Here is a 57,671-nt window from a genome sequence, read left to right as displayed (position 1 = left end):
AGCAGCGCGACGAGGTCGACTACGTGGCCGAGCTGCGACTGTTCACCGCCGACGACGGCCACTGGCGCCTGGCCGCCGACCGCAGCGCCGTCGACGGCCAGGGCCCGGCCGCCAGCCCCGGCCGGCCCGATGGCGTGCTGGTGCCGGCGGCCCAGCATGAGCTGCTGGTCATCGGCCAGGCCGACTACCGCGCCGAGGGCCTGGACGGCATCGGCCACATGAAGCTCGAGCTCGACTTCATCGTCGCCTGACACCCGGCCACCCAGGCGCCACGCCCCCCGCATCCCGCTGCCACCGAAGGAGACCCGCATGAAGATCGACAAGCCCGGCCGCGACACGCTCGAGTCGTATTTCGTCAAGAACGCCGTGCCCACGCAGTCCAACTTCGAGGACCTGATCGGCGCCGGGCTGAACCAGCGCGACGACGGCATCGCCAAGCTGGCCGGCGAGCCGCTGAGCCTGCAGGCCGATGGCGATGACGGCAGCCAGAAGAAGCTGCTCAACCTCTACCGCAGCTTTGCCGATCCGCAGCCGGCCTGGACCCTGGCGCTGAGCCCGCGCAGCGATCCGCGCAATGCCCAGAGCGCACGCGCCGGCCTGGGCTTCACCACGGCCGAAGGGCTGCCGCGGCTGTTCATCGACCAGGCCACCGGCAACCTGGGCGTGGGCACGCTGGGCTCCGAGGCGCGGCTCGAGGTGGCCGGCACGCTGAAGGTGGCCACCAGCTTCAACAGCGCGCGCGATCCCGCGTCAGGGCTCACCCACGGTGGCGCGCTGGTGATCAAGGGCAATGCGCCGCAGCTCGACTTCATCGACACCGAGCACCGCGACTGGGCCATCCATGTCAACGACAACCGGCTGTACTTCATCCGCGAGCCCTGGGAGTTTCAGGACCTGGTGCTCGACGGCGCCGGCAACGTGGGCATCGGCACCTACCAGCCGCGGGCCAAGCTCGAGGTGCGCGGCGGCGCCATCATGCCCAGCTTCGGCGGCGCGGCCGACAGCGGCATCCAGTTCCCAACCGACCCCGCCGGCGGCAGCGGCGACAACGCCTGGATCCGCTACTTCGCGCGCTCGGGCGAGGCCTGCACGCTGGAGATCGGCATCAACAACGACGGCGACGACCACATCGCGCTGATGGCCTCGGGCAGCGTCGGCGTGGGCACGCGCAGCCCGGTCGGCAAGCTGCATGTGCAAGGTTCGATCGTGGCCGGCGGCTCCGACATCTACTTCACCGAAACCGACCACATCCACACCGGCTTCGGCAACACGGCGGGCTACGCAGCCATCGAGAACGCCAAAAACTTCAACGCGTTGATGATCCTGGGCCGCAGCACAGGCATCGCCAACGAAGGCCGGCGCGTTGAGATATACGACTACCTGCGTGTCAACGGCCGCTTCATCCAGAACTCCGACCTGCGTGCCAAGCAGGAGGTGCGCACGCTCGAGCTGGGCCTGGCCGAGGTGCTGCGCCTGAAGCCGGTGGCCTACCGCTGGAAGGCACTGCGCACCGACCAGGACCAGCTCGGCCTGATTGCCCAGGACGTGCGCGACGTCATTCCGCAGGCCGTGCATGTGGACGATCCGCAGCAGCCCGACAGCCGGCTGGGCCTGTCCTATGACAGCCTGGTGGCGGTGCTGATCAACGCCGTGCAGGAGCTGGCAAGCCGGCTGCAGGCGCTGGAGCAGGGCGCCGGCGCGGGCCCAGCGATGGCGGTGGCGGCCGGTCAGCCCGGTCAGGCCGTCGCCACCGCCCGCGGCGCCTGAGCCGCGGCCGCCCGCCCCCCGCCACACCACCCTCATCCTGCAGGGCCTTGCGATGACCCCGAGCGATCCGCTGCTGGCCGATCCCGACGCCCTGCGCGAGCAGGCCCTGGTGCTGCTGCGCGACCTGGCCGGCGAGACCTGGAGCGACCACAACGCCCACGATCCCGGCATCACCGTGCTCGAGGCGCTGTGCTACGCGCTGACCGATCTGGGCTACCGCATCGAGCACCCGGTGGCCGACCTGATGGCCGAGCAGGCGGCGCCCGGCGCGCCGGTCGACCCCGCCGCGCGCGGCCTGTGGACGGCGGCGCAGGTGCTGGCCGGTGGAGCGGTCACGCCCGACGACCTGCGCCGCCTGGCCATCGACGTGCCGGGCGTCAAGAACGCCTGGATCGAGCGCATCGACGAGCCGCTGGCCCGCCACGATGCCGCCCAGGCCCTGGTGCTGCCGCTGGACGGGGGCGCGGCCGGTGGTGCCGCGCCCAGCCCCAACATCAGCGCGCTGCGGCCGCAGGGCCTGCTGGCCGTGCGCATCGAGAAATCGGGCCTGGGCGAAGACATCGACGGCGGCAGCATCGCCCGCGCTGTGGCGCGCCAGTTGCACCGCTGGCGCGGCCTGGGGCAAGACCTGCTGCAGGTGGAGGTGCTCGAAACCCAGCGTGTGCCGCTGGCCATCACGCTGGACATCGCACCCGAGGTCGACCCGGCCACGCTGCTGGCCGGCGTGATCACGGCGCTGGCCGATCACCTGTCGCCGCCGGTGCCGTTTCGCACGCTCGACGAGATGCAGGCCCGCGGCCGCCGCATCGACCAGATCTTCGACGGCCCGCTGCTGCAGCACGGCTTTCTTGACCGGGTCGAGTTCGATGCGCTGGCCCGGCGAAACAGCGTGCGCCTGTCCGATCTGGTGCGGGTGCTGGTGGCCGTGCCGGGCGTGCGTGCGGTGGCGCAGATCGCCTTTCTGGTCGATGGCCGGCCCAACACCGACTGGCTGCTGGCCATCGACCCGCGGCGCACCGCGGCGCTGGATCTGGATGCCTCGGTGATCCGGCTCGAGCGCCGTCAGGTGCGGGTGGACGACGCCCATGTGCGCGCGCTGGCCCGCCGCCAGGTCGAGACCGCGCTGCGCGCCCGCGCCGCCGCCATGGCCGCGGCCGCGCAGGCCAGCGCGCGCGATCTGCCGCTGCCGGCCGGCCGCTCGCGCCAGGTGGCGCGCTACCGCTCGGTCATGCACCACCTGCCACGCACCTACGGCGTGGGCCCCGATGGCCTGCCGGCCAGCGCCTCGCCGCAGCGGCGGGCCCAGGCCGCGCAGTTCAAGGCCTATCTGCTGTTCTTCGATCAGTTGCTGGCCAACCAGCATGCCCAGCTGGCCGGCGTGAGCCAGCTGCTGGCCTTCGACCCCGCTGCCGCCGGCCTGCAGCAGGCGGCCTTTGCCCGGCCGGTGGCCGACGACGGCGCGGCGCTCGGCCTGGACAGCGTGCGCCGCGGCAGCCCGGCCGCGCATGCGCAGCGCCTGGCGCTGCTGGCCGCCGATCCGCTGGGCCTGGGCGATGCGCGGCCGGCCCTGCTGCAGCGCCACCGCCAGCTCGATCACCTGCTGGCCCGCGCTGGCGAGCGGCTGGGGCCCCACGCCCAGCCCGCAGCGGCCGAGGCGCTGCCCGAGGCCGTGCTGCTGCAGCAAAAGCTGGCCCTGCTGCGGGCCTTGCCGCGCCTGGGCCGCCGCCGCCATGCCGGCGCCGATGCGCTGGCCGAACCCGCGCCCGGGGCCCCGGCCGAGGCGGCCGTGGGCGAAGCCGACAACGCGTCCGACAACCCGCCCGACAACGCGCCCGACAACGCGCCCGACAACGCGCCCAGCAACGCGCCACCGTGGCCGGCCCATGAAGCGCTGCACGACGGGCTCAGCCAGCGCCTGGCCGCCACGCTGGGCCTGGGCACACCGGCCGAGCCGCTGTGCCTGATCGAGCACATCCTGCTGCGTCCGCTGCCCGAAGACGCGGCGCAGCAAGGCCCGCTGATGGTGGCCGCGGCCTCGGCCGATCCGTACTCGCTGCAGCTCAGCGCGGTGTTCGACGGCACAGCCGGTCGCGCGGCCGATGACGACTTCAGGCGCCTGGTCGAGCAGACGCTGCGCGAGCACCTGCCGGTGCACCTGAGCCTGCGCGTGCTGTGGCTGGCGGCGGCCGAGATGGCCGCCGTGCAGGCCGACCACGCACGCTGGTGGCCGCTGTGGTGCGCCAGCCGGCAGCGGGCCTTGGGCCTGGCGGTGGCCGATCCCGGCGACGAGGTGGCGCGCCGCCTGCTGCCGCTGCGCAGCGCGCGCAACCGCCTGATCGACCGCCTGGCGCTGGGCGACACCACGCCGCTCACCGATGTGCCGCTGGGCAGCGCGGCCGACGGGCCGATCAAGGTGCCGCACGGCGGCTCGGCGCGCATCGCCATCGGCTTTGCGCAGGCCGGCCTGCACTACGAGCTGCGCGGCCCCGACGGCCAGGCGCTGCGCGACCCGCAGGGCCAGCCGCTGCCGCCGGTGTGGCTGCTGGGCGAGGACGCGCCGGCCGCGCTCGATTCGCCGCCGGTCACGCAGGACATCCGCTTTCGCGTGCTGGTCAGCAAGCCCGGCTCGGCGCAGCCGCCGCGCCTGCTCAGCCAGTCGGTGCCGGTGAAGGTGGGGCTCGACACCGCGCTGCCGGTCGATGCCCCCGGCGTGCCCTGGCTCGATGCCCTGCTGCCCAGCCCGCAGCCGGCCGATGCCCGGCTGGTGCCCTGGGGCAGCGTGGTCACGGTCACGGTGCAGCGCAGCCAGGAAGGCGTGAGCTACGCGCTGCTGATCAACGGCCATCTGCAGCCCGACGCCCGGGTGGGCGACCTGGCCACGCTGGCGCTGCGCACGCCCGCGCTCACCGAAGACACACTGATCGCGGTGCAGGCCAGCAAGCGTTTTGCGGGCGGTGAGGGCCAGACCGAGGTGCAGCAGCTCGAGGCCCGGCTGAGCGTGTGCGTGCGCGCCAATCCGGCGCTGGTGCTGGGCCTGTCGAATGGCGGCGTGGCCGACTACCGGGCCGACGGCGTGCGGCTGCTGATCAACGGCGCCCAGGTGTCGGCGCGCTATGCGGCCTGGTCACGCCGCGTGCTCGACAGCGAATTCGTGCACGACGGCCCTGCCGACCATGCCACGCTGCTGCGCACCGATCAGCCCGGCCTGCCAGCCGTGCGCCTGCCGGCGCCGCCCGCCTCTGAAACCGAGGCGCCGGCCGGCCTGGCCGCCATCGCAGCCGACACCGGCGTGGCCAGCGAAGGCCAGACCGCCCAGCTGCCGCTGCCCCCCCTGGCCGACGACCTGCTGCTGTGGGTGGCCGCCACCAAGCTGCACCAACCGGCCGGCGTGGCCGGGCCGATTGCCTCGGTGGTGTGGCTGGCCCGGCCGCTGCTGCTGCTGGTGCGGCCCGACCCGGCGCGGGTGCTGGCGCTGCAGTGGCGCCACACACCGGCGGGCCAGACGCTCACGCTGCAGGGCGGCCAGCCGGGGGTCTTCTACAGCCCGGCGCGGCAAGGCGGCGCCGAAGCACCCGCACCGGGCGCCGCGCCGCTGCGGCCGGCCTACTTCCACCAGCGCGACGCCGGTCAGCCGCGCTTCAACAAGGGCATCGGCCAGCTCGGCCTGTCGATCGATTTCGCCATCGCGGCCGATCCGCTGCAGCGCACCCAGGCCGGCCTCGAAGCGCTCGACGCGCTGCCGCCGCGCGATCCCGGCCTGCAACTGCCCGCGGGCCTGCCGGTGGGCCAGGTGCTGGCCTGGCAGGCCGTCAAGGCCCAAACCGGGCTGGCCGCTGCGCTGCATGCCGTGACACCGGTGCTGGCCCTGCCGCAGCTGCGCCTGGTGCCGGCCCATCCGCCACCCGGCGCTGCCGCCGAGTTGCAGGTGCTCCAGACCGACGCCGCCCAGCGCTACCGGCTGCAGCTGCCCTGCGGGCCCGAGGGCGATGCCTTGGCCGACGCCGTGTCCGACGCCGTGCCCGACGAGGGTGTGCCCGGCACCGGTGCCATGCTCGCGCTGCCGGTGCCACCGCAGCAAGCCGATGCGCTGCTGGCACTGTGGGTGGTGCCGCCGCCGGGTGAGCAGGACACCCTGCCGCTGCAGCGCGTGCTGGTGCAGCCGCTGCGCCTGCTGCCGCGCGACGACCTGCTGCTGGAGGCCGAAACCACCACCGTGGCAGGCGGCAGTGCGCTGTGGCTGCGGCTGTCGAACGCCCAGCCCGGCGTGCTGTACCAGCTGCTGGCCAATGCCCAGCCGGTGGGCCAGCCGGTGGCCGGGCAGGGCGGCGAGCTGCTGCTCGACACCGGGCCGATCTCGGCCGACACCCGGTTCTCGGTGCTGGCCACCCGTGCCGATGCGCCCGAGGCGCAGGTCAGCCTGAGCACCCGGCTGCTGATCACGCTGGCGCCGCCGTGAGCCGGCACCGCATCCTGCGCCAGGTGATCGAGCTCCAAGGTTGCCCGCCCGGCACCGACGCGCCACTGCGTGCCCACCTGGGTGACATGGCCCGGCGCCACCTGCTGCCGGTGATCGAGCGGGCCTGCGCCGCGCTCGACGGGCCGGGTGCGCTGTGGCGCACCGAGCAGCTGGTACTCGATCTCGGCGCCGTGCCGCTGTCGGGCGCCCAGGCCCGGGGGGTGGATGACGACTGGGCCCAGGCCCTGGCGCTGCGCCTCGAAGACCGCCTGCGCCCGGCCCTGGCCGCCACGCTGCAGGCCACCGATCCGCACCAGGCCGATCGCGAGCTGCTGGCGCAGTTCATCGACAGCGGCAGCGTGCCCTGGTGGGCCGATCTGGCGGCCAGCGGCCTGGTGGCCGAGGCGCTGCAACGCGTGCTCGAGCACGCCCGCGCCGCCCAGGCCCTGCGCGATCTGGGCCTGGCCGGCGGTGGCGCCGCGGCCGGCGCTGCGGCCGCCGCCTGGCAGCGCCTGCTGGCCAGCGCCACCCCGGCCCAGCGCGCCGCCTGGCTGGATGCGCTGTTGCCGCCGGGTGCCGGCGCCTTGTGGCGGGCCTGGCATCGGGCCCTGGCCGATGCCGGCCGGCACTGCGGCGCGGCGGCCGGCCCGCTGGGCAGCGCCTGGTGGGCCCTGATGTTGCCGCTGGCGGCGCGCGGCCGGGCGCCGGATGGGCGCGTTGACCACGCGGCAGGCGCAGGCCGCGGCCGCCGCGGCGGCTGGCCCGATGCGGCCGCCCTGGCGGCCTTGGTGGACGCGCTGGCCGCCGCGGCGGCGCTGCCGGCCCAGACCCTGCGCGCGGCCTGGCGCCGCAGCTTTGATCTGCAGCTGGCCCAGCCGTTGGCAGCGCAGGGCGGCGGCGGCGCGGCGGCGGGGCCAGGTGCGGACGCCTCTGCCTGGTGGCAGGCCTTGGTGGATGCCGGCCTGCACGGCCGCCCGGCCGCCGCTGGTGCCGCTGGTGCCGCTGCGCCAGCCGGCGACCCAACGACCCGTCACGCGGCCGATGGCGCGCCGGCCGAGCTGCTGCGCTGGGCCGGGGCCTTGCCCGCCGGCGCCGCCGCGGCGCAGTTGCTGCAGGTGCTGCACCAGCACTGGGCCGACTGGCCGCTGCCGATGCGCCAGGCGGCCGCAACGGGCCTGCGCCGCCAACCCGCCGGGGCGGCTGCGGCTGCCGCGCTGGCCGGCCTGGACGATGCCGGCTGGCGGGCCCTGGCCGAGCTGGCGCTGCAGGCCCTGGGCCAGGGCCGCCTGCCGGCCAGCTGGCGCGATCGCCTGGCCTGGGCCGCGCGCCGGGCCGCAGCCACCGCCGCCCAGCCATCGCCGGCCTCGGCGGTGGCCACGGTGTCGGCATCCGAGGCAGCCTCCGGGGCGGCGCTTGACGCTGCCACGCTGGGCCGGCTGGGAGCGGCGCTGCGCAGCGCCGAGGCGCGTGCAAGCCCCGCGCCGGCCGCGGGCGCCATCGACCGGCGCTTTGCCAGCAGCGAGCAACTGGCAGTGCTGGATGCCGGCCTGGTGCTGCTGTGGCCGTTTCTGCCGGCCTTCATGGCGCGGCTGGATCTGTTGCAAACCGAGGGGCCACAGGCCGGGCGGCAGTTTCGCTCGCCCGCGCATGCGGCCGGCGCGGCCCTGCTGCTGCACGGCCTGGCGCGTGCCGGCGCGGCCCGGCGCGCCGCCGCACCGGCGCCGGCAGGCGCGCAGGGCCTGGTGGTGGTCGCCAGGCCCGGCCGGGCCGACAAGGCCGATGGTGATGACGGCGATGGCGATGGCGATGGCGATCACGACGGCGTTGACGGCGTTGATGGCGCTGACGGCGAAGCCCAGTCCGCGTTACCCAACACCCCCGAGGTTGGCGACGACGCCGAAGCCGTGGCCCCCGAGCACCTGCTGCCGCTGGCCAAGCTCTTGTGCGGCCTGTCGCCCGAGGCGCCCCTGCCGGCCACGGCGGGGCTTGGCGCGGCCGCGCTGGCCGAGGGCGATCTGCTGCTGCAGGCGGCCATCGCGCAGGCGCCCATCCTGCGGGCTATCACGGTGCCAGCCTTCTGCGCCAGCTTTCTGTGGCGGCCGGGCCACCTGGGTGTGCGCGACGACCACTGGCTGCTGCGCGTCGAGCGTGCCCCCTACGACATGGTGCGCGACCGCTTCCCCTGGTGCGTGGCGCAGGTGCGCCTGCCCTGGATGCCAGCCCTGCTGGCCGTCGAGTGGTGAGCGTGGGGCCGCGCCCGCGCCCTGCGGTGGCCGCTGCCGCGCTGTCGCCAGAGGTGGCGCAAGAGGTGGCGCCAGAGTTGGCTCCAGGGCCCGCTGCAGCGCCGGGGCCAGCCGCGGCGCCGTTGCACGTCGCCGCATCCGCGGCGGCCGACCCATCCGAGCGGGCCACGGCATCCGCCATCGCCCACGGGCTGGAGCAGGAGCTGCAATGGCTGGCCCGGCTGATCGAGGCACGCTTTCAACAGCACTTCGCCGGTTCGGTCGAGGCGGCCGATCAGGCTGGCGCGGCCGATGCGCCTGACGCCACCCGCGCGCCATCCACGGCCGAGCCACTGGCCGCCCAGCGCGCCGATCTGCAGCCACCGCCACTGGCCTGGCCCGCGCCCGAGGCAGCGGGTACGGCGGGTGCGGCGCGTGCGACGGACGCCGCGGCGGGCAAGCCAGGCGTGGGGCGCACCATGGACGGCATCGGTGCCCACACCTTCGGCAACCCCCGCGACAGCGCGAGCGCCTATGCCGGCTCCGACGCCAACGCCAACGCCAACGCCAACGCCAACGCCAACGCCAACGCCAACGCCAACGCCAACGCCAACGCCAACGCCAACGCCAACGCCAACGCCACCAGCATCGCCGCGGCCCCCGCCGACCCCCGCAACAGCCCCATCGTCACCCCCCTGGCCAGCCTGCTGGCGCGGCACGTGGGCGGCCTGGCCGAGCGGGTGGCGCTGGCGCTGGCGCTGGCGCCGCACCTGCGGCCGCAGCTGCTGGATGTGTTTCACACCCGCAACGACACCTTCGGGCGCCAGTTCACCGAGTTTGGCGGCCAGCGCGATGCCAACGGCGACTTCCTGCCCACGGCTGAGACGCTGCAGTTTTTGTGGGCCGGCACCGACCTGGCCCAGCGCCTGGCGCTGCAGGCGCTGTTCGACCGCGGGCACTGGTTTGCCCAGCACCAGGTGCTGCGGCTCGAGCCGCCCGAGCGTGCGCTGTCGGCGCTGAAGGGCGTCTTGCGCTTGTCGCCCGATGCCCTGGCCTGGCTCAGCACCGGCCAGGCGCACCGGCCGGCGCTGGGCCCCGACTTTCCGGCGCAGCCGCTGCACACCGCGCTGGGCTGGCACGACCTGGTGCTGCACCCGGCCACGCGGGCGCAGATCGACGAGCTGGGCCTGTGGCTGCGCCATGGCCAGCGCCTGCGCGCCGAGCCCGGCCTGGGCGCACGGCTGCGGCCCGGCTTGCGCGTGCTGTTCCATGGCCCGCCGGGCACCGGCAAGACGCTCACCGCCGCGCTGCTGGGGGCCTCGCACGGCCGCGAGGTCTACCGGGTCGACCTCTCGTTGGTGGTGTCGAAGTACATCGGCGAGACCGAGAAGAACCTCGCGCGCGTGTTCGATCAGGCCGAGCACAAGGGCTGGATCCTGTTCTTTGACGAGGCCGACGCGCTGTTCGGCAAGCGCAGCGAAGGCCGCGACGCGCACGACCGCTACGCCAACCAGGAGGTGGCCTACCTGCTGCAGCGCATCGAGACCTTCGACGGCATCGCCGTGCTGGCCACCAACCTGCGCGACCACCTCGACCCGGCCTTTGCGCGGCGCTTCGAGGCCATCGTCTACTTTCCGCTGCCCCGGCCCGAGGAGCGCCTGCTGCTGTGGCAGCGCAGCCTGCCTGCACGCCTGGCGCTGGCGCCCGAGGTCGACCTGGCGCGCCTGGCGCAGCAGCATGCGCTGGGCGGCGGCGCCATCGTCAATGTGGCGCGGCACGCCGCGCTGTGGGCGCTGGAGCGTGGTGACGAAACGATCCGCGCCGACGACCTGCAGCGCGGCATCGCGCGCGAGCTGGCCAAGGAGGGCCGCAGCGCCTGAGCCCTTGGCGCGCCGCCATCGGCTATGCTGGCCACCGGTTCGCGCGCAAGGCGCGGCCAACGTCGCTCGGACGGTTCCGGGCGCTCACGTTGAAAGTTACTGCCATGTCCACCCTCCCGGGTCAGCGGCGCTTTGCCCGCATCGACCGCCTGCCACCCTATGTCTTCAACATCACGGCCGAGCTCAAGCTGGCCGCGCGCCGCCGTGGCGAAGACATCATCGACCTCAGCATGGGCAACCCCGATGGCGCCACACCGGCGCACATCGTGGCCAAGCTCACCGAGGTGGCCCAGCGCCCCGACACCCACGGCTACAGCGCCAGCAAGGGCATTCCGCGCCTGCGCCGCGCCATCAGCCACTGGTACCAGCGCCGCTTTGACGTGGCCATCGACGCCGACAAGGAAGCCATCGTCACCATCGGCAGCAAGGAAGGCCTGGCGCACCTGATGCTGGCCACGCTCGACCGCGGCGACACCGTGCTGGTGCCCGATCCCAGCTACCCGATCCACATCTACGGCGCGGTGATCGCCGGCGCCGACATCCGCAGCATCCCGATGGTGCCCGGCGTGGACTTCTTCGCCGAGCTGGAAAAAACCATCCGCGGCAGCTACCCCAAGCCCAAGATGATGGTGCTGGGATTTCCCAGCAACCCCACCGCGCAATGCGTGGAGCTCGACTTCTTTGCGCGGGTGATCGCGCTGGCGAAGAAGCACGAGATCCTGGTGGTGCACGACCTGGCCTATGCCGACATCACCTTCGACGGCTGGCGCGCGCCCAGCATCATGCAGGTGCCGGGCGCCAAGGACGTGGCGGTCGAGTTCTTCACCCTCAGCAAGAGCTACAACATGGCCGGCTGGCGCATCGGCTTCATGGTGGGCAATGCCGATCTGGTGCATGCGCTGGCGCGCATCAAGAGCTACCACGACTACGGCAGCTTCACGCCGGTGCAGGTGGCCGCCATTGCCGCGCTGGAAGGCGATCAGCAGTGCGTGCAGGACATCGCCGCGCAGTACCAGAAACGCCGCGACGTGCTGGTCAAGGGCCTGTGCGAGGCCGGCTGGGAGGTGGCGTGCCCCAAGGCCAGCATGTACATCTGGGCCCGGATTCCGCCCGCCTATGCGGCGCTGGGCTCGCTCGAGTTCTCGCGCCAGCTGCTGGCCAAGGCCAAGGTCTGCGTGTCGCCCGGCATCGGCTTTGGCGACCATGGCGACGACCATGTGCGCTTCGCGCTGATCGAGAACGAAAGCCGCATCCGCCAGGCGGTGCGCGGCATCAAGGCCATGTTCAAGGCCGACGGCGCGAGCGCCTGATCGGCCGCCCGGCGCAGGCTGCGCGTGGGGCCGGCCTGGCGCCGGCGCCGCGCGTGCTCAGTAGCCCTTGATCTTGGTGTAGGGCTTCAGCGCGTCGATGCCGTCGCGCACGCTGAAGCCGTTCATCGCCAGCTTGCGCGCAAAGCCATCGGCCAGCACCTTGAGTTCTTCCACCCGGCGCTCGGCAATCGCGGCGTCGGTTTGCGCCAGCAGGCGCTGCAGTTCGGCCAGGGGCAGGCCGTCGAGCTCGATCTTGTGGGTATCTTGGGCAGGCATCGGTGTGACTTCACGGGGCCGTGGACAGGCCCGCATCGGGGCCACAAACGACAAAGGGGCCTAGCACTGCTACGCCTGTGACTTGAAGCAATCTCTTGCACCGCGACGGAAGTAACGGCTTGCACTTCGATCCTCCTCGCGCGGCGATCTTGATGTTACCGGAGCAATGCTTCGAACCAGGGTGGAACGATCAGATTGCACATTGTCGATTTGCGCAGTTGTCACTTGCACTTTGTCGTAGCGAGGCATCTGCTCACCTGAGGTCGTGGCTCTGATGCGGCCTTCGCGCGTTGTAGAACTCGAAGTACCGACCAAGCTCTACCGCGCGGCACCCACGCTGTCACCCCCGAGAACAGAGGATTTGATGCCGCTGTCGGCGCTGACGCTTCATCCGCCGCATGCCCGCCGTGGCCGCCGGCTTCCGCTTGCCCTCGCCGCTCGCAAGACAGCACCATCTGGAACATTTGACCTCAACGACGCGCTGGTCCAGCTCCCGCAGGCCAACTTCGTGATGCACGCCGAAGGTGCCGGCATACACGATGCCGCGTCGCGCCCAATACCTACGGCGCTATTCGAGCGTAGATAGCATGTCGAGCGCTTGGTTGTACGGCCCACCGGTGTGGGCGCGCCAATTCTCCACACTGCTCTTGACGAGGCTCAGCAGGTGGTCTCGATCCTGGGTCCACTCGTCGATGACGTAGCGCGCTGCGGGTGAATAGGACTTCATGAACCCTATGAAATGGCGGTACTGGCGCAGGTCGTTGATCAGAATGTCCACGAGCGGCTTGAACGGCGCGCCATCGCTTTCATCGATCAGACGCTTCACTCGGACCTTCTTGATTTCGAAATGCTCCGCCAAGCGCCTAAGCATATCTATCAGGCAGAAAATGCGCTCCCGGCACAGCATCACGCGTATGGCGGGCTGCCCGCTGAAGGACAACATTTCCTGCTCCGCTTGGCGCAGCCACTGGAGGCACCGGCTGAGCGACGTCAGGCGCTCGTCACCCGTGGGGGAGTCCGCGCGGACCGTCAAGGCCAGAACCTTCGTGGGTGGCAGGATCGCCCTGACATAGGTGCATTCGAGCACCACCGCCGCAATGTGGTCTGCCTTGTTGACCCCTTGCTCTCTCGCGTAGGTGTCCAGCATGCTGCGCGCCGACTTGTACAGCCGATCCCTGAACTGGTTGTTTTCTGTGCCGTCTTGCGTCTCCAAATACTCTGTAAGCTTTATGACCGTGCGTACATAGCCTTCCGTCGCGCTGAAGCCCACCCGGGGATTTGCGGCAGCACTGTCAGTACGAAGTCGAACCGCAAGAGCCTTGCCAAGCCAAAAGTACGCCATCGAAGTGATGTTGTGCTGGAACGCGGCCAGCGAATCGCCTTGGCGATCCAACCGGTCGCCGCTTGCACTTTCCAGCCATGCTGCCCGAGTCAGCACCGTCAGGGCCTCTTTTGGCAGCTTCCTGAGTGGCAGGATCTCGAGGATGTTCTCGCAGGCGAGGTTGACCATTTGATCGATCGCCTGCGTCGACACCCGGGATGCCAACTGCTGACCCACCACGAGTCCACGAACATCAGTCTTGAGTTTGCCCAAGGCCTTCAAAAGCGCGGATGCATCCCTGCGAGATCGCTGCTTTGCAGCAGGCCCATGCACGCAGCCAACGATAGCGTGAAGCGCCTCAGCCCACGACTTCTTGTGCTCGGTCCGACCGTCGAACGTCAGCAACGTCAGGTCTAGACGAAGTTTTCGAAACGCCAGCAGTTGCAGCCCCGTCAACGGCTGCTTCGCGTGGAGCTGCCTGATCTTTGCCAGCGCAGGACTCAATACTTCTACGCGGCTCGCGCGCTTGGCGCTACTGGCAACAGCAAGGAGATGGCGCAGCGCCTCGGGCCGGGCATCGGTCCACCACAGCGGTGTACGGATGCTCGTCTCCGGGTGCGTGATCGCACGATCCGCGGCGCCCACAGGCGTCGTCCCACCCATCAGCATCAGTAGCTCCAGCTGCAGTTCGCCATTGCCGTGGGTGCGAGAGATGTTGGTCGGATCTCCGTCACAGAGCATCTCGGTGAACACGGCCGAGTACAGGAACGAGAAGGCCGCCTCTGGATCCGCTGGGATCTCCCCCTGTGTGAACTTGGGCAGGGCCGGAAGGGGCGAGGCGCTCTTTGAACCCTTGCCGCCCTTCGCCCGCGTCTGAGCGCGTCGGGGCGGTTCGATCGACATCATGCCGTGCAGCAGGGCTTCTGCTAGGTTCCGGGAGGCGCGGCGGTCGATGCGGCGCGCGGTGCGGGTATGCCGCAGCCGGACGCGGTAGTTCTGCAAGCACAGCTCGGCCAGGATGCGCCGAATGATGATGGCCTCGTTTGGCGTAACGGTGCCAAGCACCAGGCGCTTGAAGGATGAATCGTGGAAGTCCACCGTCTGAAGCCAGCGGTCCTTCTTTTGCGAACGCGCCGTGATCCACGGGTGACAGTCCGTCATCCGGCTGATCGCCTGCGACGGAAAATCGAAGATGTCGTAGCTGTCGGCTTCCAGCCCGTCGCCGTATTCGTACAGCATGGGCGCGGACACGGTCTTGTTGCACGCATCGTCGATGAACTTGCGGAACTCCTCGGCGCCGACCGTCGTAGGGATCTCGCAGTCCTCATTGGTGGCACCGGGCTCGCGCGCCAACCGCGAATACGCTTCGAAGAGCTGAAGGGACGTCGACCGCCGAAGGCCTGTCTCGGACATTGCGAGAGCGCGCAAGAAGAGCTTCTGCCACGACTTGAGTTTGCGGTCGTTCCAGTAGCGATCGAACAGAAGCTGCTCGATCTCCCGCGGATCGTCTGCGACGGGTAAGTCGCCGCTGCGCAGGAGGAAGCTCATGGCATTGAGCCGCGACTCGCTGCCGGCCCATCCGCCGCCGCGTTGCTGACGCCTAATCGACCGCACCGCCTCTCTGAGCCGTGCCATATTCGCACGGCCAAGCACCTCGTTCTCATCCCGTGCCGTGAACTGAAGGTCGACGGTTTCTTGTCGGTGCATCTCCATCCACTGCCGTGCGGGTGTGCCGACGATGACAAAGTAGGTCTCGCGGAAGGCTGACAGATTGCCGCCGGCGTTGCCGAGCCAGTCGCCGGCGTCTGGGTGTTGAAGCAGTCTCAACACGCGGTCGATCGGCTCATCTCGAATGAAGCTGATGAGCGCAGGGAAGGCTGACACCCCCGGCGAGAAGCCGTCCAGCACAAACACCGTGGGGACGGTGACGATGTGACGTCGAATATGGCGCACCATGAGCGCAAGCTCCGCCTCGTCATGCTCCGTGTCGGAACAGACCAAGGACGACTCGCCGCAGACAAACCGGTAAATCGCCTCGACGACCGACCGGTACCCGTGGTCGTTGAGCCGCCCTTTCTGCCCGTGGCCCACCAGCGGCACGTAGCAGGCCGACCGCATCCGCTCGCCAAGCGCGCACACCAGGGTTGTTGCCAGCCGTGACCCGGCGGTCGGATTGTCCTCGCACGACACCGTGACGATGGGCTGCCCGCCGTTGTCCTCTTTGCTCACCGTCTCAAGTAACCTGTTCAGCTTGGCGCCTCGGTCCGGGTCCCTCTCGAGGTCGGCCTCGTTGAATGGCGCGAACGAAGACAGCGTGTGGTTGGCACTTGGCACGTAGATGCCGTGCAACAGGAACTTGATGTAGTTGTCGATCGCGTTGGCCCCCGAGAAGCGCGTCTCGAAAAGCAGATGTGCCGTCATCTCGCCGCCTGGAAGATGCTTCCGATACCGGCTGCCGAACCAGTTGTTCAGGCCGCCGACGCGCGCCGGCCCATTGAAACCGTCGCACAGCTTGTTGCGCCAGTTCAAGCCGTACAGGGTGGCGGTGTTGTCTCCGTCAACGTGCAGCCAACCGCTGGGGTCGGTGCCGAGCGCCTTCTCCGAGAACAGGTCGAATGCATGCGTGCGGTTGGCGATCGCGATCTGCCACGGAGCATCCGGCGAGGGCTCTCGGTGGTCACGCCGAATCTCCGTCTTCAAGACGTTTCTCAGCAAGACAGCGCGCGCGAGGGCATTCAACCCAAGGTTCGCGTCGTAGCACGGATGCAACCGCTTCCCATCGCCTCTAGCCAGTACTGAAGCAGGCTCCAGCGCCTGAGCCTTGAGGGTCCTTGCCCACGTCTCACGCAGCATTTTCGTGGACGGCATCGACATCAGATCGTCCGCTGACAAGGATCGCTCGGTACCGTGCTTGCTTGTCGCCATGAGCGCTCCCGAAGTGTGACCTTGATGGTATGTGCTCGGCCCCAAATATTTGGGGTGATTTGCTGGGGGTGAATCAACACCCACATGCTGTAGGTGGGGCAGTCCTAGTGGTACTTTTTGATTGGCAAATTATCGCGGACAGTGACCTCACCCGGCGAGCGTGGTGCCCGACGGTTTAACCCTTGGAGGCCGACATGACTGCGACGAAACAACAGCTCGAGCTGCCGGATCAGCTGCCGGCAGCCGAGAGCGAGACCAACACGATGGACGCTGCACGCCCGATGCCCGCCGATGCGGGTGACCCGGACGACAAGCCGCCGTCGCCGGCGGCGCCGGCGGTGCGCGTGGCGAAGGATGTTCCGCCGATGACCATGGCCATCGGGCGCCGAGTCATCCACGAGGCGTGGACGGCCCAGGGCCCCGCGATGGCGGCAAACGATGCGTGGCTGGGCGAGGTCCTGCACTTCAAGGGCCGCGGCCGGGCCAAGCTGACCCTGACCATCATCGGCGGAGGCCCCGCATGCATCTCCGGAGTTGAAGAACTGCTGCAAGCGCCGCCGGCAGTCCTGAACCGCCTGGCGATCTTCATCGTCGACGACAACTCCCGCGACCAGTTGGGCCGGGGCGCGCCGTTCCGCCGTGTTCCTGGCGTGGGGAGCGACTACCTGTACATGAACATGTACACCGAATCGGTCCAACTCAACAAGCTTACCCGCCTCATCCACGGACTGCTTCAGGAGCTTGGGGTCGCGCCGATGTCCGACTTCATGAAGCGTTGCCACGTCGGCGACGCGCTCGCACTGCGTGCCAGCAGGGTGCTGCATGCGGTTGCGGCGGCGGGGCTGACGGTGACCTTCATCCAGGGGCGTGCCGTGGAAATCCAGACGTCGCAGGACGCCTCGGTGAAGGTCGTCGTCCGTGAGGCTGACGGCACCGAGCGCGGCATCGAGTCCGACGCGGTGATGCTGACGATCGGCAACGAGGGCAGTTCGCGCTACCACAAGCTTCGCGGTGACCACTTCATCGACGCGCCGTGGTCGCAGGAGGCGGGTATCCACCTCATCCCGGCCACCGCGAAGGTGGCCATCGCGGGCACCAGCCTCTCGGGCATGGACGTCGCCAGCGTACTGCTCGCGCAGGGGCACACCGGCGACATCGTCATGTTTAGCCGCAGCGCGAAGTTGGCGGGCATTCGCCCGCTCCACGCGCCGACGCCCCTCAAGGTGCTGTCCCCCGAGCGTCTGCCACAGGTCCTGGCTTCGCAGAAGCTGCCGCTGAGCTTCCGCGCGGTGGTGCGGTTGCTCAAGATGGAATTCGAGGCACAGGGCTTCGATTGGGCCGAGTTGAGGGCGCGACGGATTGACTACGAATCCATGGCACCCCGCGACTTCCTCATCCGCGAATCGCAGTTCACCAGCCAGGTGAACGTCGGCTGGGGTATCTTGAAGGCGCTCGACGATGTCATCGCGCCCATCTGGCAGGTCATGTCGCCAGAAGCCCGAGAATTCGTGTTGAACAAGCTGACCAAGTTCAGCGCGCTGCAATGGTCGGCAGTGCCTCCCACGGCGCACCGCGTGATGCGGCTGTTGCACGAGAACAAGCTGACGATCTTGAAGGCCGGTCGCGCACGGCGACATGATGAGGGTGGTTTTGCCATCATCGGCTCCGATGGGCTGGAAACCAATGTCGACTATTTCGTCGATGCGACCGGGTTCGCCGGCGGCCTGCACGAGTTCAAGGACCGCTTGATCGTGTCGATGTGCGATAGCGGCTTCTTGACGCCCGACGATACCGGGCGCGGCGCGAAGGTCTCCTATGCCGATGGGCGCCTGCTCGACCAGGCGGGCAATCCGACCGGCCCCATCTGGGCTGCCGCTGGCGCGCTGACCCGAGGCGCTTTCCTCCTGTCGAACGAGTTGGGCGAAGCCACCCACAGTGCGACCCGGTGCGCCAGGGGCATCATCAGCCACTTCGTGGCGTTGATCGAGGAGGACGCTTCGGCAGGCGATGCCGAGACAGTCTAATGTCCGGCGCGGCGCGGCGCATCGCAGCACGCGATGCGCCGCTTTCCGGAGCCATTGTTCTCGAGACCTCCAACGGCATGCCCGCCATGTCGCCCAGCAGTTCACGCCGCAACGAGCCGCACAGAAGGGCCACCGTTGGGCGGATCGGGCAGTGATGCCGGAGACGGAAGTCAGCGTTCAAGACTTTGCTCCGCCGCGAGCGTCGCGATGGTGCCGATCGGGGTCACCATGAATCGCTGGTCTGCTTCGGCGTGTGAGCGCGCATCGCGAACATCGCCCGTACGCGCTGTTCCTGATGCGTGAATGGCAACATCAAGATTTCGACGCGGAACCGCGAAAGCAACTCGGCCAGGCCGTTGAGGTGATCGCTGTCGAAGTGGGAGATGACCACCAAACCTAGGCGGGGCATGGCCGACGTTGGATCAAAGATCTTCACCAGGTGTTCCAAGGCGTTCAGTGAGTTCGTCAGTAGTGCACGCTCGTACAGCGTCCCACAGTCATAGACCCAACGCACAAGCGGTCGCTCGTCGAGATTCCCAATCGCGCCCGTGCTAAACAGTCCCTGTCCGATCGGCATGAAACCGTGCGTCGCAAAAAAATGGCACGCTGTGCTCCTCCCTGAGTTGGTGTTTTGGCAGGCGGCAACGTAGGCAGCCCGCGCTCATTTTGACGCCTGTGTAGGACACAGCTGTCATGACTTCGCTGCCCGCGTGGCAGTCGGGCTATCCAGCGCATCCTTGTCACGCTACGCCGATCCCGTTGTGATGCGAATCCACTTGCCCACCAGCGCCTGCAGGCAAACCGGGCACAGGTCGACCTGGACGCGGTTGCCATCCCCAAAGACGGACCCATAGCCAGCTACCTGATCGTGAGCGACCCGCCGTCCCCCGTGACGACAAGCCGCTGAGCTGACAGCGTTCTCGCCGACCAGCGATCATGTGTTTGGTTTTCGCCACCGGTGCGGCAGCAACTCTTCGATGCGGCTGTTCTGATGCCTGGGAAGCCGCTCCAGCACGTCGCGCAGGTAGGCCCATGGGTCATGCCCATTGAGCTTGGCGGACTGCACCAGGCTCATGACGATCGCTGCGCGTTGGCCGGCCAATTCGCTGCCGCAGAACAGCCATGCCTTGCGGCCCATGGCCCAGGGTTTGATCTGCCGTTCGATGAAGTTGTTGTCTATCGGCACCGCACCGTCTTCGAGGTGCCGCGTCAGCGCATCCCAGGCGTTCAGGCTGTAGTCGATCGCCGCGGCGATGGAGCCGCCGTCGGGCACGCGGCCGCGCTCCAGCCTGAGCCAGACGTGCAGTTCCTTCCACAGCGGCCGGGTCAGTTGTTCCCGCGCTGCCTGGCGCTGCTGCGCGTCCATCCCCTCGAACTGGCCTTCGACGTGGTAGATCCAGCCGATGCGCTTGATCGCCTCCTTGGCCACCTCGCTGGTGCCGATCAGCTCGTCGAACTTGCGCCTGGCATGCGCCGCGCAATGAGCAGCCATGCGCTGCGGGTACACGCGCCTGTCGAGCACGGCGTCGTACCCGCCGTACTGGTCGCACACCAGCGTGCCTTGCCACGCCGGCTGGTCCTCCTTCATCGAGCCCGGCGGACCTTGCTGTCGTGTCGATGGGCCCAGGAAGGCCACCGGGTACTGCGACCCTCGACCCAGGCAGAACTCGTAGACCACACCTTGCTGGGCGTCGAATTCGCCGCGCGCGTAGGCCCAGATGTAGGCCCGCTTGGTCTTGCCCGCGCCGGGGCCCAGCATCGCCACCGGCGTCTCGTCGGCATGCAGCACGGGGCAGCTCAACACGAAGCGCTTGAGGGCTTCGAACAGCGGGAACAGCGCGGCACCGGCGTTGCCGGCGGTGCGCGCCAGCGTCGAGCGCGGCGTGTGCACGCCGGACCGGGCGTTGATGGTCTCCTGGCGGTAGTACGGCAGGTGGTCGACGAAGCGGCTGATGAGGATGTGAGCCGCGAACCCGCTGGCAGCGATGCCGCCGTCGATGATCTGCGGCTCGGCCGGCTCCTGCACCAGGTGCTCGATGCCTTGACGCTGGCAGCAGCGGCAGGTATCCACTTGCCGTAGATGTGCCGGTGCACGAAGAACTCCGCCGGCACGATGTCCAGGCGTTCACTCACGTCCTCGCCCACGCGCGTCATTGGCCGGCCGCAGTCCGGTGTCGTGCAGGTGGTGTCCTCGGGTTCGTGGTGGTGCTCGACACGCCGCAGATGCTCGGGCAGCGCCTGACGCCGCGGACGACGGGGCGCGTCCTTGGGCTTGGGCTGCGTCTTGGGCAACGCGGCCTGCAGGGCGGCGAGTTGCGCCTCCAGGTCGGCTTCGTCCTCCAGCAGCGTGTCCTGGAACATCTGACGCTGCTCGGCGGTCATCGCCTCGCTCTTGGCGCCGAACTTCCAGCGCTTCAGCCGTGCCAGCTCGAACGTGATCTTCTCGATCTTCGCGTCGCGCCAGGCGATGTCGCGGTCCTTGCGCTGGATCAGCGTTTGCTGGGCCTGGAGGTCTTGTGCCTGCTGCTGGATGTGCCCCAGCATCTGCGCGGCCAGTGTCGTGAGGGCCTCTGGCGACAGGTCCCGCAGGTCCTGAGGCTTGAGGTTGTCGGCGCCGATCCAAATCTGAGCCAGTGGCTCAGTTTTCGGTCGGCGCCAACAGCTTGAGGTCACGCATGCCGAGCATGCGAAGCATCTTGCCAAGACGCGCGAGCCCGCGCCACTGGCGGATGTCCTGTCAACGCCGGGCCCCGAGCCTCACATCCGCGTGATCACGCTCATCTCTGGCAGACGCTGCCAGGGCAGGCCCACGATCAAGGCGTCGAACTGGCTCTGCGTCAACGACAGCGGCGCCGCCGTCGCCTCGCGCGGCCAGGCGAAGTGACCTGCGTTCAGTCGCCGCGCTGCGCACCACACGCCGAAGCCGTCATGCACCAGCAGCTTGATGCGCGTGGCGCGCGCGTTCGCGAAGAGGTAGCCGTGATGGGCGCGGGCCGCGCCGGTGGTCTGCACGACGCAGCTCATCAGCCGCTCGGCGCCAGCGCGCATGTCCATCGGGGCCGTGCACAGCCAGAGCTGATCGATGCGGATCACTTGAGCAGGCTCGAGCTCAGCTCGCGCAACCAGGACCGACGTCCTCGGCCGCCGCGGTCGGCCAGCGCACGTTCAGGTGCAGCGGACCGCGGCGAAGCTCGACCAGGATCAACGGTTCGGCGATCGGCGCCGGCTCCTGGGTGCGACCGCGGTACGCGTGACGGCCTTGGACGGTGCGGGCATCTCGACGGCAACGAATTCGGCGGCCGCGCCGGACGGTGTCGGGGTCACTGCGCCGCTCGTCGCCGATGTAGCGGGCATGCTGTCACGCTTGGTGCCGCGACCCGAGCGCCACTTGCGAACGAGATTGGCGTTCAACCCATGCGCCAGCGCGACCCCGGATATCGACGCACCCGGTTCGGCACAGGCGGCTCAATCTGCAGAAGCAAGCCGTTCAGTGCCGTCACGGGATCGATGTCGGCTTGCTGCAGGTCAGCGATCTGGTCGCATGTGCACAGGTAGCACTGGTCGACTTCAGACCATGCGATGGTGAAGTCCAGCTTCGTTTTGGGTTTCAACGGATGCAGGTTGACGTGCGGCGTCAAGACGACGCCGAGTCGCCGCATCACCAGCGCGACGGTTTCGTGCGGAATGGCCGCGCCCTTCATGAACGCTGTGACCAGGAACATCCTGGGGGTTCCGACGCGCGCTGTGAACTCGTGCCAGCCCATGCTCAGGGCCGTGATCCACAGCGCACGGGCGATCCGTTCCAGGTCGCCGCTGTTGTACGCCTCGATCAGATAGTCGGTGACAACGGTTCCGCCGAAATCTCGCAGACAGACGGCTCGGAAATCCTGCGACGCGTCCCGACCGCGCGGCTACGGACAGCGATCTGGCGGCTGGAGGTGCTGCAAGGCCGCGCCGACCCACGCAAGAACCCGTTGACCAAGGCCTCACGCCGCACACGAATGTACTGGCGGCGGCGATTTCGCGACGCCGAAGCGCGATATGGGAATGGCTTGATCGGCCTGCTCCCGTTGACCAGTGGCAACCGTGCACCTCGGGCGGCGCCAGCCTCGCTTGCCCTGGCCAAGGAGGTCATCGCCAGCGACTGGGAAACCATCCGCCGCAAGAGCAGAACCGTGTCGCACGCCCGATACCGTCTGCTTGCGCAGGAGAAGGGCCTCGCGACGATCAGCTACCGCCACTTCTGCACCCTGGTCAAGCAGCGTGGCGGCCACAAGCAGGCAGTGACTCGGATCGGTGAGAAGGCCGCCTACGACATGGAGCCGCATTACCTGCAGCTGGAGTGGACGACGCCAAGGCATGGCACCCACCCGTGGCACATCGCCCACATCGACCACACGCCCCTGCCCCTCAAGTTCGTGCACTCCAGCCTGGCGCAGATCGTCGCGACCATCTGGCTCACTGTCTTGATCGACGCCCACACGCGAAAGGTGCTGGCCTACTACCTCTCGTTCGACGAGCCGTCGTACCGCAGTTGCATGATGGTCATTCGCGACTGCGTTCGACGCCACAACCGCGTGCCGCAGATCGTTGTCAGCGATCAGGGGCCCGAGTTCATGGCGGTCTTCTACGAGACGCTCCTGGCTTCGCTGAGCATCACCAAACGCGAGCGGCGTGCCGGAAAGCCGCGCGAAGGCGGCGTTTGCGAACGCCTCTTCAATTCCTCGCAAGGCCAATTCGTCAAGATCCTGCTGGGAAGCACGGATCTGGTTGAGCGGCACTTCCGCAGCATCAGCCATGAAGTGGACCCGACACGCCATGCCGTATGGACGATGGAGCGCTTCGACGACGGCTTCGAGGCCTACCTGAAAGACGTTTACCACCCTAACCACCACGCTGGCCTCGGGATGTCACCGAACGCTGCATGGGCGCTGGGCCTGAGGTCGCACGGCAATCGCGCCCACCGCGCGATCCCTTACGACCAGAGCTTCCTCATCAACAGCTGCCCTGGCGTACGCAAGGGCACGGCAAAGGTCACCCCTGCCGGCATCAAGATCAACTACCGCTGGTTCAACTGCCCCGCATTCTGGGAGCCGGGCGTGCTCGGCTCCTCGGTGGAGGCGCGGTATGACCCCTTCGACGCGGGCATTGCCTACGCCTGGGTCAACGGGCTCTGGCACGCGTGCTACTCGGAGTTCCGCGCGGTGTTCGAAAGTATGACCGAGCGTGCGGTCAAGCTCGTCACGGAACGCCTGCGCCTTCAGGACCGTCAAGCCGGGCGGCAGCTTCCGATCAACGCCGAACGTATGGCGCTGTTCCTGGCTCAGCGCGAGCAGGACGAGGCGGTCGCCCGCCAACAGCTCAATGACGCCGAAGCGGCGCCGCATCGCAAGCGTATCCAGCAAACGGCCGCGCCGCTGGCCGGCAATGCGGCGACGACACCATCGCCGACCTCACCCGCCCCGAGCGTCGATCGACGCCCCATCACGCCCGCGGCGCCGCCTGCGCGCCGTCCCATTCGCGTTCTGGAGGATCTATGACTGCCAACACCATCGACCCGCGCCTCGCGGCCTTCCGCGCCAAGCGCATCAAGCATACGAGTGTCGGCGAGGCCTTCGGCACGCTGATCGGCGCCCTCCAACAACCGCGGCCTGAAAGCGTCATCGTGCTGGTCGGCCCCTCAGGCGTGGGCAAGAGCACCCTGGTTGCCGCCGCCGAGGACCGCCTGCAGAAGATCCACGCGGAGCGCATGGCACGCGACCCAGGCTTTCTGCCCTACCTGTCCTCGCGTGCACCGACGCCATTGGACGGGCACTTCAACTGGAAGGATCTGCACATCCGGTTTCTGGTCAATGCGGCCGAGGTGCTGATTGACCGCAGGGTTCTGCCGAGATTCGAAATGAACCTCGACGGGCGCAAGCTCGACAGCACCAAGGGCCTGGTACGCGAGGAGCTTCGGCGCAGCCTGGAGAGCTTGGTCCGGAATCGGAATGTGCCGGTCATCATGATCGACGAGGCCAGCGCCCTGCTTCGGCTGAAGCGCGGATCAGTTCCCAGCCTTCAGTTCGAGATCCTGAAGTCGCTGGCCGTCGAACTGAAGATCCCCATCGTACTCATCGGCGCGTACGACCTGCTGGGCATCCTCGAAGGGACGGGACAGTTGCTTCGGCGCTCCCAGATCATCCACTTGCAGCGATACCGGTCACACCCCTCGATCGGCGGCGTGGACCACAGCTTCACCGAGGCCCTGGGTAACCTGATTAACGCCATCGACCTGCCCAAGGAGGAAGGACTCGCGGAGCACTTCGACTTCTTTCACTTCAAGTCTCTGGGGTGTATCGGGGTCTTGAAGGATTGGCTCGACCGGGCCTTCGTAATGGCGCTGTCCGACCCGGACGGCCGGCATTGCATTTCAAGGGCCATCCTGGAGGCGACTGCCCTGCCGAACGGCCAGATCCGTCGTCTGGACGCGGAGGCCACCGCTGGTGAACTGAAGCTGCTGGAGATCGAGGACACCCAACTGGCCAAAGAGCTCGGCCTGGACTACACGCCTTCGCTGTATCTGCGCGCGCCAGAGATCGTGGCCCCAGAACCTGCGCCCACGGCCAAAAGGCGAACTGGGCGCGCAGGCTTGCGCGGCCCGTCGCGCGACCCGGTGGGGGTGGCCCATGCCTGAACTCACCTACGACCTGTTTGCCGACGACGCTGAAGCGCCGGCGATGGCTCCCCGCAGCACTCTGTATCACTGCCCGATCATCGACGAGGGCACGCCGATGCAGGAGTCGCTGCTGAACTACCTGCACCGTCTTGCACGCGAGCACCAGCTTCGGGTGATGGATCTGCTGGTTCAGATCGTGCTGCCGAAGACCAGCGTGACGGTCCACTACGGGAGGTTCCGCTTCGCCACCGAGTACGCCCGCACGGTGAACGGCTACGGCAAGTACGCATCCGAGGTGTCGGCGGCGCTGGTAGACCTGACCTGCAAGCCGAGCCTTCAGTCCTCGACCTTCCTGCATTGGTCGGGACTGTTCGACGGCAAGGGCGCTGGCCTTCTGCATCCCACCAGGACGTGGTGCCCGGACTGCCTGGCCGAGGCTGAGTCGGCAGGGGAGCCGCACAACTTCCCTCTGCTGTGGTCGTGCTCCAGCGTCACGCATTGCCCGATCCACATGTGCGAGTTGCAGTCCCGTTGCCTCAAGTGCAATGCACCCCAACAGCCCATCTGCGACAGCGCCTTCTACGGGCGCTGCGGGGCATGTGGTGCATCGCTGGGCTGGCGCTCAGGCCTGTTCTCGGCGCATCGGCTCTCTGTCCGTCAGTACTTCATCACCAAGGGCCTGGGCGCCATGATCGCCTTGCGGAACAGCGCCGTTGAACACGCGGCGCCGGAGCGCTTCGCGGCCGGGCTTCGGCGGGTTGCTGACATCACGCACGACGGCTCGCACAGGCAGCTGGCTACATCACTGAGGGTCTGCGACAAGGTGATGGCGGATTGGGTTCTCCTCAAGAAACGCCCCCGCATGGACACGTTCCTGGAGGTGTGCTACCGGCTGGGAACGCCTCCCCTCGACCTGTTGCAAGGTCATCTGGTCACGCCCGAGCCGCGCCTCAGGCCTGGTTCGCTCCCTCTCTCCAGGCCGTTCCACAAGCTTCCTCCCGAGCAACTGCGTGCGGTGGAGGCTGAGATCCATCCACCTCGGCCGGCTCGCCGATGGTGAAGTCCTTCAGCAGTTCCAGGTTCTCGATCAAGGTCCAGTTGTTGGCGGCGGACGATCGAATCTCGAACAAGCAGCCGAACTCGGCCGCTGCCACTACTGACGGTGGCGATCGCCAGCGCCCATCGTGGTCACGCTGGTAGCGCCCCGGCTGCTCCTTGGCCAGGCGCTCGAGTTGCTCTTCGCGCTTGCACTCGACGAAGGCAATGCCCGATCGCGTGATGCGCAGGTAGTCCGGCGTGGTCTGGGTTGTGATGCGCCGGACCCGGTCTGGGCCCAGGTACGCGATCTTCAAGGCCTGCGGCTGCGAGTAGTACTCCAGCGTTTCCTCGTCGTGATCCCATTCGACGATGGCGGCGTACTCGGTGCTGACGGCCTCCGCCTCCACGACGAAGGGCATCTTGATGCCGGCATACCGCGTCTTGCCGGACGCCTTGTTGGTGCGAACGGCCCGAGACGGTGGGTTGTCGCGAATGAACGGCACGCGGGCGCGGCCGACCTCGGGCAGTTGAAGTTTCTCGAAGAGCTGATGAAGCTCGGCGTCGGTCAACATGGCGTCCCTCCCGGTGTGTGGGAGGGGCCATGCGTGAGGTGGTGACCTCGGTCCATGGTGTTCCCCTTTCAGTGTCGGCAGGGCGAGCGCATCCAGCGCTCGCGTCGCCGCGGTCGATGAAATGAGCATGGGGAACTTGACGCGCCGGACCAGCGCGGTTAGATTGGAGCCAATCCCGCCAAGGATGGCTTGTTCCAGATTCCCCTGGACAGAAAGCCGCAGAAGGCCGCTCGCTCCAACGAGTGGCCTTTTTGCTTTCTGCCCATCGTTTTTGTCCTTGTCGATGTGGCGTCTGGGTCTTGTCGGTCCTCCGGCGGCTCAGGTCGAGGTTGATGGATGGCGCAACGTCATCCTGCGTTGGCAGTGTGCTGGCCGGCGCTCGCTGCTTCGCTGCCCGAGTTCGGGCTCCAAATTTCGTCCAGGTAGCGCGCTACGTCCGCGGTGGCCGCGAACACGCCGCGCCTACCTTCCATTTCGACGGTCTTGAACCTCAACTTGCCGCGCGCTCTGGCGGCCTGCAATGCCGCCACAGTGGGGTAGTGCAGGACCTTGCAGATGGCTTTCGCATCCATCAACGGGCCGTAGCTGCTGTTGAGCGTTTCGAAGAAGTTGGTCTGCATGGCTGGGCCAGTTCGCGCTAGTCGAGGACAGTCCAAATTGATCTGGATTGGCTGGCATCGTAGGCAGGGTCGCGACGTGCGGCAAACGGCCGATGCCTCCAGCGCCCACTGGTCGCAAGGCCATGTGTGCAGAGGCGAATTTCAGGTGGCGCGACCGGCCGGCCCTGCAATCCTTGTGCGACAAGGCTTGCACGCTTGTTTGTCAACAAGCAGTTGGCCCGAAGCTGCTGTCATCCTGGCAGCGTGCTGCTTTCAATACCCCACTTTGGGTGTCGGGATTGTTTTTCGCCGTGGTCCGAGTCCGGTCGCCTAGCGACTCTGCTACCCTGCGCAAAACGCTAGCGTTTTTCATACAGGAGCTTCCTTGGCCGTCACCAAAACCGAAGTCGTCAGTGTTCGCGTCCCGCCGGACGTGAAGGCCGCCTTGGTCGCTGCGGCAGGGCTAGAGCGCCGCAGCTTGGCCTCAATGGTTGAGTTCATGGTGATGGACTACTGCACGAGGAGGGGTATTGCAGGGGCGAAGTCGATTGGCGGTACCAAGGGACCGCGTAAGACGACACAGATCGACTGAGCAACGCGCCTACCGGCAGAACGAATTGGGAGAAAGGTTTGGCTACAAAGAGCAACCTGCATTTCGATGTAAGTACCGGTCTCAAGCGCGTGCTTGGGCGTGAGCTGATTACGGACGACGAAGTCGCGATTTTTGAACTCGTCAAGAATTCTTTCGACGCTGGCGCAGACAGCGTGAGGCTGTATTTTGACGAGGACATGATCGTCATCGCGGACAACGGCTCCGGGATGTCCTACGAAGACCTCACTAGCAAATGGTTGTTCGTTGCCTACTCTTCTAAGCGTAGCGACCGGTCTGCTGATGACTTTCGAAACGTTGCCGCTGAACGTCGGCATTACGCGGGCAGCAAGGGCATTGGCCGCTTCTCGTCCGATCGACTGGGTGAGGAAGTCATCATTCAGAGTCGCCCGCGAGGGCGCGCCAAAGCCGTCCATCGTCTGACTGTCGACTGGGAACTGTTCGAGAAGGACGCCAAGGAGCACTTCGAGAAGGTGCCTGTCCGCTACATCGAACAGGTGGCGTTTGACCTACCGCGTGAATTGCGCAAGTTTGAGTCAACCCTCAAACACGGTACGGCGGTCACCATCCAGCGACTACGTCGTCCCTGGCCACGCCAGCGCATTCTTGATTTGAAAGCGTCACTGGCGAAGCTTATCAATCCATTTGGCGACGAGACTGACGGTTTCGGGATTCACATTATTGCGCCAGCTGAGGTGGCTGAGGATAAGCGACTTGTTGCGGAACATGCCAAGGATGGCGAGAAACCTCTCCCCAAAGCTCTGGTCAATGGACAAATCGGCAACTTCATCTTTGCGACCCTTAAAGAAAAGACGACGTTCATTGAAGTGAACATCGGCAAAGAGGAGCTTCACACGACATTGACTGATCGGGGTGAGGTCATCTACAAAATCGCCGAGCCGAATCCGTATCAACATCTTTCGACAGCTGAATTTAGCTGCGAAATCTACTACCTCAATCATTCGGCAAAAGCGACCTTTGCCCGGCGCGTTGGCCTGCCATCCGTCCAGTTTGGATCGGTATTTTTATTTAGAAACAGTTTTCGCGTATATCCAATCGGGGAGGATGGGGATGATTGGTTTGGTTTCAATCGACGCAAACAGCAAGGCTATACACGCTATTTGGGGTCGCGTGAAGTAATTGGGCGGGTAGACGTATCCGGCTCGGATGATGATTTTCAGGAGGCATCGAGTCGCAACCAGGGATTGATCGATACGCCTGCCGTCGAGCAACTTCGCAAGGCAGTTATGGAGCACTGTCTAAAGCGCCTAGAGAAGTATGTCGTTCCTGTGTCTTGGACGGATGCAGCAGATGGCAAGACTGACGATCTGTCTCGACTGTTGACGGATCCCGGGCGTGCCCGTGTGTCCGCGGCTGTTGCCAATCTTGTCGACAACGACAAGGTGCGTCTGATTCAATACAGCAAGCGGCTTGTTGACCTGCTAAATGAACGCTCTAGTGACTTTGAAACCTCGCTCGTCAGCTTACGTGCAATCGCCGAAAAAACGAACGACACGAAAATGCTGGCCCGACTCGATTCGGCTGAGCGACGCTTTGATGACCTGAAGAAGTCGGAGGCCGACGCCCGCCGAGTGGCCGATAAGGCTCTGGCCGCAGCAGAATTCGCAACTCGCCGAGCTGTGACTGCAGAAGCTGAGATCGAGACCGAAAGGCGTCGCGCTCATTTTCTGGAGTCGTTTGTAAATGTAGACACTGCCACGATCCTAAATTTGCATCATCAGGTCACGATTTACGCCGTTGACATCGCGCAGCAGATCGAGAATTTCCTGAATGAGACCGCAGGCAAAGCGTCTATACCACGCGATATCGTACTGAAGACATTGGAGCAAATGGCCTTCCTAAACAAGAAGGTTATGTCGGTCACGAAGTTTGCGGCGAAAGCGAACTTCAAGCTTGATTCGGAAAAAATTGACACCGATCTGGCTGCGTTCATCTACGATTACATCGAGCAAATCGCCCGCACCACGGGCAGCGCGAGGCTGCAGATTACAGCTGAGAATTCTCATCCTGGTTTACGGCTGCGATTCAATCCGATTGATGCTTCAATAATTGTCGATAACTTGGTTAGTAATGCAAGAAAGGCGAAGGCCTCGCGTATCAAGTTCGTTCTAACGCAGCAGGATAAGAGTAGCCTAACTATTCATGTGAGCGATAACGGACGCGGCTTGGCGCCAGGGACGAATCGCGCACGAATCTTTGAAATGGGATACACCACCACACAAGGCTCAGGTCTAGGGCTATATCATGTTCGACAGGCCCTCGGAGAAATGGGCGGCAGCATCGAACTCGACGATCAAGTGGAAAAGGGCTTAGGCTTCTTAATCAAGATCGCAGCAAAAGGGAGAAACTCGTGAGACTCGACTTCAACGTACTGTGGGTTGATGATCAGCCTGGTAGTGTCGGCAATCAAATCAAGAGCATTGCTTCTCAGATGGCGGCTGAGGGCTTTGAGTTTAGGCCCCGTCAGTGCACTACGCTAGATCAAGTTAACGCGGCAATTTCAGAGGATGTGTTCACGGACGAGGTGGACCTGATTCTTGTGGACTGGGATCTTGGGAACGGCATGCATGGTGAGGACGCCATTGAGCGCATCCGTGAGGTCGTTCAGTACAAGGATGTGGTCTTCTACTCCGGTCAGTCGTCAGTCGTCGAATTGCGACAGAAGGCCTATGAGAAGCAGTTGGAAGGAGTCTACTGCGCTAGCCGCGAAGGTCTCGTCGATGAAGTGGTGGGCGTCTTTGATTCGCTGATCAAGAAAGTTCTCGACCTTGATCACACTCGCGGGATCGTGATGGGCGCTACTAGCGACATCGACCACATGATTAACACTTGCCTCTCCTTGGCCCACGACAAGCTCGATGAAGGGGGCAAGGCCAAATTCATTGAGGAAGCCATGAGGCGGGTGACGGAACAGGTGGAGAACGTCACCAAGCAGGGAGAGAAGCTGAAGAAGGTGCCGAGTGTCGAAGCGCTTTTCAAGGCCCACATGCTCTTTACGTCTGACCACCGCCTACGCATGTTGGCAACCGTCCTCGGAATGGATGAATTCGCTGCCCATGCAGCCGGTGTGGCCACAGTCAAGTCATACCGTGAGGGCGTTGTCCATGATCGCAATACTCTCGGGCATGCAGTCCTTGTTCCTCAGGGGAGGCCCGATAGCGTCGTGGACGACACTGGCAAGGTCGTAGACATCGCTCAGATGCGTGAACTGCGCAAACTGATTTTGAACCTACGCGCGGAGTTCCGCGCGCTGCTGGACGCTATGCAGGCCTGAGCTTTCCTCGAGGCGGCCTTTGACTGCTTTTGTAGGGCTGTGCTTGAGCAGATCGGTTAACACCTCGCCGATCGCACGGGCAACCAGCGGTGGAACTGCGTTGGCTACCTGTGTGAAACGAGGCACCTCTTGCTTCCGGAGATGCCCTCCGGTGGTGTACTTGCCCTGAAAAGAATACCAGTCAGGAAAGGTTTGAAGCCGCGCGTTCTCCCGGACGGTGAGGGTGCGCGGTTCCGAGTAGTGCAACAAGTCATCAGGCATGCTCGTGATCGTCGGCGACGGACGATCAGGGTCAAGCACCCGCAACGCCAGTTTCTTTAGGCCGTAGCGCGCTCGCATTTCAGCGCTGATGCTGGTATTTAGGCGACCTTCGGCGTGACTCACTTCGATGATTTCTTTGAACCGATTCGAAATATCCTCTGCATGACGTGCTAGCCGCAAGTCAGTAGGAATCTTGCAGCCGGCGTTCATCAGTTTTTGGTAATGCGTGAGCGGGCCTGCGTAGCGGATCTCTTCAAAACCTTTACTCTCCTTTGACGGCTGCTTTCCGGCGCGTCCGACTTCGAGGTCGGAAATTGCCATTGCAGACGATACCGGCGCGGTCAGACGCAAGGAGCGCAAAAAGGACGGAAGACGGTTCAAAAGGTGCTCGAATGGATTCGGTACGTCCAACTCTGATCGAAAAGCAAGGACAAAGTAGCGCGTACGTCCCTGCGGTACACCGAAGATGGAGAGATCGAGTAACTGTTCATGCACCGTGTACTCGTCTGATAGGCGCGCCTTAAGCGCCTGCGAGAAATTCTTGATTTCATCACCCGCATTGAAGTCGAGTGTGAATCCCCTGACGTTCTCTATCAATACGGCCTTGGGCTTGATGACGTCGACCAAGTTCAGGTATGAGGAGAAAAGCTGATTGCGGGGATCGTCATGCTTACGCCGGCCAGCACTGGAAAATCCTTGGCAAGGAGGTCCTCCGACTAAAACGTCAATGGTTCCTGCGAGGGCTTTGAGCTGCTCTTGATATTTGCTAAGAAGCTCGACGATCCCAATCGGCTCTTTGGGAAGCCATCGTGGCCAAACGTACTTGTGCGGTGTCTCTTGCGCCAGCAGATTGGCTTTTAGCGTCGCAAACGCGAATTTGTCGCGTTCGATTGCAAAGCGGCCGACCCAGCCCGCCTGCATCAGTCCGAGGGACAAGCCACCGCAGCCAGCGAAAGCGTCGATAAACGTCAGAGGCTTGGTGGAAGGTCGCGGCATCGTCTCTCAGTTCTACGTTGTTCATGGGCGTGCCCTAGCCCATTATGACTGGCCCGACGAATGAGCGCCAGGTCGAAGCGCGCCGGCTGAAGCTACCGGTGGGTGTCGTCGAGATGCCGCTGCCGAAGCCTCAAAGTCGCCCGGATGGAAGGCCGTACTTCGGAAATCGATGGGGTGTGTTCGGCGTTGACCGCTCGATACGAGGTTCTTGCCGCGGTTGGTCTGCGGTCCACCTCTTTGCTGGTGAGCGTCCAGGCGCCCCACCTTGCAGGGCTGGTCCGAGCCGCTACGGCGGGTTGATCTCGTCCGTCGTCTCGCCGGTGTCGTAGTACCGGCCGATGGCCTTGTCCAGACGCTTGAGCAAGGCGTTCAGCGCCTCGCCGTCGCGGCGCACCAGCATGGCCAGTGCGTTGTGCCCGTCGGCCGCGGTGGCAGCGCAGTCGATGCCGGCGATGCGGCCGACGGTGATTTCGCCACCGTCGTCGATCAGCGCTTCGATGTTCTTCATGCGTCGTGCCCGGCACTGGTCGGTTGCCACCGGTGCGGCAGCAACTCGTCGATCCGTCTGTTCAGGTGCATGGGCAGGCGCGCCAGCACATCGCGCAGGTAGGTCCAGGGGTCGTGCCCGTTGAGCTTGACCGACTGCACCAGGCTCATCACCACCGCCGCCCGCTGCCCGGCCAGCTCGCTGCCGATGAACAGCCACGCCTTGCGACCCATCTGCCAGGGCTTGAGCTGACGCTCCATGAAGTTGTTGTCCATCGGCACGGCCCCATCATCCAGGTGCGCAGTGAGTGCCGCCCAGTGGTTCAGGCTGTAGGCGATGGCCCCTGCGATGGCGCCGCCATCGGGCACCTGCCGACGCTGCACCTGCAGCCAGGCGTGCAATGCCTTGAACTGCGGCGCGTTCAGCTGCTGTCGCGCCTGCTGCCGCGTGACCGCATCCATGGCGCGCAGTTGCCCTTCGACGTGGTAGATCGCCGCCAGTCGCTCGATGGCCTCCTTCGCCACGGTGCTGTTGCCGGCCTTGGCGATCTCCTCGAACTTGCGGCGTGCGTGCGCCAGGCAGCCAGCACCCCGGCGCTCTGGGAACAGGCGCTGATCCAGTACCGGCCCGTAGCCGGCGTACTCGTCGCACAGCAGCGTGCCGCGCCAGGGCGGATCTGTCTGTCTTCGATGTCCTGGCTCGCCAGGGCCTCCGAAGAAGGCCAGCGGGTACTGCCCACCGCGCCCGGGCGTGAACTCGTAGATGACGCCCTGCTGCGCGTCGAACTCGCCGCGCGCATAGCCCCAGATGTAGGCCTTCTTCGTCTTGCCGGCCCCGGGGTCGAGCAGCGCCAGCGGTGTCTCGTCGGCATGCAGCACCGCCGCGCCCAGCACGAAGCGCTTGTGCGCCTCGTACAGCGGCTCCAGCGCCGCGCCGGCTTGGCCGGCCCAGGCCGCCAGCGTCGAGCGCGGGGTGTGCACGCCGGCACGGGCGTTGATTGCCTCCAGCCGGTAGTACGGCAGGTGATCGGCGAAGCGGCTGATCAGCGTGTGCGCCACCAACCCGCCGGTGGGAATGCCGCCGTCGATGATCTGCGGGTCCGCTGGCTCCTGCACCAGGCGCTCACAGCAGCGGCACGCCCACTTGCCGTAGATGTGACGGTGCACGAAGAACTCCGCCGGCACGATGTCGAGCTTCTCGCTGACGTCCTCACCAACGCGCACCATCGGCTGGCCGCAGCCGGTCGTGGGGCAGGCGGTGTCCTCGGGCTCGTGGTGGTGCTCCACGCGCCGCAGGTGCTCGGGCAGCGCCTGGCGGCGGGGCTTGCGCGGGGGCGCCTTCAGCGTACTCGGCACGTCGGGCTTGGCCGCGTCGGCCTGCGCCTGCAGTGCAGCCAGCTGCGCCTGCAGGCTGGCCTCGTCCTCGAGCAGCGTCTCCTGGAACATCACCCGCTGCTCGGTGTTCATCGCCTCGGTGCGTGCGCCGAACTTCCAGCGCTTCAGGCGCGCCAGCTCGAAGTGGATCTTCTCCAGCTTCGCATCGCGCAGCGTGATCTCGCGGTCCTTACGCTGCAGTTCCTCGCTCTGCTCGGCCAGGACCCGGTCCTTGGAAGCCAACTGCTGGCGTTGCTGCTCGACGTGTTCGATCAACTGCGCAGCCACTGCCGCCAGCGCCTCGGGCGCCAGGCCTTGCAGGTCCTGGGGCTGGAGGTCGTGCATGCCGAGCATGGACGGCATGATGCCGGCGACCGGCACTGCAGGCCATTGGCGCAAGTGCTGTCAACGCGGCAGCGGCCGGCCTCCTCGGGCTCACACGCGGGTGATCACGCTCATCTCGGGCAGCCGCTGCCAGGGCAGCCCCAGCACCAGCGCGTTGAACTGCTCCTGCGTCAGTGACAGCGGTGTGGTGGCCGCCTCGCGTGGCCAGACGAAGCGCCCGGCGTTCAGCCGGCGCGCAGCACACCACACGCCGAAGCCGTCGTGCACCAGCAGCTTGATGCGCGTGGCCCGCGCATTGCCGAACAGGTAGCCGTGGTGGGCATGGGCGGCGCCGAAGCTGGCGACCACGCAGGCCAGCAGCCGGTCGGCGCCGGCGCGCATGTCCACCGGCGCGGTGCACAGCCACAGCCGGTCGATGCGGATCACTTCAGCCAGCCCGCGGCCAGTTCGCGCAGCCATGCTGCGCAGTCGGCGCCCGACGATGCTGGCCAGCGAACGCTCAGGCTCGACGTGCCGCGGCGAAGTTCGACTTCAATGCACAGGCCGGCAGCAGCCCCTGCTGGCGCGACGTCGACAGGCGCGCCGGGCTTGGCCAACTCGGTGCCGGCCATTACGACGGGGATGAAGCGAGCGTCAGCAGCCGGCATCGGACCAACCACTGGCGACATTGACGGCTCGACCGAAGGCGATAGGCCCGCACGCTTGAGCCCCCGCCCGTGCAGCCACTTGCGCACGAGGTTGGCGTTCAGGCCGTGCGCCAGCGCAACGGCGGCCACCGAGGCGCCGGGCTCCTTGCAGGCCGCGATGACCTTCGACTTCAGATCAGCGTCGTGCCGGCGCCGGCTCTGGGAATTGGGATGCATGAATAGGTGTCCACCAAACGGAATAGGTGGACACCATCGTCAGCGGCCGGTCGCCGTCGGGCAAGGTGGGGTGGCTGGACGCTCACCTTTGCTGTGTCCAGGCGGGGGGTGTACCCCCACGCCATCGGCCCCTCACGCGGAAGGAACAAAAGAAAACAGCCCCTGATGGGGCTGTTGAACTTAGGGCTTGCACCTGTGAAATGAACCTAAGGATTGCACACGGTGCAATCCAATGCTTCAAGTCACACGCCCCTGTTGCGCGAAAGATATTGTTTGGTGGAGACGAGGAGGATCGAACTCCTGACCTTCGCATTGCGAACGCGACGCTCTCCCAGCTGAGCTACGCCCCCAGACCAGCGCGGAGTATAGCAGCAGCCGCCCGGCCGCCGTGGGCCGCCCGGACTGGGGTAGAAAGCCAGCCGCGGTGCGCGTTGCCGGCCATGCCGCGGTCGTGCGCCGCGAAGCCCGTGGCGGCCGATCCACGCCGCCCGGCCGGGCTGTCGAGCCGGCCCTGTCCAGCCGCCGCGTCGACAGGCCCGGTTGAAACGCACCGTCTGTTCGCCTCATCTGTCCGCCCCACGGAGCCCGCATGCCCCAGCACGATGCCGCCTGGTACGAAGCCCAGTACAACAACCGCGCCCGCGTGCCCGAAGCGCCCGCGCTGCTGGCCGCCTGGGCCGCGGCGTCGGCCCAGGCCCGCCGCGGCCTGCGCGGGCAGCTCGACCTGCGCTACGGCGATGGCCCGGCCGACACCGTGGATGTGTTTGTGCCGCCGGCACCGGCCGGGCCGGGCGCGCCCGGTGCACCGGTGCTGGTGTTCATCCACGGCGGCTACTGGCGTGCGCTGGGCAAGGCCGATCATTCCTTCGTGGCGCCGGCCTTCGTGCGCGCGGGGGCGGTGGTGGTGGTGCCCGACTACGCGCTGTGTCCGGCGGTCGGCATCGAGCACATCGCGCTGCAGATGGCGCGCGCGCTGGCCTGGGTGTGGCGGCATGCCGCGGACTGGGGTGGCGACCCTTCGCGCATCGTGGTGGCCGGGCATTCGGCCGGTGGCCATCTGGCAGCCATGCTGCTGGCCTGCCGCTGGCCCGACCTGGCTGGCGATCTGCCGCGCCGCCTGCTGCGCGGCGCGCTGGCGCTGTCGGGCCTGTTCGATCTGGAGCCGATCCGCTGCACGCCGTTTCTGCAGGCCGACCTGCAGCTCACGCCGGCTGCGGTGCGGCGCTTGTCGCCGGCGTTTTTTCCGCGACCGCAGCACAACGGTCCGCTGGCGGCCCTGGTGGGTGCCGACGAGAGCGAGGAGTTCCTGCGCCAGAACCAGCTGATCCGTGACCAGTGGGGGCCGAGTGCGGTGCCGGTGTGCCAGGTGGTGCCGGGCTGCAACCACTTCAGCGTGCTGGGCGATCTGGCCGATGCGGCCGGCCTGGCCCATGGCCACGCACTTTTTCTGTTGGGTCTGCGCGGCGGCCGCTGACGGGCAGGGCGCTCACGATCAGGGTTTGCCCGAAAATTGAGCAGCCCTATGTGCCGCATTGAAGCTTTGTATTGGCCCTGCCCAGGGTGCTGCGCTACCGTGGCCAGCCGCCGAGCGCGGTGAAGACGCCCACACACCCAATCGAGAGGAGCTACGCATGAGCAACCTGAAGGGTTCCAAGACCGAGCAGCACCTGAAGGACGCGTTTGCCGGTGAGTCGCAGGCCAATCGCCGCTACCTGTACTTCGCCAACAAGGCCGATGTGGAAGGACAGAACGACGTGGCGGCGTTGTTCCGCTCCACGGCCGAGGGCGAGACCGGTCATGCGCATGGCCACCTCGAGTTCCTGGAGCATGGCTCGGGCGATCCGGCCACCGGCCTGCCGATCGGCGCCACGCGCGACAACCTCAAGGCCGCGGTGGCCGGCGAAACCCACGAGTACACCGACATGTACCCGGGCATGGCCAAGACCGCGCGCGAAGAGGGCTTCGACGAGATCGCCGACTGGTTCGAGACCCTGGCCAAGGCCGAGCGCAGCCACGCCAACCGCTACCAGAAGGCGCTCGACCAGCTGGTTGACTGAGGGCGTGAGGCCGTGGCCGCGGGCCGGGTGCCGATCACCCCGCCACGCGCCACGGCAAGGCATCACGAGGGGCCGCCGTGCCCCTCGTTGTCCAATGGCTTGCGACGGAGGCCCGCATGAGCACGCGTGAAGGCAATCTCGAGGCGCCCACCCGCCATCCGCTGAACTGGAAGCACCCCGACTTCCATGATCGCGATGCCTGCAACGCCGAGCTCGAGCGGGTGTTCGACATCTGCCATGGCTGCCGCCGCTGCGTGAGCCTGTGCCAGAGCTTTCCGACCCTGTTCGACCTGGTGGATGCCACCGCCGATGGCGAGGTGCACGGCGTGGCCAAGGCCGACTACGCCAAGGTGGTCGACCAGTGCTACCTGTGCGACCTGTGCTACATGACCAAGTGTCCGTACACGCCGCCGCATCCCTGGCAGCTGGATTTTCCGCACCTGATGTTGCGCGCCAAGGCCATCCAGTTCGGCCAGGGCCTGGTGGGCGAGGGCGCCAAGTTTCTGGCCAGCACCGATGTGCACGGCAGCTTTGCCGGCATTCCGGTGGTGGTGCAGGCGGTCAATGCGGTCAACCGAACGAAGCTGGCGCGCGGCGCGATGGACAGCGTGCTGGGCGTGCACCCCGAGGCCTGGATGCCCGAGCTGGCCACGCGGCGCTTTCGCTGGTCGGCCGCACGGTCCGGTGGCTCGGGCCCGGCGCACGCGGTGCGCGACGGCCCGCGCACGCCGGGCAAGGTGGCGGTGTTTGCCACCTGCTATGTCAATTACAACGAGCCCGGCATCGGCCACGATCTGCTCAAGGTGCTGGCGCACAACGCGGTGCCCTATGTCATCGTCGACAAGGAGGCCTGCTGCGGCATGCCCAAGCTCGAGCTGGGCGATCTGAAGACGGTGGAGCGGCACAAGAACGCCAACATCCCCGTGTTGGCACGCTATGCACGCGAGGGCTATGCCATCTTGAGCGCCATTCCCAGCTGCACGCTGATGTTCAAGCAGGAACTGCCGCTGATGTTTCCCGACGAGCCCGATGTGCTGGCGGTGCGCGACGCGATGTTCGACCCCTTCGAGTACCTGGTGGGCCGCCACAAAGACGGCCTGCTGCGCACCGACTTCCAGCGTGATCTGGGCAAGGTGAGCTACCACATCCCCTGCCATGGTCGGGTGCAGAACATCGGCCGCAAGACCGAGGAGATGTTCAAGCTGATCGGCCAGACGGTGCAGGTCAGGCTCAACACCGTGGAGCGCTGCTCGGGCCATGCCGGCACCTATGGCGTGAAGACGCCCACCCACCCGGTGGCCATGAAGATCGGCAAGCCGGTGTTCAAGGCCATGGCCCGGGACGAGCCCGATGTCATCGCCAGCGACTGCGCGCTGGCCGGCCACCACATCGCCCAGGGCATGGCCCAGGCCGGCCTGCCGGCCAAGGCCCTGCAACACCCCTTGAGCCTGCTGCGCCAGGCCTATGGCCTGGATTGATCCGCCCCTTTTCCGCCCCTTCTCCGCCCCTTCTCCGCCCGACCCACCATGACCATCACCCGCGACAGCCTGCTCACGCTGGAGGCCTATGCCAAGGTGCGCCAGAGCAGCCGGCCTGGCCACATTGCCCACCGCCAGCGCCGCAGCGTGGCGCTGGGCGAGCACATGACCCTGCAGTTCGAGGACGAGGCCACCATCCGCCGCCAGATCCAGGAGATGCTGCACATCGAGAAGATCTTCGACGAGGCCGGCATCCAGTCCGAGATCGAGGCCTATGCGCCGCTGCTGCCCGACGGCAGCAACTGGAAGGCCACGGTGCTGCTCGAGTACCCCGATGCGCACGAGCGCCGCCGCGAGCTGGCGCGGCTGATCGGCGTGGAAGACCGGCTGTTCGTCGAGGTTGAAGGCCAGCCGCGCATCTATGCCGTGGCCGACGAGGACCTGGATCGCGAGAACGAGGTCAAGACCTCGGCGGTGCACTTCGTGCGCTTCGAGTTCGGTGCCGCGGCGCGGCAGGCGGTGCGGGCCGGCGCCGCGGTGAAGATCGGCTGCGACCACACCCACTACCCCGCGCACCTGAGCCTGCCCGCCGAAACTCTGGCCTGCCTGGCCGGGGACCTGCGCGCCTGAGCCTTGCCCGGCCATGCGGGCCCGTGGCCGCCTCCGCAGCCGGTCCCGGTGCCCTGAGCCGGTTCTTCAGGCCGTGGCCGCGCGGCGCTGCTGGCGCAGCACGCGCCAGCTTTCGGCGCTGTAGAGCGCCAGCGCGGCCCAGATCAGCGCAAAGCCCAGGCCGCGGCGGGCGTCAAAAGGCTCTGCATAGACGAACACGCCCAGCGCGAACTGGATCGTCGGCCCCAGGTACTGCAGCAGACCGAGCGTGGCCAGCGTGATGCGCCGCGCGCCAAAGGCAAACAGCAGCAGCGGCACCGCGGTGGCCGGGCCGGCCAACAGCAGCAGCAGATCGGTGCCGGCGTCGCCCTGGCCGAACTGGCCACGGCCCTGCGTGCCCAGCCACAGCAGCCAGCCGAGCGCCAGCGGTGCCTGCAGCAGGGTTTCGAGCGCCAGGCCTTCCAGCGCGCCCAGTGCGGCGGTCTTGCGCAGCAGGCCATACAGGCCGAAGCTGGCGGCCAGCGCCAGCGACACCCAGGGCACATGGCCGGTGCCGATGGCCAGCCACAGCACGCCGGCCGCGGCCAGGCCCACGGCGGCCCACTGCAGCGGCCGCGGCCGCTCGTGCAGCACGGCGTAGCCCAGCAGCACATTGAACAGCGGGTTGATGAAGTAGCCCAGGCTGGCATCGAGCACGCGGCCATCGTTGACCGCCCACACGTAGATCAGCCAGTTGGCGGAGAGCAGCAGCGAGCTGCAGGCAAAGGCCGCCAGCGTGCGCGGCGCGCGCAGCACCTGGCCCAGCCAGGCCCAGCGCTGCTGCCCCGCCAGCAGGGCCAGCACCAGCACCAGCGACCACCACGAGCGGTGCGCCACCAGCTCCAGCGCCGGCACCTGGGCCAGCTGCTTGATGTACAGCGGAAACAGGCCCCACAGGATGTAGGACAGGGCGGCGGCAAGAGGTCCTGCGGGCATGCGGTGCGCGGGGTGGCTGGGGGCGGGGGTCGGGCGACCGGGGGGCGGATGACGCCGTGGGCGGCACGGCGCCATTGTCGGGGCCCGTGGCCGGCGGGTCAGGGGCCAGGCGCCGGCGTTGATCCGCTGTCGGACTGCAGCCGTGCCCACTCGGGCCCCGGCGCCGCCTGCAGCCGCAGCGGCTGGCCGCTCACCGGATGCGTCAGTTCCAGCTGGCAGGCGTGCAGCCACAGGCGGCCGTGGCCCAGCCAGGCGGCGATGGCGCGGTTCAAGGGCCCCTTGCCATGGGTGGCGTCGCCAATCAGCGGATGGCCGATGTGCTTGAAGTGCCGGCGGATCTGGTGGCGGCGGCCGGTCAGCGGCTGCACCGCCATCAGTGCCACGCGGGTGCCGGCGTGCTGTGCGTGCGTGGCCAGCGGCCAGTCCAGCTGCTGCAGCACCTGCCAGCGCGTGCTGGCCTCCAGCCGTGGCTGGCCGGCCGAGGGCAGTTCGGGGTCACGGGCCAGCGGCTGCTCGATCAGGCCACTGGCCCCCGGCGCGCCCGGCCAGCCGCGAACCAGCGCCAGGTAGTGCTTGCTGGTGCGGCCCTCGGCAAAGGCGGCGCCCAGCAGGCCGGCGGTGTGGGCGTCGCGCGCCAGCAGCAGCACGCCCGAGGTGCCCTTGTCGAGCCGGTGGGCGGGCCAGACCGGCGCATCGAGCTGCTGGCGCAGGCGGGTCACCAGGTCGTCGTCGGCATGGGCGTCCAGCGCGCTGCGGTGCACCAGCAGGCCGGCCGGCTTGTGCACGGCCAGCAGCCAGGGGTCCTGGTGGATCAGGGTCAGCGGGCCTGCGGGGGTCATGGCGAGTGGATGATGTGGTGGTGGGTGCGGTGGTGTGGGCGGTGGCGTTTGCGGTGGTGTGGGCGGTGGAGGGCGCGATGTTCGGCAAGGCGCTGCAGTGGCGGCGTCAAGACCGGGCTGTTGCGCAGGCGATACGCGGGCCTGACGCCGCGCACCTGGCCGGTGCCTGAAAGACGCCTGTCACGCCGGCGCGGCAGCATCGCATGCCGAGCGTGGACTCTCAGCCTGCCGTGACCGGGCCGCCGCGCTCGCCTAGGCTCAACCGGAGACGCCTCATGCCGCAGACCTTCACCGTTGGTTCCCGCTCGCTGTTCGTCAATGCCGTGGCCTGGCTGGCGCTGCTGATGGCGCTGCTGATCTGCGGCTCGGCCTCGTCGGCGATGTTCATGTCCAGCGCCATGCTCGATGGTGCGCCGGCCGATGTGGCGGCAGCCCTGCCGGCGCTGATGCCCTGGCTGCAGGGCCTGGCACTGCTGCTGGCGGCACTGACCTCGGCCGCCGCGGTGGGCCTGCTGCGCCGCCAGGACTGGGCGCGCCGCGCGCTGATCGGCCTGCTGGTGCTGGCCATCGTGCTGGGCCTGGCCGGCCTGGGTCTGCAGCAGGCGGTGGTGCAGTGGCTGGTGCAGGGCACGCTGGCCCACGCCGCGCTGCCGCAGGCCGTGGCCCCGGTGGTGGCCGGGTTTGTGGTGGCCACGCGCTCGATGTCGGTGCTGGTGATGCTGGGCCTGTGCGGCCTGCTGGCCGTGGTGGCCTGGCGCCTGACCCAGCCGATGGTGCGGCAGGAGTTCGCCGCCGCCGCCTGAGCACCGCGCGCCCGATGCGACCGCCCCACCGGTGCGCCGCGGCCGCGTGGCCCACGGCCCGTGGCGGCCTCAGCCGGCATGCAGTGCGCCATCCACATAGAACCAGCGCCCGGCCGCATCGCGGGTGAAGCGGCTGGTCTCGTGCAGCCGGTGCGCACGGCCGCCCAGCTTGCTGCGGGCCACGAACTCGACCTCGGCGTGCTGCGCGTCGATCTGGCGGTGCTGGCGCACCTGCAGGCCCAGCCAGCGCAGGCCCGGCTCGAAGTCGATGTGCGCGGGACGGGTGTGTTCGGCCCAGGTGGCCAGCAGGTACTCGCCCAGGCCCAGCACGAAGGCGCTGTAGCGCGAGCGCATCAGCGCCTGTGCGTCGGGCGCCTGCAGGTGCAGCGCGCCGGCATGCCAGCGGCCGCAGCAGCGGCCGTAGGGCAGGGCGCTGCCACAGGGGCAGGCGCTAGCGGCGGCCAGGATGGGCCGTGGCGGTGTGGCTGGCAGAGGCGGCGCGTGGTCGGGCATGGGGCGCGATGATGCCAAAGCACATGGCGCAGGACTTGGGTGAATCCCGCAGGGCGGCGCGCGCCCGCTGGCGCGGCCGGGGCTGGCGGCCTGCCTACAATCGGCGCCATCCAGGCTGGCTGGCGGGGCCCGAGGGAACCTGCGGCAAGCTGATCGACTCCACCCCCTCGATGCCGATTCGACGCCGCCACTTCAGCGCTGCCCTCAGCGCCTCCCTGCTCCCCATCGCTCCCGCCTCGCTGCTCACGGCCCCGCCGGCCAGCGCCCAGTTCAGGGTCGAGGTGTCGGGCATCGGCGCCACGCAGCTGCCGATCGCGGTGACCCGCCTGCGCGATGAAGACCGCAGCGGCCAGGCCCTGTCACAGATCATCCGCGCCGATCTCGACACCAGCGGCGTGTTCCGCCTGGTCGATTCCAGCGGTGCGCTCGACGAGCGCAGCCAGCCGCAATGGGCCGACTGGCGCGCCCGCAGTGCCGACGCGCTGCTGGTGGGTTCGGTGTCGCGGCTGGCCGATGGCCGCTTCGACGTGCGCTACAAGCTGTGGGACGTGCTCAAGTCGCAGGAACTGGCGGCGCAATCGCTGGTGGTGCCGGCGGCCGATCTGCGCCTGGCCGCGCACCGCATCGCCGACATGGTGCACGACAAGCTGGTGGGCGAGCCGGGCGTCAATGCCACGCGCATTGCCTATGTCAGCCGGGTGGCCAACCGCTACACGCTGCGCATCACCGATGCCGATGGCGAGGGCGCGCAGTCGGCCCTGGCCAGCCCGCAACCCATCATCTCGCCGGCCTGGGCACCCGATGGCCGGCGCCTGGCCTATGTGTCCTTCGAGGACGGCAAGGCCGTGGTGATGGTGCAGGACGTGTCCAGCGGCGAGCGCCGGCGCGTGGCCGCCTTCAAGGGCAGCAACAGCGCGCCGGCCTGGTCGCCCGATGGCACGCGGCTGGCCGTCACGCTCACCCGCGACGGGCTGTCGCAGGTCTACCTGCTCGACCTGGCCGGCGACGCCGTGCGGCGCCTGACCACCAGCAGCGCCATCGACACCGAGGCCTGCTTCTCGCCCGATGGCCGGCAGGTGTATTTCGTCAGCGACCGCGGCGGCGGCCCGCAGGTCTACCGCATGCCGACCGGCGGCGGCAGCGCTGAGCGGGTGACCTTCCAGGGCGCCTACAACATCAGCCCGGCGCTCAGCCCCGATGGCCGGCTGCTGGCCTACATCACCCGCGAGAACGGCTTTCGGGTGATGCTGATGCCGCTGGACGGCAGTGCGCCGCCGCTGGCCTTGACCGACACCGCCGACGACGAAAGCCCCAGCTTCGCGCCGAACGGCCGACTGCTGATCTACGCCACCCGCAGTGCGGGCCGTGACGTGTTGATGACCACCACCCTGGATGGCAAGATCCGACGCCGGGTGCCCACCCAGGGCCTCGATGTGCGCGAGCCGGCCTGGGGGCCCTACATCCGCTAGACCCGACGCACCCGCCGGCGGCAGCGCCGGTCGGGCAGATACCGGCACCCGCGGCCGGCGACCCGGGCGGCCACCACGGCCGCCATTGAGCAAGGATCGATGATGAACATGCGACTTCGCACCCGCGCCCAGACCACGGCATTGACCACCGCGCTGGCCGCGCTGCTGGCTGGCTGCGGCACCAGCGTCAAGCTCGACGAGACGCCGATCGAGACCCGCACGCCCACCGCGGTGAGCGCATCCACCGGCCCCGGCACCGCCACCGCCCGTGCGGGCACCACCACGCCGGCGGCACCGCAGTCGCAGGTGGCCACGGTTGATCTGAGCCGCGGCGCGGCGGCCGGCAGCAGCACGGTGGCCGGTGCTGGCGCCAGCGCCGTGGCGGCGCCCACCGGTCGCGTGGTGTTCTTCGACTTCGACAGCTTCGTCGTCAAGGACGACTTCCGCGGTCTGCTCGAAAGCCATGCCAAGGCGCTGAACGCCACCAAGACCCGGCGCATGACCGTGGAAGGCCACACCGACGAGCGCGGCGGCAGCGAGTACAACCTGGCGCTCGGCCAGAAGCGCGCCGAGGCGGTGGTCAAGACCCTGGCCCTGCTGGGCGTGGGCGAAAGCCAGCTCGAGGCGGTGAGCTTCGGCAAGGAGCGCCCGGCCGACACCGGCCACGACGAGGCCGCCTGGGCCAAGAACCGCCGCGCCGAACTGAAGGACCGTTGACCGTGCCGTTGCCGTTTGCCCTCCGCCTGTCGCCGGCCCTGATGGCGGCCGCCCTGTTGCTGGGCACCCCCGGCGCTCGCGCCGGCCTGCTCGAGGACGAGGAGGCGCGCAAGGCCATCCTCGATCTGCGCAGCCGCTTCCAGGCCAGCGAAGACGGCGCGCGCAGCCGGGCCGAGCAGTTGCAGCAGGCCGCCACCCAGCTCACCGACCAGGTGCAGCAGCTGCGCCGCAGCCTGCTCGACCTGAACACCCAGCTCGAGGCGCAGAAGGCCGAGAACGCCAAACTGCGCGGCGGCCAGGAGCAGCTCACGCGCGAGCTCGCCGAGCTGCAAAAGCGCCTGAAGGATGCCTCGCAGGCCCTGGACGAGCGCCTGCGCACGGTCGAACCGCAGAAGGTGGCGCTCGACGGCAAGGAGTTTGTCGTCGAGGCCCATGAGCGTCGCGCCCACGACCAGGCCATGGCCGTGCTGCGCACCGGCGACTTCGACAAGGCGGTGGTGGCCATCAACGGCTTCATGCAGCGCTTCCAGGCCAGCGGTTATGGCGATTCGCTGCGCTTCTGGCTGGGCAATGCCTACTACGGCCAGAAGAACTACAAGGACGCCATCGCCGCCTTCCGCGCCCTGGTGAACGCGGCACCCACCCATGTGCGTGCGCCCGAGGCCCTGCTGGCCGTGGCCAACTGCCAGATCGAGATGAAGGACAGCCGCGGCGCGCGCAAGACCATCGACGACCTGGTCAAGGCCTACCCCACCAGCGAGGCCGCCGCCGCCGGCAAAGAACGCGTGGCCGCACTCAAGGGCTAGGCACTTGTTTCACCTGCATCGGCCGGGCCCGCCGGCCTGTCTGCGCTGGCGATGAGCGAATCCGATCTTCCCGTGCTGACCCGTCAGCTGCTGTGGGCCGCGTTTGCGCTCGGCGCCGGCTTTGGCGCGCTGGCGCGGCACACCCATTTCTGCACCATGGGGGCGGTGGCCGACTGGCTGCTGTTCGGCGGCACGGCGCGCTGGCGCATGTGGCTGCTGGCGATGGCGGTGGCCATGCTGGGCTTCAACCTGCTGGTGGCCAGCGGCGCGGTGCGCGCGGCCGACACAATCTACGCCGGCACGGCGCTGCGCTGGCTGTCGCTGGCCGTGGGCGGCGGCCTGTTCGGCGTCGGCATGGTGCTGGCCTCGGGCTGCGGGGCGCGCACGCTGGTGCGCCTGGGCGGCGGCAACCTGCGCTCGCTGGTGGTGGTGCTGGTGGCCGGTCTGGCGGCCTGGGCCAGCATCCGCGGTGCGCTGGCGGTGGCGCGCATCGCCAGCATCGACCAGGTGCAGTGGCTGCTGCCCGGTGGCGCCGACCTGCCCACGCTGGCGGCCGGCCTGGGCGGCACACCGGCCCAGCGCGCCGGCGTGCTGGGCTGCCTGTGCGCCGCCGCGCTGGCGGCCTGGGTGCTGGCCCGGCGCGATGGGCGCCAGCCCGAGGTGCTGGCCGGCGGCATCGGCCTGGGGGCGCTGGTGGTGGCCATGTGGTGGCTCACCGGCGTGCACGGCCACCTGGCCGAACACCCGCAGACGCTGGAACCGGCCTTCCTGGCCACCAACAGCCAGCGCATGGAGTCGTTCAGCTTCATCGCGCCGATGGCCTACCTGATCGAGTGGCTGATCTACGCCACCGACGGCAGCCGCGTGTTCACGCAGGGCATGGCCGCGGCGCTGGGCGTGGTGGCCGGCAGTGCGGCGGTGGCGCTGGCCACGCGCAGTTTTCGCTGGGAAGGGTTTGGCGGTGCCGCCGACACCGGCCGCCACCTGGCCGGGGCGGTGCTGATGGGCGCCGGCGGCGTCACCGCGCTCGGCTGCACCGTGGGCCAGGGGCTGAGCGGCGTGTCCACGCTGTCGATCGGCAGCGTGCTGGCCCTGGCCGGCATGCTGGGCGGGGCCACGCTGGCGCTGCGCTGGCAGATGCGCCAGGCCGAGGCCGGCTGAGCGGTGCGGGGCCATGGCTGAATCCCACACCCCACACGAGGCGCTGCAGCCACCGGCGTCGCAGCCACCGGCGCTGCCGGCAGGGCTGGCGGCTGACGAGGCCGATCTCGAGCGCCGCTTCGGCGGCCTGCGCCGCCTGTACGGCGAGGCCGGCTACCAGCGCGTGCGCGCCGCCCGTGTGGCGGTGGTGGGCCTGGGCGGCGTGGGTTCGTGGGCGGTGGAGGCCCTGGCGCGCAGCGGCGTGGCCCAGCTGGTGCTGATCGATCTCGACCAGGTTTCCGAATCCAACATCAACCGCCAGGTGCAGGCCCTGGGCAGCACCGTGGGCCAGGCCAAGGCGCTGGCGCTGCAGCAGCGCATTGCCGACATCCACCCCGGCTGCCAGGTGTGGGTGGTGGAAGAGTTTGCCGCGGCCGACAACTGGCCCGGCCTGCTGCCGGCGGCGGTGGACGCGGTGATCGACGCCTGCGACCAGGGCCAGGCCAAGCTGGCGCTGGCCGCCTGGTCGCGCACCAGCGGCACGCCGCTGGTGGTGTGCGGGGCAGCCGGCGGCAAGCTGCAGGCCCAGGCGGTGGAGGTGGCCGATCTGGCCGACACCACGCACGACCCGCTGCTGGCCACCTTGCGCCAGCGCCTGCGCAAGCAGGGCGCGCCGCGCCAGGGGCGCATCGGCCTGCGCTGCGTGTTCTCGCGCGAAAGCGTGGCGCCGCCGGTGGATGCGGCCTGCGCCAGCGACGGCAGCCTGAACTGCCATGGTTATGGCTCCACCGTCACGGTGACGGCCAGCTTCGGCCTGGTGGCGGCCGGCGAGGTGATCGAGCAGCTGCGCGCCGGCCCACGCGGGGCCCCGAAGAAATTTGCGTCAGGGGCGTGACAAGGCCAAAAACACCGTGCTAGAATGCGAGGCTCTGCCGGAGGGGTCGTTAGCTCAGTCGGTAGAGCAGCGGACTTTTAATCCGTTGGTCGCAGGTTCAAGTCCTGCACGACCCACCACCTGACGGGCAGTCTCTGCCTGGCAGGCGTCGGATTAAGCACCCGGCAAAAAGTTTTCGGGCTCCTAGCTCAGTTGGTAGAGCAGCGGACTCTTAATCCGTTGGTCGACAGTTCGAATCTGTCGGGGCCCACCAGCTACGAAAAGGTCTTGGCGAGAAATCGCCAAGACCTTTTTCGTTTGTGCCGTCCGATGCTGCGCAGGGTGCCGCGTTGGCCCTTTGCGCGTGCGATCTGCGCGGCGGCGCATGGCCTGCGGACTTGCGGGCAGCAGGCCATGCGCCGCCGCGCCGGGCGCTGCGGCATCAGGCCGCAAGCGCCTCAGGCCCCAGCCGTGGCGTCGCAGCGAAAGTGCGACAGCGCGCCCACCAGGCGGTCCGACTGCTGGCGCAGGCTTTCGGCGGCGGCGGCGCTTTGCTCCACCAGCGCGGCGTTCTGCTGGGTGCTGGAGTCCATCTGTGCGATCGCGCTGTTGAGCTGGGCCATGCCGGCATGCTGCTGGTGGCTGGCGTCGCTGATCGCCGCCACGATGCCTTGCACCCGTGCGATGGCCTGCACCACATCGCCCATGGTGCCGCCGGCGCGGTCGACCAGGGCCGTGCCCTGGGCCACCCGTGTGACGCTGTCGCCGATCAGCGTCTTGATCTCGCGGGCGGCGTCGGCGCTGCGCTGGGCCAGCGTGCGCACCTCGCTGGCCACCACGGCAAAGCCGCGGCCCTGCTCGCCGGCGCGGGCGGCCTCCACGGCGGCGTTCAGCGCCAGGATGTTGGTCTGGAACGCGATGCCGTCGATGACGCCCAGGATGTCGGCGATGCGCCGGCTGCTGGCGTCGATGCCGTGCATGGTGGCCACCACCTCGGCCACCACCTCGCCGCCGCGCTGGGCCACCCCGGCGGCATCCACCGACAGGCTGGCGGCCTGCTGGGCGTTGTCGGCGTTCTGCCGCACCGTGCCGGTGAGCTGTTCCATCGACGCGGCGGTTTCCTGCAGCGCGCTGGCCTGGCGTTCGGTGCGCTGGCTCAGGTCCATCGCGCCCTGGGCCACTTCCGAGGCGCCCAGGTTGATGTGCTCGCTGCTGCTGCGCACCTGGCCGATCAGGCTTTCGAGCTGACGGGTCATGGTGGCCATGGCGCGCGACAGATCGGACAGCTCGTCGCGGCCGTTGACATCGATGCGCTGGCTGAGGTCGCCATCGGCCACGGCGCGCGCCAGGCGCACGGCACGGGCCAGCGGCACCGACACCTTCCGCGACACGTACCAGCCGGCGCCGGCCGACATCAGCAGCGCCAGCGTGGCCACCACGGCCAGCCAGCGGGTCTTGGAGGCGAACTGGGCCTCGGCCTCCTCGCCGATCTGGTGGGCGCGGGCGGTGGTCAGGGCGGCATAGGCGTTGCTCACCCGCACCAGGTCGGCCAGCAGCGGCCGGCACTCGACGATCATCTTGGCGATGGCCGGCTCGCGCTGGCCCTTGCGCGCCATCTCCACGATCGACAGCGCCACCGGCGCGTAGCGGGCCTCGATGGCGCTCATCTCGTCGACCAGGCCGCGGGCCTGGGCGCTCACGTCGGCGCCTTCGTCCAGCATCTTGCGCAGCTTGGCCAGGTGGCGCTGCACGTCCTGGTGGGCCTTGACGACCGCGTCGTACTCGGCCTGTTGATCGGCGGCCTCGCGCACCAGCACCAGGTTGCGCGCGGCCACCGCGCGTTCGTCCACCGCCTTGCGCAGCAGGCCCACCTGGATGGCCCGGGCATCGATGCCGTGCAGGTAGTCGTGGAATCGGGCATTGGCCGCGTTCAGGGACAGCAACGACAGCGCAGACACCAGCAAAACGATCGCCGAGAGACTGCCAAAGGCGACCGCCAGAAGGGTTCGAATCTTCATGGTCGGTACGCGCGGGCGTTGGATTGCGCCGCGTCCTGTTGAGGGTAACAAGGTGTTGTCGGCACCGCGCGGATCAACTTGAGCTGCATCAGGCCACCGGGGTGGGCAGCCAGCGCTGCAGCATGGCGGCCAGGCGTTCCAGGCTGGTGGGCTTGGTGAGGTAGTCGTCGATGCCGGCGCGGCGGCAGTGCTCGGCCTCGCCGCTTTGCGCATTGGCGGTCAGCGCCACCACCGGCAGGCGCGGGGCGTTGGCCGGCTGGGCGGTTTCGGCGGTGCGCCAGGCGCTGGTGAACTGGTAGCCGTCCATCACCGGCATGTGCAGGTCGGTCAACACCAGGTCGTAGCGGGCCTGCGCCAGACGCTCGAGCGCCTGCTGGCCATCGGCCACGATGTCGGCGGCAAAGCCCAGCTTGCGCAGCTGGAAGGCGATGACCTTCTGGTTGGCCGGGTTGTCCTCAGCCACCAGGATGCGTTCGCTGCGCGTGGGGGCCGCCGCGCGGCTGGCGGGCGTGGCCGGTGTGCTGCCGGGCCTGGACGGTTGCGCGGCCGGCGCAGGCCGGGCCGGCGTGGCGGCTGCGCCTGCGTCTGTTTCGGCGGCTGGCGGCGGTGCTGGGGCCCGGTCGGGCTCCCGGCCCTGGGCCGGGGCTGCAGCCATCGGGCCGAGGGCCTGCGCCACGGCCTGCAGCCAGGCCGCACGCCCCAGGGCATTGGCGTCGATGTGCAGGCCGGGCGCACCGGCGGCGCGTGCGCGGGCCCGGCGGCCGCGGCCACGGCCCACCAGCAGCAGGGCCGGCGGCGCGGCCTGGCTGGCCAGCCAGGCGGCCAGGGCGGCCAGGGCGGCGTCTTGCGCCGGGCCATTCTGGGTGGGCTGGTCGATGATCCACAGCGTGGGGCTGTCGGCCGGGCTGGCGGCTGGGTTGGCGGCTGGGTTGGCGGCCGGGCTGGCGACTGACGTGCCCTGCGGGGGCTTGTACAGCGCGCTGTCCAGGCAGGGGCCTGGGGCGGGCAGGTGATCGTGCAGCTGCACGTGGGCGCCGGCGGCGTGCAGGTAGGCCGCCAGGTCGCGCAGGCTGCTGTCGGGTGCGGCCACCAGGTGGCACTGCAGGCCGCCGTGCAGGGCGGGCTGCACAGGCTGCGCCGGGGTGGCGCATCCGGTGGCGGCGTATCCGGTGGCGGCGAGCGGGCCGGCATCGTCCGGCAGGCGCAGCGGCAGCCACACGGCAAAGGTGCTGCCCTGGCCGGGCTGGCTGTGCAGGGTGATCTGGCCGCCCATGGCGTCGACCATGGCGCGGGTGATGGTCAGGCCCAGGCCGGTGCCGCCGAAGCGCCGCGTGGTCGACAGGTCGGCCTGCACGAAGGGCTGGAACAGGCGCTGCTGCGCCTGCGCGTCGATGCCGATGCCGTCGTCGCGCACGCTCAGGCGCACGCCGGGCTGGCCGGCGGCGCCGGGCTCGGCGGTCCAGCGCACATGCACCTGGCCGCGGCGCTCGGGGCGGGCCGAGAACTTGATTGCATTGCCCACCAGGTTGGTCACCACCTGGCGCAGGCGCAGCGGGTCGGCCAGCATCAGTTCGGGCAGCTGCGGATCGGTGAACCAGGTGAGGTCCACCGCCTTGTCCAGCGCCAGCGGGTCCAGCACGCCGCAGGCCTGCTCGATGATCTGGGCGCCGTTGACCGCCAGGGTCTCCAGCGACATCTGGCCGGCCTCGATCTTCGAGAAATCCAGGATGTCGTCCAGGATGCCCAGCAGCGCCACGCCCGAGTTGCGGATCAGCTCGGCCGTCTCCTGCTGTTCGGCGTCCAGGCCCGACTGCTGCAGCACGCCGATCAGGCCGATCACGCCGTTCATCGGGGTGCGGATCTCGTGGCTCATGTTGGCCATGAACTCGCGCTGGGTGCGGTCGGCCAGCATCTCGGCGCTGATGTCGCGCAGGTGCAGCACCTGCGAGATGGTGGCCGCCTCGCAGCGCCGGCGGCTGCACACCACCACGCGTGCGCCGGCACCGGCCAGGCGCAGCACGTCGGCCCGCACATCGGGATCGCCGATGCCGCGGATGCCGGCCAGCCATTGCGCCGTGCCGCGCGGATTGCGCTCGGCCACCACCGCCTCGAGCGCGGCATCGAAGCTGGCCCCGTCGGCGTGCAGCAGGCGGCTGGCGTCCAGGCCGGTGAGCTGCTCGAAGGCCGGGTTCACCGAGATCACGCGGCCGGCGGCGTCGAAGCTGACAAAGCCGTCGGGGCTCAGCGCAAAGATGGTCTGCATGCGCGCCACCTCGTCGCGCAGGCGCAGGTCGGCCGCCACGCGGTCGGTGATGTCGTCCACGGTCAAGACCGCCAGCTGCACCGCCTGGCGCGAGCGTGCGGCCGTGCCGCCGATGCGCTGGGCGGGGTCGCCGGCCATCGGGCTGACGGTCAGCGCCAGCCAGCGCTCGCTGCCATCGGGGGCCTGGCGGCGCAGCGTGGTGCGCTGCACCTGGTGCTCGGCCAGCGCGCGCAGCACGGCGGTCTGGCCTTCGCCGTCGAGCAGGCGCTCGCGCAGCCGCTGGCCGTCGGGCGCCAGCAGGGTCTGCACATCGCAGCCGGCCAGACCGGCGGCGGCCGCGTTGGCATACACCGCATGCGCGCCGGTGGGCTCCACGGCCACGATCAGCATGCCGTCGCCGCTGCTGGCCAGGGCCGCGTCGCGCAGCGCCAGGCCGGTGGCGGCCTGGGCACTGGCCTGGCGCGCGGCCACCGCAGCGCTGATGTCGGTGGCGAACTTGACGATCTTGTACGGCCGGCCGTCGGCGCCGAGGATGGGCGTGTAGGTGGCCTGCAGCCACACCAGCTTGCCCTGCGCCCCCAGGCGCATGAACTCGCCAGCCTGCGGCTGGCCGGCGTGCAGCCGGGTCCAGAACGCGCGGTAGCCCTCGGTGTCGGCAAAGCCCGGCAGGCAGAACAGGCGGTGGTGGCGGCCCAGCACCTCGTCGCGCCGGTAGCCCATGGCGTCGAGAAACAGCGCATTGGCATCGAGGATGTGGCCGTCCAGGTCGAACTCGATCACCGCCTGGGTGCGCAGCACCGCGGCCATCTTGCCCTGGTCTTCCATCGCCCGCAGCTTGTCGGCGGTGATGTCGGTGGCGAACTTGACGATGCGCTCGGGCCGGCCGTCGAGCCCCGGGATCGGCGTGTAGGTGGCCTGCAGCCACATCGGCCGGCCGTGGCGATCCAGGCGCATGAACTCGCCGCGCTGCGGCTGGCCCTCGCGCAGCGCGGCCCAGAAGGCCTGGTACTCGGCGCTGGCGCCATGCTCGGGCGTGCAGAACAGGCGGTGGTCCTGGCCCAGCACCTCGAACAGGCCGTAGCCCACGGTGTCGAGGAACACCGGGTTGGCGTCCAGCACATGGCCTTGCAGGTCGAAGGCGATGACGCCCTGGCTCGACCAGATCGCCATCAGCTGGGCATCGGCGGCCAGCGAGGCACGCTTGCCGTGGCTGATGTCGGTGGCGAACTCGACCACCTTGCGCAGCTGGCCCCGGCGGTCGACGATGGGTGTGTAGGTGGCCTGCAGCCAGATCTGGTGGCCGTCGCGGGCCACGCGCAGAAACTCGCCCTGCTGCGCCCGGCCTTCGCGCAGCGCCTGCCACAGCGCCTGGTGCTGCGGATCGGCGTCGATGCCGGGCAGGCAGAAGCTGCGTTGGTGGCGGCCCAGCACCTCGTCGAGCGGCCAGCCCATCATCTGCACGAAGCGCTCGTTGGCCGCCAGCAGGCTGCCGTCGGGTGCGAACTCGGCCACGCACTGGCCCTGCGAGATGGCGGCCAGCCGGGCGGCCAGCTCGGCATCACGCTCGCTGGCCTGCACGGCCGTGGCCAGCGCCTGTTGTTCAACCGGATCGGGGTTCATGGCGCATCAACGGGCGCGCAGGCCGCGTTCTCGTGGGCTTGGGTGGCGAGCAGCCAGCGCTCGAGCGTGGCCTGGAGCATCGGCAGGCTGGTGGGCTTGGTGAGAAAGTCGTCCATGCCGTGTGCGCGGCAGCGCTCGGCCTCGCCGCTTTGCGCGTTGGCCGTCAGCGCGATGATCGGCAGCGGGCCACCACCGGCCCGGCGGGCCCCGGCGGCCCGCAGCGCCTGGCTGAGCGCCAGGCCGTCCATCACCGGCATGTGCAGATCGGTGAGCAGCAGGTCGTAGGCCCCGCTGTGCCAGCGCGCCAGGGCCTGTGCGCCATCGGCAGCGATGTCGGGCGCGAAGCCCAGCTTGCGCAGCTGGAAGGCGATGACCTTCTGGTTGGCCGGGTTGTCCTCGGCCACCAGGATGCGCTCGCGGCGAGTGGCCGGCGTGGCGGCCGGCGGGCCATGCGCCGCAGGCGGCGGGAGGGGCGCGGACGATGCGGGTGCCGGTGTGGGTGCCGGTGTGGCTGCGGCTGTGGCTGCGGCTGCGGCTGCGGCTGCTGTGCCATCTGGCGCGGGCGCGGGCGCCGGGCCCTCCGCCAGCGCGGCATCGGGCGCGGCCAGCACCTGCTGCACCGCCTGCAGCCAGCGGGCGCTGCCCAGGCCGTTGATGTCGAGCGCATGGCCGGGCAGGCTGGGGTGGTGGCGCAGGCGCCGGCGGCGGCCACGGCCCAGATGCAACACGCAGGGCAGGGCGCCGGCCGCCTGGCAGGTGGCCAGCAGCTCGGCCAGCGGCGGCCCCCAGTGGGCCTGCAGCCAGCTGGGGTTGGCACCGGGGCCGTCGGCGCCGCCGGGGTCGTCCAGCAGGCACAGCCGGGGCTCCTGGCCAGGGTGGCAGGCCACCCAGTCCGCGGCTTCGGCCAGCGTGGCCACGCGCTGCACCTGGGCGCCGTGGTGGGCCAGGAGCTGGCCCAGGTCGTCGGCCGGGCCATCGGCCTGGGCCACCAGCAGGCAGCGCAGGGCCAGCGGCGCAGCGGCCTGGGCAGCGGCCGCCGCAGCGGCTGGAACAGCGGCCGGGGAGGGGGCCGAAGAAGGGGCCGGAACAGGGGCCGGAATCGAGGTCGGAACGGACGTCGGAACGGACGTCGGAACAGGGGCGGGGGCCATGGCCGGGGCCGGCTCGGTCAGCGGCGCCTGCTGCAGCGGCAGCCAGACCTCGAAGCGGCTGCCCCGGCCTGGCTGGCTGTGCACCTGGATCTGCCCGCGCATGGCCTGCACCAGGGCCTGCACGATGGCCAGGCCCAGGCCGGCGCCGCCGTGGCGCCGGGTGCTGCTGCGGTCGGCCTGCACGAAGGCATCGAACAGCGTGGGCAGCAGGCCCGCGGGGATGCCGATGCCGTTGTCGGCCACGCTCAGGCCCAGTCCGGGCTGGCCGGCGGCACCGGCACGCGGGCCCCAGCGCACATGCACCCGGCCGCGGGCGGCGGTGGTGCCGGTGGTGCCGGTGGTGCCGGTGGTGCTGGTGCTGATGCTGGTGCTGGTGCTGGTGGTGCCGGTGGGGGCCGAGAACTTCACCGCATTGCCCACCAGGTGCCGGGCGATCTGGCGCAGGCGCTGCGGGTCGCCCATCAGCAGCGGCGGCAGCGTGGGGTCGATGTGGTGGGTGAGGTCCACGCGGGCCTCCTGCGCGCCGGGCTCGAGCAGGGCGCAGACCTGCTCGATGACCAGGCCGCTGTCCATCGGCCGCTCGTCCAGCGTGATGGCGCCGTGCTCGATGCGCGCGACATCGAGCATGTCCTCCATCAGCCCCAGCAGGGCCTGGCCCGAGTGGCGCATCAGCTCGCCGGCCTCGCGCTGCTCGGCGCTCAGCGGGCCCTGCTGCATCACGCCCAGCAGACCCAGCACGCCGTTCATCGGGGTGCGCAGCTCGTGGCTCATGTTGGCCAGGAAGTCGCGCTGGGTGCGGTTGGCGGCCTGCGCCTCGGCAATGGCACGCACCTTGGCGCGCACCACGCGGTACGACAACCACAGCCCGGGCAGGCCCAGCGCCAGCGTGCACAGCACCAGCGCCAGCAGCGCCAGCCGCCACAGCAGGCGGTTGGCCTCGCCCAGGTGCTGGCTGAACTGGGTCTGGCGATGGGTCAGCTCGGCGTTGAGCTGGTGCAGCTGGCCGCTCAGGCGGGCATGGCGCGCCACATCGGCGCAGTCGCGCTGCACCGCCTGGTGCAGTTGCTCGGCCACCGCCTCCACGCGGCCCAGCAGGCGGTCGGCCTCGCGCCAGTCGTTCACCGCGGCCTCGATCGGCGCCACCCAGCGCAGCCAGCGAAAGACGAAGATCAGGCCGTCGATGTCACCCGGGTGGATGCCGCCGGCGGCAAAGCCGCGGCGCGCGCTGTCCAGGTCAGGCGGCTCCTGCTCGAGCGCCAGGCGGGCGCTGCGGTCGCCCAGCGGCACGCCCAGCTGGCGGCGGTACTCGGCATGGTGGCGCGGCTCGCAGGTGTCGCTGTAGCGGTGCAGCTCGAGCAGCGCGTTCTTCTGCGCCTTGGACCACAGGCTTTCGCCGTCGACATAGGCGCGACCGGCCGACATCAGCGCAAAACACTGGGCGGTGAGCGCCAGGATCAGCGCCGCGGCCAGCACGAAGGGCCAGCACACCTGCCACAGGCCCAGCAGCGCCGGGCGCTCGTCGCGCCAGCGCCGGCGCAGCAGGCGCCATGCCCGGGCCGGGCCGCGGCGTTGGATCAGGCCGGAGCCGGGCATGGGCAGGTGCTGGCTCAGGCCAGGCCGAGGTGGCTGGCGATGAAGCCTTCGACGCGCAGCGATTCGGCCTGCCACTGCGCCAGCAGGCCGCGCGCGGCGGCCAGGTCGGCGCGGTCACCGGCCTGCTCGAGCTGCTCGCACAACTGGCCCAGCGGCATGGCGCCCATGTAGCGGGCCGATGACTTGACGCGGTGCGCGGCACTGGCCAGCACACCGGCCTGGGCGGCCTGCAGCGCGGCCAGCAGCTCGCTGCGGGCCTCGCCCAGCGTGGCGCGAAAGTCGGACAGGAACTCGTCGCGCATCTCGTCGTCGCAGCCGGTCAGCTCGGGCAGCACCTGCAGGTCGATGGCGGGCTCGGGGGGGTGGGCAGGCTCATGGCGGGCTCGGGGCGTGATCGGGTCGGATATCAGCTCGGCTGCGGGGCCGGCACGGCGGCGCCTGTCGCCTGCGCTGCGGCGGTGGCGCCGGGCGGCCTGAGGTGCTTGGCCAGCACCTCGTGCAGCACCTTCTTGCTGAAGGGCTTGACGACGAAGCCCGAGGCGCCGGCCTGCAGGCTTTGCACCACGCGCGCCCGGTCGCTGTGGCTGGTGAGCATGATCACCGGCACCTGGCCCATGCCGGGCAGCCGGCGCAGCTGGCGCACGGCCTCGATGCCGTCGAGCTGCGGCATGTCGATGTCCATCAGCACCAGCTCGGGCGGGTCGTCGCCCAGCTGGTGCAGCGCGCTGCGCGCATCGCCACGCCACACCAGGCGCACGCCGGCATCGGCCAGCATCATGCGGGTGAGCTTGAACTGGAAGGGGTCGTCGTCGACCAGCAGCACCTGCGGCGTGCGGGTGTGGGCGGTGGCCGGCGCGCTGGCGGTGCTGGGCGGCGCGGCCGCTGGGCCGGCTGCGCTCGGCTCGGCCACCGCTGCGGCCTGGGTGGCCGGGTGGGCCTGGCTGGCCGACCCCGCGGCCGGGGCCGGGCCGGCCGCCGGTGGAGGCGTGTCGACCGGCAAGGCGGGCGGCTCGGCCGCCGCGGCCGCCCCGCTGGTGGCGGTGGTGCTGGGGTTGGCGTCGGCGTTGTTGGTGGTGGCGGCGGTGGCCGAGGCGTTGGCGTTGGCCTCGATGGCGGCAGCCGCGGCGTCGGTGCCGGCGGGCCGGCGCATCGATCGCAGCCAGGCGTGCACCGACATGCGCAGGCGGTAGCCGTCCAGCGCAATCGGCCAGTGCTGCACATAGTCGTCGGCCAGGCCGGCGCGGCACAGCTCGAAGGCCTCGCGCACCTGGTCCTTGTCCACCATCAGCAGCACGCGCTGGCGGCCGCGCCGCTCGGCGCGCTCGCCGGCGTAGACGAGGTCGAGCGTCTCGCGGCAGCGGTTCAGCGAGCGCAGGGCCAGCACCAGCACGTCGGCGGCCACGGTCTGGCTGGCGGCGACGAAGGATTCGGCGTCGGCGCACACCCGCGTGTCGATGCGGTCGATGCG

44 protein-coding genes, 3 tRNA genes and 2 pseudogenes (2 of these 49 running past the window's edge) are annotated in these 57,671 nt (G+C 68.7%); 25 read left to right on the top strand and 24 right to left on the bottom strand.

All coding sequences use genetic code 11. The annotated features are described in order from the left end of the window. The 6 genes from N4G63_RS13930 to alaC all read left to right on the top strand — a co-directional run. A protein-coding gene (locus N4G63_RS13930) for a baseplate J/gp47 family protein (RefSeq protein WP_260786074.1) crosses the window boundary here: on the top strand, positions 1-251 show its final stretch. Its footprint begins 4,378 nt before the window's first position; the window shows 251 of its 4,629 coding nt (coding positions 4,379-4,629); the start codon falls outside the window, past its left edge; its stop codon occupies positions 249-251. A 58-nt stretch (positions 252-309) separates the two neighbouring features. Then, positions 310-1,767 carry a tail fiber domain-containing protein gene (locus tag N4G63_RS13925; protein WP_260786073.1) on the top strand — a complete coding sequence of 486 codons (1,458 nt, stop codon included), beginning with the start codon at positions 310-312 and terminating at the stop codon, positions 1,765-1,767. Between the two features lie 52 nt (positions 1,768-1,819). Beyond that, a complete protein-coding gene (locus N4G63_RS13920; protein WP_314599829.1) occupies positions 1,820-6,223 on the top strand; it encodes a baseplate wedge protein in 4,404 nt (1,467 codons plus the stop codon). Beyond that, positions 6,220-8,466: a contractile injection system tape measure protein gene (locus tag N4G63_RS13915; RefSeq protein ID WP_260786070.1), complete on the top strand. Its 2,247-nt coding sequence runs from the start codon at positions 6,220-6,222 to the stop codon at positions 8,464-8,466. Before N4G63_RS13920 ends, N4G63_RS13915 begins: the two co-directional genes overlap by 4 nt. Before the next feature lie 122 nt (positions 8,467-8,588). Beyond that, positions 8,589-10,325, top strand: a complete 1,737-nt coding sequence (locus N4G63_RS13910) for an ATP-binding protein (RefSeq protein ID WP_260786069.1) — start codon at positions 8,589-8,591, stop codon at positions 10,323-10,325. A 104-nt stretch (positions 10,326-10,429) separates the two neighbouring features. After that, positions 10,430-11,635 carry an alanine transaminase gene (gene alaC / locus N4G63_RS13905; RefSeq protein WP_260786068.1) on the top strand — a complete coding sequence of 402 codons (1,206 nt, stop codon included), beginning with the start codon at positions 10,430-10,432 and terminating at the stop codon, positions 11,633-11,635. A gap of 57 nt (positions 11,636-11,692) precedes the next feature. Here alaC and N4G63_RS13900 read toward each other — a convergent pair whose 3' ends face one another. Together N4G63_RS13900 and N4G63_RS13895 are read right to left on the bottom strand one after the other, a co-directional pair. Continuing rightward, positions 11,693-11,911: a hypothetical protein gene (locus N4G63_RS13900; RefSeq protein ID WP_260786067.1), complete on the bottom strand. Its 219-nt coding sequence runs from the start codon at positions 11,909-11,911 to the stop codon at positions 11,693-11,695. A gap of 568 nt (positions 11,912-12,479) precedes the next feature. Continuing rightward, on the bottom strand, positions 12,480-16,157 hold the full coding sequence (locus tag N4G63_RS13895) for a hypothetical protein (RefSeq protein ID WP_314599828.1): 3,678 nt from the start codon (positions 16,155-16,157) through the stop codon (positions 12,480-12,482). A 194-nt stretch (positions 16,158-16,351) separates the two neighbouring features. On the opposite strand from N4G63_RS13895, the gene N4G63_RS13890 reads away from it, so the two are divergent. Further along, positions 16,352-18,181: an FAD/NAD(P)-binding protein gene (locus tag N4G63_RS13890; protein WP_314599827.1), complete on the top strand. Its 1,830-nt coding sequence runs from the start codon at positions 16,352-16,354 to the stop codon at positions 18,179-18,181. Between the two features lie 223 nt (positions 18,182-18,404). Here the strand turns inward: N4G63_RS13890 and N4G63_RS13885 are convergent, their stop codons facing one another. The 5 genes and pseudogenes from N4G63_RS13885 to N4G63_RS13865 all read right to left on the bottom strand — a co-directional run bounded on the left by N4G63_RS13885 (position 18,405) and on the right by N4G63_RS13865 (position 21,903). Beyond that, positions 18,405-18,629: a hypothetical protein gene (locus N4G63_RS13885; RefSeq protein WP_314599826.1), complete on the bottom strand. Its 225-nt coding sequence runs from the start codon at positions 18,627-18,629 to the stop codon at positions 18,405-18,407. 486 nt (positions 18,630-19,115) lie between these two features. After that, on the bottom strand, positions 19,116-20,207 hold the full coding sequence (tnpC, locus tag N4G63_RS13880; protein ID WP_314599825.1) for an IS66 family transposase: 1,092 nt from the start codon (positions 20,205-20,207) through the stop codon (positions 19,116-19,118). An 89-nt stretch (positions 20,208-20,296) separates the two neighbouring features. Then, positions 20,297-20,563, bottom strand: a pseudogene (locus N4G63_RS13875) (IS66 family transposase); the annotation flags it as partial. 375 nt (positions 20,564-20,938) lie between these two features. Next, entirely contained in the window at positions 20,939-21,274 is a 336-nt protein-coding gene (gene tnpB / locus N4G63_RS13870; RefSeq protein WP_260786059.1) for an IS66 family insertion sequence element accessory protein TnpB, read from the bottom strand. 314 nt (positions 21,275-21,588) lie between these two features. Then, a complete protein-coding gene (locus N4G63_RS13865; protein ID WP_260786057.1) occupies positions 21,589-21,903 on the bottom strand; it encodes a hypothetical protein in 315 nt (104 codons plus the stop codon). A gap of 30 nt (positions 21,904-21,933) precedes the next feature. On the opposite strand from N4G63_RS13865, the gene N4G63_RS13860 reads away from it, so the two are divergent. From N4G63_RS13860 to N4G63_RS13850, 3 genes are read left to right on the top strand one after another with little or no spacing between them, the layout of a single operon-like run. Continuing rightward, positions 21,934-23,721, top strand: coding sequence for a TnsB C-terminal domain-containing protein (locus tag N4G63_RS13860; RefSeq protein WP_260786056.1), 1,788 nt, complete (start codon positions 21,934-21,936; stop codon positions 23,719-23,721). Further along, positions 23,718-24,857 carry an AAA family ATPase gene (locus tag N4G63_RS13855; protein WP_314599824.1) on the top strand — a complete coding sequence of 380 codons (1,140 nt, stop codon included), beginning with the start codon at positions 23,718-23,720 and terminating at the stop codon, positions 24,855-24,857. The genes N4G63_RS13860 and N4G63_RS13855 overlap by 4 nt, the downstream gene beginning before the upstream one ends. Continuing rightward, a complete protein-coding gene (locus N4G63_RS13850) occupies positions 24,850-25,899 on the top strand; it encodes a TniQ family protein (protein ID WP_314599823.1) in 1,050 nt (349 codons plus the stop codon). The genes N4G63_RS13855 and N4G63_RS13850 overlap by 8 nt, the downstream gene beginning before the upstream one ends. On the opposite strand, the gene N4G63_RS13845 is transcribed toward N4G63_RS13850, so the two are convergent. Both N4G63_RS13845 and N4G63_RS13840 read right to left on the bottom strand, forming a co-directional pair. Then, a complete protein-coding gene (locus N4G63_RS13845; protein ID WP_260786054.1) occupies positions 25,790-26,449 on the bottom strand; it encodes a Tn7 transposase TnsA N-terminal domain-containing protein in 660 nt (219 codons plus the stop codon). The two genes, N4G63_RS13850 and N4G63_RS13845, sit on opposite strands and share 110 nt — an antisense overlap. Before the next feature lie 347 nt (positions 26,450-26,796). Beyond that, the gene (locus N4G63_RS13840; RefSeq protein ID WP_314599822.1) at positions 26,797-27,069 is read right to left on the bottom strand and encodes a hypothetical protein; all 273 of its coding nucleotides are present in this window, start codon (positions 27,067-27,069) and stop codon (positions 26,797-26,799) included. A 364-nt stretch (positions 27,070-27,433) separates the two neighbouring features. Here N4G63_RS13840 and N4G63_RS13835 point away from each other — a divergent pair, with 364 nt between their 5' ends. From N4G63_RS13835 to N4G63_RS13825, 3 genes are read left to right on the top strand one after another with little or no spacing between them, the layout of a single operon-like run. Then, positions 27,434-27,640, top strand: a complete 207-nt coding sequence (locus N4G63_RS13835) for a type II toxin-antitoxin system antitoxin (protein ID WP_260786052.1) — start codon at positions 27,434-27,436, stop codon at positions 27,638-27,640. 38 nt (positions 27,641-27,678) lie between these two features. After that, positions 27,679-30,033 carry an ATP-binding protein gene (locus N4G63_RS13830; protein ID WP_260786051.1) on the top strand — a complete coding sequence of 785 codons (2,355 nt, stop codon included), beginning with the start codon at positions 27,679-27,681 and terminating at the stop codon, positions 30,031-30,033. Further along, complete coding sequence (locus N4G63_RS13825) at positions 30,030-30,953, top strand: PleD family two-component system response regulator (RefSeq protein ID WP_314599821.1); 924 nt, start codon at positions 30,030-30,032, stop codon at positions 30,951-30,953. Before N4G63_RS13830 ends, N4G63_RS13825 begins: the two co-directional genes overlap by 4 nt. On the opposite strand, the gene N4G63_RS13820 is transcribed toward N4G63_RS13825, so the two are convergent. From N4G63_RS13820 to N4G63_RS13795, 6 genes are all read right to left on the bottom strand, one after another. Further along, positions 30,909-32,210, bottom strand: coding sequence for a DNA cytosine methyltransferase (locus N4G63_RS13820; protein WP_314599820.1), 1,302 nt, complete (start codon positions 32,208-32,210; stop codon positions 30,909-30,911). The genes N4G63_RS13825 and N4G63_RS13820 overlap by 45 nt on opposite strands. 286 nt (positions 32,211-32,496) lie before the next feature. After that, a complete protein-coding gene (locus N4G63_RS13815; RefSeq protein ID WP_260786048.1) occupies positions 32,497-32,718 on the bottom strand; it encodes a hypothetical protein in 222 nt (73 codons plus the stop codon). Continuing rightward, positions 32,715-34,424: an IS66 family transposase gene (tnpC, locus tag N4G63_RS13810; protein ID WP_314599819.1), complete on the bottom strand. Its 1,710-nt coding sequence runs from the start codon at positions 34,422-34,424 to the stop codon at positions 32,715-32,717. The genes N4G63_RS13815 and tnpC (N4G63_RS13810) overlap by 4 nt, the downstream gene beginning before the upstream one ends. An 81-nt stretch (positions 34,425-34,505) precedes the next feature. Next, complete coding sequence (tnpB, locus tag N4G63_RS13805; RefSeq protein ID WP_260786046.1) at positions 34,506-34,841, bottom strand: IS66 family insertion sequence element accessory protein TnpB; 336 nt, start codon at positions 34,839-34,841, stop codon at positions 34,506-34,508. Beyond that, a complete protein-coding gene (gene tnpA, locus N4G63_RS13800; RefSeq protein WP_314599818.1) occupies positions 34,838-35,278 on the bottom strand; it encodes an IS66-like element accessory protein TnpA in 441 nt (146 codons plus the stop codon). Before tnpA ends, tnpB (N4G63_RS13805) begins: the two co-directional genes overlap by 4 nt. Before the next feature lie 274 nt (positions 35,279-35,552). Further along, a tRNA-Ala gene (locus N4G63_RS13795) sits at positions 35,553-35,628 on the bottom strand. Between the two features lie 239 nt (positions 35,629-35,867). On the opposite strand from N4G63_RS13795, the gene N4G63_RS13790 reads away from it, so the two are divergent. The 4 genes from N4G63_RS13790 to N4G63_RS13775 all read left to right on the top strand — a co-directional run bounded on the left by N4G63_RS13790 (position 35,868) and on the right by N4G63_RS13775 (position 39,443). After that, positions 35,868-36,752 (top strand): alpha/beta hydrolase, encoded by an 885-nt coding sequence (locus tag N4G63_RS13790; protein ID WP_260786044.1) that lies wholly within the window; start codon positions 35,868-35,870, stop codon positions 36,750-36,752. A gap of 157 nt (positions 36,753-36,909) precedes the next feature. Further along, positions 36,910-37,335 (top strand): rubrerythrin family protein, encoded by a 426-nt coding sequence (locus tag N4G63_RS13785; protein WP_260786043.1) that lies wholly within the window; start codon positions 36,910-36,912, stop codon positions 37,333-37,335. Positions 37,336-37,451: 116 nt separating this feature from the next. After that, positions 37,452-38,813: a (Fe-S)-binding protein gene (locus tag N4G63_RS13780; protein WP_260786042.1), complete on the top strand. Its 1,362-nt coding sequence runs from the start codon at positions 37,452-37,454 to the stop codon at positions 38,811-38,813. Between the two features lie 48 nt (positions 38,814-38,861). After that, positions 38,862-39,443 (top strand): DUF3501 family protein, encoded by a 582-nt coding sequence (locus N4G63_RS13775; protein WP_260786041.1) that lies wholly within the window; start codon positions 38,862-38,864, stop codon positions 39,441-39,443. A gap of 66 nt (positions 39,444-39,509) precedes the next feature. Here N4G63_RS13775 and rarD read toward each other — a convergent pair whose 3' ends face one another. Further along, positions 39,510-40,397, bottom strand: coding sequence for an EamA family transporter RarD (rarD, locus tag N4G63_RS13770; protein ID WP_260786040.1), 888 nt, complete (start codon positions 40,395-40,397; stop codon positions 39,510-39,512). Between the two features lie 98 nt (positions 40,398-40,495). Further along, positions 40,496-41,236 carry a pseudouridine synthase gene (locus tag N4G63_RS13765; protein ID WP_260786039.1) on the bottom strand — a complete coding sequence of 247 codons (741 nt, stop codon included), beginning with the start codon at positions 41,234-41,236 and terminating at the stop codon, positions 40,496-40,498. A 275-nt stretch (positions 41,237-41,511) separates the two neighbouring features. Between N4G63_RS13765 and N4G63_RS13760 the strand changes: the two genes are divergently transcribed. Beyond that, positions 41,512-42,039: a hypothetical protein gene (locus N4G63_RS13760; protein WP_260786037.1), complete on the top strand. Its 528-nt coding sequence runs from the start codon at positions 41,512-41,514 to the stop codon at positions 42,037-42,039. Between the two features lie 69 nt (positions 42,040-42,108). Here the strand turns inward: N4G63_RS13760 and N4G63_RS13755 are convergent, their stop codons facing one another. Then, positions 42,109-42,552, bottom strand: coding sequence for a YchJ family protein (locus N4G63_RS13755; RefSeq protein ID WP_260786036.1), 444 nt, complete (start codon positions 42,550-42,552; stop codon positions 42,109-42,111). Between the two features lie 170 nt (positions 42,553-42,722). Here N4G63_RS13755 and tolB point away from each other — a divergent pair, with 170 nt between their 5' ends. The 7 genes from tolB to N4G63_RS13720 all read left to right on the top strand — a co-directional run bounded on the left by tolB (position 42,723) and on the right by N4G63_RS13720 (position 47,832). After that, the gene (tolB, locus tag N4G63_RS13750; RefSeq protein WP_260786035.1) at positions 42,723-44,021 is read left to right on the top strand and encodes a Tol-Pal system beta propeller repeat protein TolB; all 1,299 of its coding nucleotides are present in this window, start codon (positions 42,723-42,725) and stop codon (positions 44,019-44,021) included. 99 nt (positions 44,022-44,120) lie between these two features. Next, entirely contained in the window at positions 44,121-44,738 is a 618-nt protein-coding gene (gene pal, locus N4G63_RS13745; RefSeq protein ID WP_443112057.1) for a peptidoglycan-associated lipoprotein Pal, read from the top strand. A gap of 2 nt (positions 44,739-44,740) precedes the next feature. Beyond that, positions 44,741-45,544 (top strand): tol-pal system protein YbgF, encoded by an 804-nt coding sequence (gene ybgF, locus N4G63_RS13740; protein WP_260786034.1) that lies wholly within the window; start codon positions 44,741-44,743, stop codon positions 45,542-45,544. 51 nt (positions 45,545-45,595) lie between these two features. Beyond that, the gene (locus N4G63_RS13735; RefSeq protein WP_260786033.1) at positions 45,596-46,705 is read left to right on the top strand and encodes a YeeE/YedE family protein; all 1,110 of its coding nucleotides are present in this window, start codon (positions 45,596-45,598) and stop codon (positions 46,703-46,705) included. Positions 46,706-46,718: 13 nt separating this feature from the next. Further along, positions 46,719-47,579, top strand: coding sequence for a tRNA threonylcarbamoyladenosine dehydratase (locus tag N4G63_RS13730; protein WP_260786032.1), 861 nt, complete (start codon positions 46,719-46,721; stop codon positions 47,577-47,579). A gap of 43 nt (positions 47,580-47,622) precedes the next feature. After that, positions 47,623-47,698 (top strand) — tRNA-Lys (locus N4G63_RS13725). Positions 47,699-47,756: 58 nt separating this feature from the next. After that, positions 47,757-47,832, top strand: a tRNA-Lys gene (locus tag N4G63_RS13720). 184 nt (positions 47,833-48,016) lie between these two features. Here the strand turns inward: N4G63_RS13720 and N4G63_RS28320 are convergent. From N4G63_RS28320 to N4G63_RS13695, 6 genes and pseudogenes are all read right to left on the bottom strand, one after another. After that, entirely contained in the window at positions 48,017-48,724 is a 708-nt protein-coding gene (locus N4G63_RS28320) for a methyl-accepting chemotaxis protein (RefSeq protein WP_443112080.1), read from the bottom strand. An 84-nt stretch (positions 48,725-48,808) separates the two neighbouring features. Then, positions 48,809-48,973 (bottom strand): annotated as a pseudogene (locus tag N4G63_RS28315) (HAMP domain-containing protein); the annotation flags it as partial. A 691-nt stretch (positions 48,974-49,664) separates the two neighbouring features. Next, the gene (locus tag N4G63_RS13710) at positions 49,665-53,459 is read right to left on the bottom strand and encodes a PAS domain S-box protein (RefSeq protein ID WP_314599816.1); all 3,795 of its coding nucleotides are present in this window, start codon (positions 53,457-53,459) and stop codon (positions 49,665-49,667) included. Then, positions 53,456-56,203 carry a hybrid sensor histidine kinase/response regulator gene (locus N4G63_RS13705; protein ID WP_314599815.1) on the bottom strand — a complete coding sequence of 916 codons (2,748 nt, stop codon included), beginning with the start codon at positions 56,201-56,203 and terminating at the stop codon, positions 53,456-53,458. The genes N4G63_RS13710 and N4G63_RS13705 overlap by 4 nt, the downstream gene beginning before the upstream one ends. Positions 56,204-56,217: 14 nt before the next feature. Further along, positions 56,218-56,538 carry an Hpt domain-containing protein gene (locus N4G63_RS13700; protein WP_260786028.1) on the bottom strand — a complete coding sequence of 107 codons (321 nt, stop codon included), beginning with the start codon at positions 56,536-56,538 and terminating at the stop codon, positions 56,218-56,220. Positions 56,539-56,609: 71 nt separating this feature from the next. Continuing rightward, a protein-coding gene (locus tag N4G63_RS13695; RefSeq protein WP_314599814.1) for a response regulator crosses the window boundary here: on the bottom strand, positions 56,610-57,671 show its 3' portion. Its footprint extends 84 nt past the window's final position; only the last 1,062 of its 1,146 coding nucleotides appear in the window; the start codon falls outside the window, past its right edge; its stop codon occupies positions 56,610-56,612.

The organism is Aquabacterium sp. OR-4, from assembly GCF_025290835.2.
Lineage (GTDB): Bacteria > Pseudomonadota > Gammaproteobacteria > Burkholderiales > Burkholderiaceae_C > Pseudaquabacterium.
The sequence above is the reverse complement of the archived record's forward strand: the minus strand, read 5'-3'. Positions and strand labels throughout refer to the sequence as shown.

What these genes read in the sequence shown, in the direction of transcription:
- N4G63_RS13925 (WP_260786073.1), top strand. Translation starts at nt 310, where the DNA reads ATGAAGATCGACAAGCCCGGCCGCGACACGCTCGAGTCGTATTTCGTC.
- N4G63_RS13920 (WP_314599829.1), top strand. Translation starts at nt 1,820, where the DNA reads ATGACCCCGAGCGATCCGCTGCTGGCCGATCCCGACGCCCTGCGCGAG.
- alaC (WP_260786068.1), top strand. Translation starts at nt 10,430, where the DNA reads ATGTCCACCCTCCCGGGTCAGCGGCGCTTTGCCCGCATCGACCGCCTG.
- N4G63_RS13900 (WP_260786067.1), bottom strand. Translation starts at nt 11,911, where the DNA reads ATGCCTGCCCAAGATACCCACAAGATCGAGCTCGACGGCCTGCCCCTG.
- N4G63_RS13895 (WP_314599828.1), bottom strand. Translation starts at nt 16,157, where the DNA reads ATGGCGACAAGCAAGCACGGTACCGAGCGATCCTTGTCAGCGGACGAT.
- N4G63_RS13890 (WP_314599827.1), top strand. Translation starts at nt 16,352, where the DNA reads ATGACTGCGACGAAACAACAGCTCGAGCTGCCGGATCAGCTGCCGGCA.
- N4G63_RS13865 (WP_260786057.1), bottom strand. Translation starts at nt 21,903, where the DNA reads ATGTTCCTGGTCACAGCGTTCATGAAGGGCGCGGCCATTCCGCACGAA.
- N4G63_RS13855 (WP_314599824.1), top strand. Translation starts at nt 23,718, where the DNA reads ATGACTGCCAACACCATCGACCCGCGCCTCGCGGCCTTCCGCGCCAAG.
- N4G63_RS13850 (WP_314599823.1), top strand. Translation starts at nt 24,850, where the DNA reads ATGCCTGAACTCACCTACGACCTGTTTGCCGACGACGCTGAAGCGCCG.
- N4G63_RS13845 (WP_260786054.1), bottom strand. Translation starts at nt 26,449, where the DNA reads ATGTTGACCGACGCCGAGCTTCATCAGCTCTTCGAGAAACTTCAACTG.
- N4G63_RS13840 (WP_314599822.1), bottom strand. Translation starts at nt 27,069, where the DNA reads ATGCAGACCAACTTCTTCGAAACGCTCAACAGCAGCTACGGCCCGTTG.
- N4G63_RS13820 (WP_314599820.1), bottom strand. Translation starts at nt 32,210, where the DNA reads ATGCCGCGACCTTCCACCAAGCCTCTGACGTTTATCGACGCTTTCGCT.
- N4G63_RS13815 (WP_260786048.1), bottom strand. Translation starts at nt 32,718, where the DNA reads ATGAAGAACATCGAAGCGCTGATCGACGACGGTGGCGAAATCACCGTC.
- tnpC (WP_314599819.1), bottom strand. Translation starts at nt 34,424, where the DNA reads ATGCTCGGCATGCACGACCTCCAGCCCCAGGACCTGCAAGGCCTGGCG.
- tnpA (WP_314599818.1), bottom strand. Translation starts at nt 35,278, where the DNA reads ATGCATCCCAATTCCCAGAGCCGGCGCCGGCACGACGCTGATCTGAAG.
- N4G63_RS13790 (WP_260786044.1), top strand. Translation starts at nt 35,868, where the DNA reads ATGCCCCAGCACGATGCCGCCTGGTACGAAGCCCAGTACAACAACCGC.
- N4G63_RS13785 (WP_260786043.1), top strand. Translation starts at nt 36,910, where the DNA reads ATGAGCAACCTGAAGGGTTCCAAGACCGAGCAGCACCTGAAGGACGCG.
- N4G63_RS13780 (WP_260786042.1), top strand. Translation starts at nt 37,452, where the DNA reads ATGAGCACGCGTGAAGGCAATCTCGAGGCGCCCACCCGCCATCCGCTG.
- N4G63_RS13775 (WP_260786041.1), top strand. Translation starts at nt 38,862, where the DNA reads ATGACCATCACCCGCGACAGCCTGCTCACGCTGGAGGCCTATGCCAAG.
- rarD (WP_260786040.1), bottom strand. Translation starts at nt 40,397, where the DNA reads ATGCCCGCAGGACCTCTTGCCGCCGCCCTGTCCTACATCCTGTGGGGC.
- N4G63_RS13765 (WP_260786039.1), bottom strand. Translation starts at nt 41,236, where the DNA reads ATGACCCCCGCAGGCCCGCTGACCCTGATCCACCAGGACCCCTGGCTG.
- N4G63_RS13760 (WP_260786037.1), top strand. Translation starts at nt 41,512, where the DNA reads ATGCCGCAGACCTTCACCGTTGGTTCCCGCTCGCTGTTCGTCAATGCC.
- N4G63_RS13755 (WP_260786036.1), bottom strand. Translation starts at nt 42,552, where the DNA reads ATGCCCGACCACGCGCCGCCTCTGCCAGCCACACCGCCACGGCCCATC.
- tolB (WP_260786035.1), top strand. Translation starts at nt 42,723, where the DNA reads ATGCCGATTCGACGCCGCCACTTCAGCGCTGCCCTCAGCGCCTCCCTG.
- pal (WP_443112057.1), top strand. Translation starts at nt 44,121, where the DNA reads ATGATGAACATGCGACTTCGCACCCGCGCCCAGACCACGGCATTGACC.
- N4G63_RS13735 (WP_260786033.1), top strand. Translation starts at nt 45,596, where the DNA reads ATGAGCGAATCCGATCTTCCCGTGCTGACCCGTCAGCTGCTGTGGGCC.
- N4G63_RS13730 (WP_260786032.1), top strand. Translation starts at nt 46,719, where the DNA reads ATGGCTGAATCCCACACCCCACACGAGGCGCTGCAGCCACCGGCGTCG.
- N4G63_RS28320 (WP_443112080.1), bottom strand. Translation starts at nt 48,724, where the DNA reads ATGGACCTGAGCCAGCGCACCGAACGCCAGGCCAGCGCGCTGCAGGAA.
- N4G63_RS13710 (WP_314599816.1), bottom strand. Translation starts at nt 53,459, where the DNA reads ATGAACCCCGATCCGGTTGAACAACAGGCGCTGGCCACGGCCGTGCAG.
- N4G63_RS13705 (WP_314599815.1), bottom strand. Translation starts at nt 56,203, where the DNA reads ATGCCCGGCTCCGGCCTGATCCAACGCCGCGGCCCGGCCCGGGCATGG.